Source organism: Paludibacterium purpuratum (genome assembly GCF_004363805.1).
Taxonomy (GTDB): Bacteria; Pseudomonadota; Gammaproteobacteria; order Burkholderiales; family Chromobacteriaceae; genus Paludibacterium; species Paludibacterium purpuratum.
On the sequence record NZ_SNZP01000010.1, the window covers coordinates 54335 to 111409 of the forward strand.

The following is a 57075-nucleotide window of genomic DNA, read 5'->3' on the forward strand; positions in this document are numbered from 1 at the left end:
GCGATGCTTCCACTTGTAACCGAGCCAGAAGGCCATAAAGAGCGGAATGCCGATGTAGGTGGCCAACACGCCGTTCCAGTCGATCTTGGCGCCGGTAAAGGCGCCGATATTCTGTCCCAGCATGATCAACAGGCACAGCGCAAAGGCAAACAGCGGTCCGAGCGGGAACCACTTGGCGCGGTACGGCAGTACCGCCAGGTCGCGTCCCTGGGCGATCAAGGCACGGCGGAAACGGTAGTGGCAGACGGCAATGCCCAACCAGGCGATGAACCCGGTCATGCCGGCACAGTTGAGTAGCCACATATAGACCTTGCTATCGCCAAAGAGCGAGGTGAGGAAGCACAGCGCGGCCACGGCCGTGGTCAGGTAGAGCGCATTGCGCGGCACGCCGTTTTTCGACAGGCGGCCAAGCGATGCCGGCGCCATGCCGTTTTGCGCCATGCTGTACAGCATGCGCGTACAGGCGTAAATCCCCGAATTACCCGCCGACAGCACCGCCGACAGAATCGTGGCGTTGACGACGCTCGCCGCGGCGGCCATGCCGGCGCGCTGGAAGACCAGCGTGAACGGGCTGGCGCCGACGTCGCTCATGTCGTTTTTCAGCAGTAGCGGATCGTTGTAGGGCAACAGCAGCCCGACCACCAGGATCGACAGCATGTAAAACATCAGGATGCGCCAGAAAATCTGCCGGGCCGCGCGCGGCAGGCTCTTGGCCGGATCTTCCGCCTCGCCGGCCGCCACGCCGATCACTTCGGTGCCCTGATAGGCGAAGCCCACCACCATCGACACGCTGATGAAGGCGCTCATGCCGCCGACAAAGCCGTTCCCGCTGGCAAAGAATACCGGCAGCCCCGCCGCCAGACCGTGATAGACCGGTCTCGTCATAATGCCGACAATCATCAGCATGCCGATAGCGACAAAAGCGATGATGGTGATCACTTTGAGTAGCGAGAACCAGTATTCCGCCTCGCCGAAACCGCGGACGGAGACGATATTGAGCGCCACGATCAACGCCAGCGACAAGGCGCTCCATACCCAGCCCGGCGTATTCGGGAACCAGTAGTGCATGATCAGGCCGGCCGCGACCAGTTCGACCGCGATCACGATCGCCCAGTTGAACCAATAGTTCCAACCCAGCGCAAAGCCGAATCCTTGGTCGACGAAGGTCGAACCATAGGTCTGAAACGAGCCGGTCTGCGGCATATAGGCCGCCATTTCGCCCAGACTGGTCATGAGGAAATACACCATCAGCCCGCATACGGCGTAGGCTAGCAAGGCGCCGGCCGGGCCCGCCGTGGCGATGGTGGCGCCCGAGGCGAGGAACAGCCCGGTGCCGATTGAGCCGCCGATGGCGATCATGGACAAGTGGCGCGCGCGTAAGGCGCGCCGCAGTCCGGTAGTGTCTTGATGCTCTTGCATGTTTGAACCCCTGGTCTCCGTTAGGCCGGCGAGATGATCGTCCGGCCGCGATGAGCCCGCGTACCGTGAACGGCCGCGCGCGTCAGCCGATTGCGCTGTGACGGGCTTCGCTGTTTTTCTTGCGGGGAAAACGACGGCAACCTGCGAGCAACTCAATCAGATTAGGTTTGTTGTTTTGATTATTTATGCCAAAAAGATGAGAAAATCGGCGAAAGTGCGGTAAAAGTGCTGTTTCTCTGGCGGAAAGAAATTTATCACAAGATGTGGAACTCTGCAGAAATCAATTTGCATAGACAACTTATCTCAATTATCCAATCGACGGATTGGTTGATGAGCCTGTTGCGGCATGCGCGCGAGATGCAGTTGCCTGACTGGTATATTGCCGCCGGCGCCATCCGCAATACGGTCTGGGATCGATTGCACGATTACCCCGGTGGATCTTCCTATAGCGATGTCGACCTGATTTACTTTGCCGCGGCGCGCAGCGGGTCTGGCGGGGATCGCGCCATCGAAGCGTGTCTGAATCGCGCGACGCCGGGCTTTGTCTGGGAAGTCGTCAACCAGGCGCGCGTGCACGAATGGTACGAGCAAGATTTCGGCGTGCCCCTGCGCCCATTGCTTTCCAGCGAGGACGGCATGAGCTTCTGGCCCGAAACGGCCACGGCCGTCGGGGTACGGCTTGAAGACGACGATAGCCTGACGATCGCCGCGCCACTGGGACTACAGGATTTGTTCGATTTGCGGCTGCGTTGGAACGATCGTCAGGCCAGCTACGAGATCTTCCAACGGCGTGTTGAAAAGAAATGCTTCCTCGCACGCTGGCCTAGGCTAACGCTCGTGGATCAACCTCGACGGCACGGGTAGCGCAGCCACTGGTCGCCATCGATTTCCACCGGCACGGCGCCCTCGGCCAGCATGACCCGCGCCAGCCGTTCATGCTTTTGGTCGAGGGCCGGATCTTCGGGGGCGGCGAGTATCAGCGCGTCGATGCTGTCGAGCACCGGCACGGCGGCGACGATCTGTCGAAGCCATGTCATCAGCGACTGCAGCGCCCGGCCGTCGCTCTGGCTGGCGCGGAAGTCGCAGAGGATCAGCCGCCCCCCTTCCTGGCGATAGGTCAGGCTAAAGTGCGCGGTCTCGACGCGGTAGCCGAGTAGGAAATCGCTACCGAGAAAATATTCGGTCTGCGGTACTAGGCCCCGCGTCTGCAAATAGCGGCCGACATCGTCCATGGCGAGCGACCGTTACGATAGTTTGACCGCGCTTCCGACTTGGCTGAGCAAATCGACCAGGGTGTGCTGGGTACGATGCAATGCCTGCAGGATCTGTTTTGCATCCTCCTCCGACATCCGCATTTCGCCGTGACTCTGATCGGCCATTTTTCCCTGATACTCCGCTTGGGCCAGGAGCTGCTGGCTCTGTCTATCCTGCTCCGCCGTCGCGGCGGCGGAGGATTGTTTCATGAACTCCCCCGTCGACTGTAGCGTGGGGCTCACCTGCTGAGCGGCGTTGCGCAGGCTTTTCGGCCCCGCGCTCATACCTGCGCCGAGAATGCCGCCGCCCATGCCGAGCACACCGGCGCCCATACCGGCAAACGCACGGCTGCGGGTGGCCTCGCAGGTTTTATCGGCCGCCTCCAGTTTTTGCTGGAAGCTTGCGCCGTTTAATTCGATCTGACTGACGCGTAATAGCGACTCCATTTCTTTGTTGGTTTTGAATAGCTCCAGAAAATGGGCCATCAGTTTTTCCAACAGGATATAGACAGAGCCTAAGTTGGGGTTGTCTTGCCACGGCGTGTCGTGCGCTGAGGAAGGTGCGCTCGCAGGCGGGGTGTTCAATGGTTCGATCATGACGATAGCTCCAGAAGAAGTTCAACGTGCATCAATGACCATGCGTTGTGCTGCGCCTAGGTCGTTGAGCGCTTTTAAGCCCTTTTGTTGTATTTGGCCGGCTTGTTTTATCTTGTCCTGGATATCGTCGTTCAGGACGGCGGTGTCGTCTTTGTACAGACGTATCCAGGTATCGAAGAGGCCCATGTGGGCGGATAGGGTGGCGATCTCCTTTTGCAGTTCGGCCCGCTGGAGACCGATGGCGCTTTGGCCGACGCCGTTGGCGCCGGAGACGGCGGAGACGGCCCCTCGCTTGACGGCATTGAGCACGCCGCGACCCAAGCCGAAGCCGATGACGTCGAATGCCAGCTCCACTTTGCCGGCCGCGTCATAGACTTTTTGCGCCGTTTTATCGTCGGGATTGACGAGCAGCGCGGTGGCGGCCGCGGCTTTGACGATGCTAGCCGTGCCGCCCGCCAAGTCGGCGATGCCGCTGACGACGTTGCCGGTGAGGACTTTGGCAATGCCGATCACGATTTTGGACGCGGCGATGACCCAGTCGAAAACCACGTTGAGAATGCCGGCCTTTTGAGCTTTCTTTTGATCCTCCTGCGCTTTGGCGATTTTTTCGTTCAACTCGTCGCTTTGTTTCGAGCGCAGGGTTTTGACGGCATCGACGATTTGCTGCTGGCCATCGGCGGACACCTCGGCCAATTTCAGTTGGCTGCTGCTGGCGTTCAAGGTGATGGTCGCCATGAGTTCCGCCACCGATTTCAAGCCGGATTGTTTGACGCTCGGCGGCAGGCCCGCACGCTCGACCAGTCGCTGGAGAGACTGATCCGCCTCTTGCGCCGTGACTTGGCGGCGCGGTGCGGGTGGGCGGCCGAGCGAATCGTCGGCAGCAGGCCGCAAGCCAGGCGACGGCGCTTTGTGCACGGGGGGCGTGCTTGGGGCCGGGGCGGGCGACCAGCACGGACTTGGCAGGGCGGGCGATAAAGCAATGGTCATGGGCACTCCTCTCGGCAAAGGTCGAGCATCTGCCGGGCTTTTTGTTTCAACGCTTGGTGTTGGGGCTTGCTCGCGCACAACGCGAGTACCGTGTCGAACGCCAGACGGGCCGATGCGTGTTGCTTGAGCACGTGCAAACTGAGTCCGGCGAAATAGGCGGAGCGGGGATCCTCCATGCACAGCTTTGCCGACTGGCTGAAGCTGTGTATGGCTTCTTCGTGCTCGCCCAATCGCTGGCAAGTGAGGCCCAGCGCCAGCCAATAATCGAATTGCCAGTGACTGAGCCGGGTCAACAGCACGAGCGGTTTTTTTGCCCCGGCAAAGTCTTGGCGTTCGAAAAGCTGACAGGCACTGGCATATACCGTATCCAGATCGGCCGGATCGATGTCCAGCAACGCTTGCAGCGTGACGCCTTGATGTAAGTACTCGGCGAGTGTGGCTGTGGTCCGCATGAGAGGCGCTCCCCGACAAAGTCAGCTGCAGTTTCGAATGATCCCGCTGACGTTCTCCCCACAGGATTTGATGGCATTGGAAGCGGCTTGGAAGGCGTTGTTGTAGTTGCTCAAATACGTCTGGGCTTTGGCGGTCAACCGGTTCGACATGGAACTCGCCTGTTCTTTGGCCATCTCGAGCGCGCTTCTAATACGATCCAGCTCGGCATAGCTGAGATCTTTGCCTTTTTCTTTGCCGATCGATTTCAAGTACTCATTCAGGGACATGTCGACCACCTTGCCGTCTTTATCTTTTGCGCTGACCTTGAGTCCGTTGGCATCAAAGAACGCGTCGATGCCCGGGGGGAGGTCGCCTGTGTCCTTGGCGGGGTTGGCCATGCCTTTTTGCAGTGCGAGCAACTCCGCGGCCTTTTCGCCTGCGCCGCGGGCTAGCGTGTTTTGCGCGTCGATTAGATCGTTGAGCTGCTCCATCGAAACCTGATTGAGTTCTGCCGCCTGCTGCATGATTTTGGCGTAAAGCAGAAAGGGGTTGAGCATGCCCCTGGCGCCTGGATAGCCATTGGCCCAGGGGGAGCTTGCTTCTGTTTGCAAGCGGCTAGGGGCGAGATTCGGCTGGTTGGAAACGGCGGTTGCCATGGTTTCTCCTCCTTGAGAGGCTCGGTTAAAGGTAAGTGCGCCGGATGGCGGCTTGACTTGCGACGGGCGTCGCACAAGACGTTGGCGGCTGTTCTTCGGTCGGTGGGCGTGCCTGTTGCCGCAAACGTGACATCGTTTTCTCCATGCGCTGGCGCATGGGCTCCCAATCGCTTGTCGCCAGCTTTTCCAGTTGTTGCAGTGCCGTCCTGGCTTTAGGGTCGGTCTGGGCGCGTTGCGTCAAGGATTCGATCTCGCGTTGCAACGCATGCACCTCTTTGATGCGCTCGGCCAGTTCGGTTTGATTGGCTTGCGTGATGCGAAGCCAGTCCTGCGAAGGGGGGGCTGCGGGAGAAGACATACGCAAACTCCACGATGAATGCATGCTGAACGTCGGGCGCGCCGTGGCGCGCCCGGGTGCGATGGATCAAGCCTTCAAGGCAGGCAAGCCATTTGGCGCGAGGAGCAGGATCTTGCTCAAATCTCGGAGCGTGCTGGCGACATCGAGGAAGTACTGGGCGCCAGCCAGGATTTTCCCGCCTTGGTCGCCTTCGGCCGCCTTCGCCAGCGCGGCCTGAATGTTCTTGAGTTGCGCCTCGTCGAGGTTCTTGCCATCCGGGTGGCCAATCGATTTCAGATAGCTGTCGATCGTCATGTCGCCATTGATCTTGATGCCGCTCTTGGTGAGATAGGCGCGCGTATCGGTTGGCAGATCGCTTTGCGCATCGGCCTTATCCATCTTGCCGAGCTGGGCGGCGATGCGCTCGGCATGCGGTTTGGCCTCCGCCATCGGTAGCTTGACGGCGAGCAGGGTGGTGAGCCCTTTCAACACCTGCTTGCCAAATTCGATCAGCGGCGAAATGAAGTTGTCCATCACCGTCTTGACGATGTTGCCGAGTCGCTCCATCAACGAGGGCGATGCGGTCTTCTCTACTTCCGACGCCGCTGCGAGCGGTGCCGGGGCGGCGGAGCGAATGGTTAGCGGGTCTGTCATGCGGTTCTCCTACTGTGGGTGGTCAAAGGAAGGTGGGGCGAATGGCCCGCCGAAGCGTCTTGGCGGCGGGCGGTTTCGGTAACTGCTCAGCGAGTTGTTGCAGCGCTGCCAATAAATGTTTCTGCTCTTTCCCCCAGGGGCCTTGCGTCTGTGCTTCGAGCGCCAGGAGGGCTGCACGGGCCTGGGGATCATTTTTTGCGCGAGCGAGTAGCGCTTCGATTTCCTGTTTCATTTGCTGAGCGTGGCGCACCTTTGGAATAAGTGCGGCCTGGGCCTGTTGGGCGAGGCGTAGCGTTTCTTGCTGCGCACAAACCGATGACATGGCGATTTCCTGTGGCTGGTTGGGATGGGGTGATGCTAAGCCAGGTCATCGCGAGGCGATTTGGGATATTGACGCCGGAATTTTGTTTTTTGCATGCGCCCGCTTTGATAGCTCAATCACGGAAAGGGCTGTCGGATCGCCGCTTTTTTCAGTGGATCGGCATGAATTGGTGGATATTTTTAGACTATGGGATAATTGCCGCCGAATCGGCTGACCCGACATGATTCCTTCCCGCTTTGGATTCCATGGATATAGAACTCAAGACTTTGACCGCGCGCCTCTTGGCGCATCGCGTGGTGAACCGCGGCGATCCGCTGGCGCGCCGTGCGCTGCTGGACGACATCTTCCGCCATGAACTGGATCGCCGGCTGGCGGAAGTCGGATTGCGCCTGGTGGAAAACCCCTATGCCGAGCATATCGCCGTCACCTTGCTGCCGCCGATGATGGAACCGGTGTTCGGCGCGGACGACAGCTGGCTCAACAATAATCTCGGTTTACCGCGCGATGGCGTGGCGCTGTTGGTGATCCTGTGGGCGCAGATCATCCTGCCCAAGCGCGAGCGCCAGATCGCGCGCGTCGAGGCGGGGCACGAGAATCAGAGCGATATGTTCGGTGCGCAAAAGCCGCTGGAGACGGGGGAGACGGTATCGACCGGCGTTTCGGAAGATGCGCTGTACGCCGATTTCGGCAAGGCGCTGGGCGGCCGTACCCGTTTCAACGCCAACCTGGGCCGTTTGGCCAACCTGGGGTTTGTCGTGCGTCGCAACCGCATGCTGCTGGAAGGACCGATGCTGGATTTGATGATTGATTACAGCCAGATGGCACCACGCATTATCGAGGGTGCGCTGGCCGACGTGCTGGGGCGGCGCCAGGCGCTGGCACCCGATGGCGCGGCCGACGGGATGGAGGCGCGCTGATGTTTCAGATGAAATCGGTGGAAATGGTGCATTGGGATTTCTGGCAGCGGCTTGCCGTGCCGCTCGACGCCCAGATCGTCACCATCATCGGGCCGAACGGCTCGGGCAAAACGACGCTGTTGGACGCCATGCGCACCTTGTTGGCGATCAAGTGCTCCGGCAAACGCGACTATAAGCGCTATGTACGCAATAACCGCGAGGCTTTCGCCTTCTTGCGCGGGGTGGTGGATAACCCGCGCCGTCTGTCCGGCGGGCTGTATCCGACGCCATTTTTCCCCATCGTCAGCGAGACCGTGACCCTGTTGTGCCGCATTCGTAAACAGGGCGGCGACTGGGTGCGTCATTACGCCATTCTCGAAGGCGATGTCGCGCTGGAGGAGGCGGAGGGCCGCGCGCAGTGGCTGGGGGTGCAGGAGTACCGGCGCCAATTGGAGATGGCCGGCCTGACGCCGGCGGTGGCCGAGGTGCTGGCGCTGGAGCAGGGCGATACCGACAAGCTGACCGAATATTCGCCGCGCCAGTTGCTGGACTTGGTGTTCCAGGTCTTTGGCGACAAAGACGTGCTGGACAACTACCAACGCGCGCGCGACGAGCAGCGTGCCACCGAGCTTGAACTGGCCGCGCTGACGCGCCAGGAAGAGGTGCTGGACACCCGCGTCGAGACCATGCGCGCGCGCGCCAATCGCTATGTGGAGTGGCGCCAGCTCAATGAGCGGATCGAGCAGATCCGCGATCAGGCGTTGCCGGTGTTGAGTCATTTGGATGCCAAGGCCGGCTTCGCCGCTTTGTGGCGCGACTATCGCAGCCAATTGCAGGCAGGGCGCCAGGCCGAGCAGGCGCATGGCGATAGCCTGGATCTGGTGCGCAAGTTGTTGCAGGCCGAGCAGAGCGCCGCGACGGCGCGCGAGGCGGCCGAGACGCGGCGCCACCATTTGCAGGATCAGTTCGTGGCGCTCAAGACCGAGGTGGCGGCGGTACAAGGGCAACTGAAAGAGCGCGACCGCTTGCAGGCCTTGGCCGGCAAGGAGTACGGCGCCGACGGCGAGACGTTGGCGAAAAAGCTTGCCACGCTGCGCACCGAGGTCGAAACGGTGCGCGATGCCTTGCGCGCCATGCGCCAAGCGCGCAACGAAATGTCGCAACATGTCGAGGCGCTGGAAATCGGCCGTGGCCGGCAGCCGGACGAGGTGCGGCAATTCCGTGCGGCGCTCGACGAAGCGAATATTCGCCACACCATGTTGTCGGATATCGTCGAGGTGCTGGATGCCGGTTGGCAGGGGGCGGTCGAAGCGTTGTTGCGCCCCTATCGCCATGTCGTGCTGTTGGAGGATGCCGGTGACCGTCGCGCGGCCTGGGCATTGGCCGAGCGCATGCGTTACCGCCATTTCCTGGTGCACGAGCGCGAGGCGGCGCCGAAGGCGCGCAAGGGCAGCTTACTGGATGTGCTGCGTTTTTCCGCCGAGGCGCCGGATTGGTTGTATCGCCAATTGGGCAGCGTGACCCGGGTGGAAAACGCGGCGGCGGCCGAAGAAGTGGACGGGGACTGGATCACCCGCGACGGTTATTTCCGCGAGCGGCGCGGGGCGCGCCATATCGGCGTGGCCGCGCATGAATACGCCTTCGGCGAAGCGGCGCGTCAATCGCGCCTCGCCGCCTTGCGCGAGGAGCTGCGCCAGCTCAACCAGCGCATGCTCGCACAGGAGGAGCGCCAGGTGACCTTGAGCGCCGAGGCGGCCGCGTTGGCGGAGTATCTGGGGGGAATGGACGCCATTGCCGCGCTCGATGCGCGTGCGGAAGAGTTCGCCGCGCTGGAAGCGCGACTCGCCGGCCTCAAGGATGAGGTGGCGCACCTCGGCGGCCAATTGGCCGATGCGCAGCAGGAAAAGGGCGAGGCCGATCAGCGCTATGACGATGCCCGTCTGGCGCATGATCGCGTGTGCCAGCGCGAGCAAGAGGGATTGGCGCAGTTGGCGGCGTTACGCGCGCAAGTGGATGGCGGTCGCCGTCAGGTGCGCCGATTGCTGACCGAGTTGCGCGAGAGTGCGGCCCGTCTGCCGGCCGCGCAGCTCTCGCCCGAGGCGCTGGCGGCGTTGATGGATGAATACGACAGCGCGGCCGATGCGCGCCATCAACTCAATTATCTGCAGGAACGGCTGCAAAGCGGCGATTGGGAAACCGATGAGACCGTGCTGTCGCTCAAGGACAAGTTGATCGACGACTTGGCGCAGTTGGCGCGCGAGCATCAGCGGCGCCAACTGGAAGTGGAGCGCGCAAGCCGCCTGACCGACGATGCGCGCGCGGCGTATATCAATAAGTTGCGCGCCACCGTTCGCACATATGGTCAGAACGTCAAACGGCTGGGCGAGTTGGCCGGCATCGGCGTCGAGGTCGAGCTGCCGCAATTGGACAACGACGACGCCGTGCTGTCGCAGGCCGGGCTGGTGTTGCGCTTCAACTTCGACCAGAAGGGCATGATGGGTATGAACGACGGCGAGGCCTCCGGCGGGCAGCAAGTGATGAAGTCGTTGATTCTGCTGATCGCCCTGATGATGGACGAGGCCAATCCGTCGGGGTTCGTGTTCATCGACGAACCGTTCGCGCATTTGGACATTTTCAACATCGACCGGGTGGCCGGGTTCCTCAAGGCCACCGAGGCGCAGTATTTGATCACCACGCCGAATACGCACAACATCAACATTTTCGCACCGTCCGAATTGACGCTGGCGACGCGCAAGAAGCGGCCCGGCGAAGTCTGGGCGCCCCCTATCTTGCAAACGCGGCGGCGTGTCGAGGGCCGGGCGGAATCGGTATAAGGAGACTGCGATGTTCTATTCGGCGCTGGCCGTTGTATTGGGAGGTTCGCTAGGCTGTCTGCTGCGCTGGTTTCTCGGCATGCAGCTCAATAGCCTGTTTCCGACCCTGCCGCCCGGTACGCTGGCGGCCAACTTGATCGGCGGTTATCTGATCGGGGTGGCGGTGGCCTTTTTCGCCGGCCACCCCGAATTGCCGCCGCAATGGCGCCTGCTGGTGATCACCGGTTTCCTCGGCGGGTTGACCACTTTTTCCACCTTCTCGGCCGAAACCGCGACCTTGTTGCAGCAGGGACGTCTCCTTTGGGCGTTCGGCGAGATCGCGGTGCACGTCACCGGTTCGCTGCTGATGACACTGCTGGGCATGGCCACGGTGCTGGGATTAAAGCAGTTGTGAGCCGTGACGGCATAGCCATCCTACGTAAGGGGTTGTTTTTTGCTGTCGTCGGCGCAAACTTTAGGACATAGGAATTCCCACAACAGTCAAAAAGGATTGCGCAATGGCAACAGTCACTCTCAAAGGTAACCCGGTCGACGTGGCGGGCAGTTTGCCGGCCAAGGGCCAGGCGGCGCCCGATCTGCAACTGACCGCCGCGGACTTGTCCGATGTGTCGCTGGCTGCCTTCGCCGGCAAGAAGAAGATTCTCAACATTTTCCCCAGCGTCGATACCCCGACTTGCGCGACCTCGGTGCGCAAGTTCAACCAACAGGCCTCCGGCCGCGACGATACCGTGGTGCTGTGCATCTCGGCCGACCTCCCGTTCGCCCAACAGCGCTTCTGCGGTGCCGAGGGTCTGGAAAACGTCAAGAATCTGTCCACCTTCCGTCATCCCGAGTTTCTGCAAAACTACGGCGTGAAGTTGGCCCAGGGGCCGCTGGCCGGTTTGTGCGCCCGCGCGGTGGTGGTGTTGGACGCCGATAATCGCGTGTTGCATGCCGAACTGGTATCGGAAATCGCCAACGAGCCGGACTACGCCGCCGCGCTCGCCGTGCTGTAAGTCCGTCGCTATCCGCTGAAAGCGTAGGGCGCGGCGCGCCCTACGCCATGACCTCCCCTTCGTCCACGTTGTTTGCCAGCGAACGTCCTGGCTGTCAGTAAAGCGTTGCTTGCGCTGTCATTAAAATCTTTTCCAATCGTTATTCGCGTTTTTTCTCGAACTTGCTTCTTTGCCGATGGACGAATTGGGCCGATTGGGGAAAGAGGCGGGGGAAATATGTTACGTGGTGCGGATAATGGCATTCATCATGCGGCCGGGGCGCGGCATATTCGCTTTGGCAATCTCGAAAAATTGGCGCGGGTGACCACCGGCAATCAAATCTTCAGAGAGCTGCTTGTCTGCCGCAAAGGGCGGCGAGATTATCAACTTCAAAACGGCGATCTGATTACCCAAGCCGATCGGTATTTTCAGGTCGACAGCCGAAACCATTATCTGCTGAACCGCCTGCGCATTCGTGGCCGCGAGAAATACCGCTTGGGCGAGGATCATCACGCGCTTTGCAATAGTATCGTCGCCAAGACGATGCCAGCCCAAGTCCAATGCTCGGAAACCTTGCAGACAGGATTGAACCGCTGCCGGGCGCAGCTCCAGGCAATGGTGCGCCAAGGCGCGGCTTATGGCCCCGAAAAGAAAAGCGATATGCGCGTCCTGCTGTTGGCCGAGACCTTGGCCCGGCAGTTGAATGAAATCGGGCATGTGCAAGATCGGGCATCGGCCGGGCAGGAGATCGTCCATACCCTGGCTTGGATCGACGCGTTGTTGGCCTCGCACGAATTGGCGCCGATCGGCATTGGCGGGCAGTTGAAAAAAGAACGCAGTGCGTGCGCGGAGGATCGACAGCGAAACGTCGAAAGCTTGGCCCATCGCCAACCCATTGTGACGGCGATGTGTTCCGACGGCGCTGCGGGGGCCGCTCGGACGAGTGCGTTGGCTGACTTTAACGACATGCTGCAGAAGGTTCGAAACGAGCTGATCGGCACGGAGGTCGACATGGCGCTTGAGTCGTGCGTCAGCGAGGCCGATATGCAATGGGCGGATATTTATGCCGCGATACAGGGCATGGATCGGCAAATCGCCGAGATTCACGGCCAGCGTTTCTCCGGAAAGTTGGTGACCGGTTCGAACCTGGATAAGTCGAGCGATGCCGTTTCCAATATTTGCATTCAAACTCAGCACCATTTCGCCGATGGCATCGAGCCGGTATTGACGCAACTGGATGCGCGCGTCGCTTGGGCGGATGGCATTGCCGCCGCCGGCGCGGAATTGGAGGCGCTGTGCGCCGATATTCCGCACGGCACGTCGGCTGAGCGACGCCTTGCCTGGGAGGCGCAATTGCGACAGTGGGCCGACAAGTTCGACTCGCTGCCGCTGCCCAACGGCAGCGGCAAGCTGGGCGAGATGCTGGGGCCCCGGCTGGGACAGGCGCTCACGGCCTTGTCCAGCGTGACGACCGACAGCGAGGCGCGTCGCTTGCAGGGGTTCGCGACGCGCGACCTGCCTTGGTGCGACCGGGCATTAGCCGCGCTCGATCAGTGCTCGGCTTCTTTGTTCAATCCCGGCGGCGTGTTGGACGAGTATGTACGCCTGGTGCCGGAGAAGGGCGTCGCCCGGAAATCCCACGAAAAACTCGGCAAGCACGGCATGAAAATGGCTGAGTACAATGCGCATGTCGCGATTGAAAACAGCGCGATGGAAGGTGTGATATCCCGGCGCCTCAATGAATTCAATCGGAAAAACCAAGACAGAAGCAAAACCGCGACTGCCAGCATTGCTTCCATTGGATTGAAGGGACACAACGACTATATCGCCCATCTGAAAGAGCATATTCGCGAAGATGGCACGAAAAATTTGCTCGACCGGAGTTATGACGTTCTGATCGATTCGGTGGAACGCGCCCGGGGATGCGCCAAACGCCTATGCCGGCATCTCATCTTGCCGACGGATAACCGCGGCAGTGTTCTTTACGACAAAGTCGAAAGCCTGGATAAGGCGGTGCAGGAAACGCTAGAAAAACAGCGGCAATTTACCGGTATGCGCTTGCTGTCGCGGCATCGCGAAATTTTACGCGAACTCTATGTGCCGCATTTGCAGCGCTATGCCTATTTCGATCACCCCGACTACACGCTCCTGAAAAACAATATGCAGGAGACCGCCTCGTCGGCCCGCTTCCAGGAGACGGTCGCCCGGCAGATCGAACTGCACGGCAGTCCGCTGTATTTCTCCCCGACGACCCCTCGGTTTGTTGGCCTCGTTGGACCATTGGCTTCGCTTGGCACGCGAACCGATGCCCAGGCGACCTAAGGCGTGCCTGGCATGGCGTATGAAATCGTTGCCAATTGGCTCTACGAAGTGTTCGGCGTGTCGTGCGAAGACCGGGTGCCGAGTGTGATCATGTTCGACGCGGGGGCCATGATCGTGACGTTGGATCGGGCAGTGGGCATCCTGCGACTCGATATCCCTCTCTACCCGACTGAAGCGATGAATGCCGACGAGCCACTCTTTAAATCGATTGCACGGTTGAACGGCTCCGGCACCGCACAGCATCAGCGAGTTTTCTACGCGCTGACGCCCGCCAATGTGCTGCATTTATCGTCTGTGTTGAATTACCGTACTTTGGCCGGGTTTGATGCCATTGCCGATAGGATGGCGAGCATGCTCGGCAATTTCCCGCTGCTGAAGCAGTTTATCGTCGATTATGTCGAACAATCCCGGGGCAATACGGCGAGCCATGGCAGGCAACGCGATCCGCTGTGGCCATTTATATTTGCCTGAGCGATGGCATTGCGGAGCGGAGACGATGCAGGAAAGTGACGTTGTGCAGTGTGTTGCCAGAATGACCGGGCTCGCGGCGACGCAGCTCCCCTTGAGTATTCGGTATGCTCAAGAGGGGGAGGACGGCCAGCAAGACGGTGTCGTCGATCTCTTCGCCGAGCGCGATAGGTTGATCTTGGAGTGCGAGTTTATGCCGCGGGACGCCAGCCGAGCCGGCGAAGTCGCGCTGAGAGCGAATGGCAATTGGTTCGATGCCTCGATGAGCTGGCTATATTACTCGGCGGATAGGCAAGTGCTGATCCTGACGACCTCGCTGGTTCGTGCCGATATGACCGCCGAGATATTCTGCCAACTGTTGCAAGCTTTTATCCAAAGCTGCGCCGCCATGCATGCCAGGCTGGTCAGTCTCGGTTGCCGCTTGCACTGATGTCCGAGGGCTTGGCGTCCGCTATTTTGGGCGCCGGATGACCACGGTATGGGCGATTTTGTCGTGCAGCGACTGCTTGCGCCGATCGACGATCACCCAGGCATGCCCAAGACCCAACGTCAGATAGGATAACCCGCAGGCCAGCGTGCGCAGCCAAGCTTGGCGCTGGCCAAGTGTGGCACCGGTTTCGGCGTCGACGACGATGGCGCGCAACAGATATTTGCCGGGCGTGGCGCGGATGCGCGTCAGAAAGAACACGGTGAGGGCGGCCGGCAGCAGCCAGCGCGCCAACGCCATGGCGATCAGCGGTAGTTCCGCCTGCCAACGTGCAAGGTCGCTGCCGCAGGCAACGAGACCTTGCCAAGTCAGGCCGGGCACCGGCCATGCCCAGGCCATTAGGCTAGTCAGCATCAGTACCAGTAGCTTGTCGACGCACCAGGCGCCGGCACGCGGCACAAAGCCGACGTATTCGACATCGTTCATCGAGGGAAGAGGGCCAGAGTTGTCCAGCGGCCAGCGTAGCCGACGCAGATGACGGAATTATTCGGCCGCATCGGCTGCGAGGCTCGCCTGATGTTTTTGCGCCAATCGCTGGTAGTGCTCGGCCGAATAGCGAAAGTAGGCGATTTCTTCGGCACTGAGCGGGCGCACGGGTTTAACCGGGTTGCCGAGGTACAGGTAGCCGGACTTGAGATGCTTGCCGGGCGGCACCAGGGAACCGGCACCGATGAGTACGTGTTTTTCGATGACCGCACGATCGAGCACGATGGTGCCGATGCCGATCAGTACTTCGTCGGCGATGGTGCAGCCGTGCAAGGTGACATGATGGCCGATGGTGACGTTTGCGCCGATCGTCAGCGGGGCGCCCTCCGGATCCTCGCTGCGCTTGTGCGTGACGTGCAACATGGCGAAGTCCTGGACATTGCTGCCGGCGCCGATGCTGATGCGGTTGACGTCGCCGCGCACGACCGCGCAGGGCCAAACCGAGGCGCGTTCGCCCAAGCTGACGTCGCCGATGACAACCGCCGCCGGGTCGATGAAGCTCGTGGGGTCAAGCTGCGGGCGCACCCCATCGTAAGATCGGATATTGCGATTCATGGGCTCGATCCTCATATAGCAAATATTGCCAAGCCGCATATCATACCCAAACCAGGGTGAAAGGGATGCCAAAAGAATGATTGCCAATCCGCTTCTCGATTTTTCCGGTCTGCCCCGCTTCGGCGCGATCAAGCCCGAACACGTGACGCCGGCGGTGGATGCCTTGCTTGAAGAGGCGCGCGACACCGTTGCCCGCTTGACCGCCGATGGCACGCCGCCGGACTGGGACAATTTCGTCGAGCCGCTGAATGACGCGACCGAGCGGCTATCGCGCTGCTGGGGTGTGGTCGGCCACCTGAACGCCGTGGTCAATACGCCGGAAATCCGCGAAGTCTACAACGCCAATATTCCCAAGCTATCCGCCTTCTGGAGCGAGCTGGGGCAGAACCTGGCGCTGTATGCCCGTTTCAAGGCGTTGTGCCAGCAACCGGCGTTCGCCGGCTACGGCGCGGCGCGCAAACGCATCGTCGAAAACAATCTGCGCGACTTCAAATTGTCCGGTGCGGAGCTGCCCGAGGCGCAGAAAGCCCGTTTTGCCGAAGTGCAAAGCCGGCTGGCCGAATTGTCGGCACGTTTCGAACAGAACGTGCTGGATGCCACCGATGCCTTTAGCCTCTATCTGGACGATGCCGGCACGCTGGCCGGTGTGCCGGAAGATGTTTGCGCCATGCTGGCCGCCGCCGCGGCGCAGGAGGGCAGAACCGGTTATAAGCTGACCCTACAGTTCCCCTGCTATCTGCCGATCATGCAGTACGCCGACGACGGCGAGCTGCGCCGCACCTTGTACGATGCCTACGTCAAGCGCGCGGCCGAATTCGGCCCGGGGGAGCAGGATAACGGACCGATCATGCGCGAAAAGCTGCAGTTGAACCGTGAAGAGGCGCAACTGCTGGGCTTTGCCAACTACGCCGAATTGTCGCTTTACACCAAGATGGCCGAAAACCCGGCGCAAGTGATCGGTTTCCTGCGCGACCTGGCGACGCGCGCGCGACCGTTCGCCTTGCGCGACCGAGCCGAATTGGAGACCTTCGCGCGCGACGAGCTGGGCATGTCGACGCTCGAGGCTTGGGATCTGGCCTATGTGTCCGAAAAGCTGCGCGTGGCGCGCTACGCCTTCTCCGACCAAGAGGTGAAGCAGTATTTTCCCGAGCACAAGGTGTTGTCCGGCTTGTTCCAGGTCGTGCATACCTTGTTCGGCGTGGAAGTGCGGCCGGCGACCGGCGAGGTGTGGCATTCGGATGTGCGCTATTTCGAAATTCTGCGCGCGGGGAAGACGATCGGCAGTTTCTATTTCGACCTGTATGCCCGCGAGGGTAAACGCTCCGGTGCCTGGATGGACGATGCGCGCGGCCGGCGCGTCAAGCAAGGCGAAGTGCAAACGCCGGTGGCCTACCTGACTTGCAACTTCAGCGGTCCGCTCGACAACAAACCGGCGCTCTTCACGCATGACGAAGTCACCACCTTGTTCCACGAATTCGGCCATGGCCTGCATCACCTGCTGACTGGCGTCGACGAGTTGTCGGTGTCCGGTATCAATGGGGTCGAGTGGGATGCCGTCGAGCTGCCGTCGCAATTCATGGAGAACTTCTGCTGGGAGTGGGCGGTGCTGACCGGCATGAGCGCGCATGTCGACAGCGGCGAACCGTTACCGCGCGCGCTTTACGACAAGATGGTCGCGGCGCGTAACTTCCAGTCCGGCATGCAGACTGTCCGCCAACTGGAGTTTTCGCTGTTCGATATGTTGCTCTATAGCGATTTCGATGCGGATCACGGCGACTGGCTGCAATTGCTCGATAACGTGCGCCAGCAAGTGGCCGTCAATTTCCCGCCTTTGTACAACCGCTTCCCCAACAGCTTCGGCCACATCTTTGCCGGCGGGTATGCGGCTGGCTATTACAGCTACAAATGGGCAGAGGTGCTCTCCGCCGATGCCTACAGCGCCTTCGAAGAAGCCGGTGGCGCCAATGCGCAAACAGGCGAGCGCTTCTGGCGCGAAATTCTGTCGGTGGGCGGTTCGCGCCCGGCGCTGGAGTCCTTCCGGGCATTCCGCGGTCGGGATCCGCAGATCGATGCGCTGCTGCGCCATTCGGGCATGGTGGAAGAATTGGCGGGCGTTGGGAACTAATTTGGCTCTCGCTATCTCCAAATAGCCTGTTGTGTAACCAACAGCAGCGAGCTTGGACGTAAAGTCTTCCCCAAGGACTTCAGATCGTCGGCCCCCGTGAAAGCGGGGGCTTTTTTTTTGTGGCTGTAGGGTGGATTCGCCGTAGGCAATCCGCCAACAACAATCCTCCATAACGCAGATGGTGCGATGCTTCGCGATCGCACCCTACGGTCGTTTCTACAAAACGGAGAAATGCTATCGCTGCGCTTCCCTAGCCAGGGATCGTCGAACTCAAGCAGTAAACGATCATGCCAACCGGCCAGGACGCGCAGGGCGAGAGAATCAGCTTTTACGGGTTTGAGGAAGCGGTGCACCGAGATCGGGGCGGGTATTGAACGATGGGGTGCGAACCGAGAACTCCGGCATGATAGGCGCCAGGGTGGAACGCGAGGGACGAGAAGTGGAACTTTGCGGCTTACGGGAACTAGGTACTCTAGGCGGAACTGACATGGTGTATCTCTGGTTACGAAGACGATTTCATTGTATGAACTGGCGGATTGTCTGACAACAGGATTTTACGTTTTCTATGCAATGAGATTTTTGTATACAAAATACAAAGTACAAATAAGAAAAGAGAATCACGTAACATCATGAAAAATAAAGATAATATCGATTATTATCATATTGGACTAATATACGTGTTTTGCGAATTGTGTGTGGTTAAAATGACGGGCGTTAATGCGATGACGTTGGGAAATTTGGCCCGGCTCGCTTGCGTCCAGTCAAAACTCGACATTATTTTTCCCGTATAATCAAAAGATTATATTCATCCCGTAACGCTTCATGCCTTCCCTCGCCATCCCTGCCGCGCCGCCGCGCGCGCTGTTGCAATTGGTTGTAGGCATCTTCTGCCTGGCCTTCTCTCCCATCCTGGTGCGCCTGGCCGATGTCGGCCCGGTGGCCGCCGCGTTTTACCGTCTGTTGCTGGCGCAACCGATTCTGGTGCTGCTGCTGATTCCACGCATCAAGAATGGCGAATCGTTGGCTTGTCCTTGGTGCGCTCGCTGGTGGGCCTGGCTATCCGGCGTGTTCCTGGCTTTAAACCTCGTGCTGTGGAACCAATCGTTGGCGATGATCAGCATCGCCAATGCTTCCCTGGTAGACAGTTTGGCGCCGCTGTTCATTACCTTGTTCGCCTGGTGGGCGATGGGCGAGCGTCCGTCGCGCCAACTGGCGCTCGGCATGCTGTTGGCTATCGTCGGGACGGGCTTGTTGATTCTTGGCGAGGGGGGCGGGCTGGCCAGCATTCACGATGGTCAACTGTTGGCCGGCCACTTTGTGGCACTGTGCGGAGCACTGCTCTATGCCGCCTACTTCCTGGCGCTGAAACAAGCATTACGCCGCGGCGCATTCCCGCGAGTCATGTTGGCCAGCTGCATGGCGGCGACGGTCACGCTGATTCCGCTGATGCTGTTCCGCGGCGGCTCGCTGCTGCCGCACGGCTGGATGGCCTGGAGCGTATTGGGCGCCATGGCGTTACTGGTGCACTGCGCCGGACAAGGCCTGGTCGGCAAAGGTTTCGATCGACTGCCGGCGGCAACCGCGTCGTTGATGCTGCTGGCCCAGCCGGTGGTCTCGGCGCTGCTGGCTTGGGGTTTGTTCAGCGAGGCGCTTGGGGCTTTGCAGATCGCGGGCGCCGGTACGGTGTTGGCCGGCGTGTATTGGGGCGGCAAGAAATAAAGGCACCGGCGGGCGAGGCAGCGAATGCCACTTGAGTCCGGCGGTTCTAATCATGCATCATTCCTGGATCAACCGAATGATCATGGAGTTGCCTTGAAGCTTGCCACCTGGAATGTCAATTCGCTGAAAGTTCGTTTACCTCATGTGCTGAGCTGGCTGTCCACCAGCCAATGCGACGTGCTGTGTCTGCAGGAACTCAAACTAGAGCAGGCGGCCTTCCCGCAGGCCGAGATCGAGGCCGCCGGCTACCGAGCGGCCTGGTTCGGCCAGAAAACCTACAACGGCGTGGCGATCCTGACCCGCCTGCCGCTTGAGCCGCGCGACGTCGTGTGCGGCATTCCGGATTACCCCGACGTGCAAAGCCGGGTCATTGCCGCCACGGTGGGCGATATGCGGGTGATTTGCGCCTACTTCGTCAACGGCGAGTCGGTGGAGTCCGATAAATACCAGTACAAGTTGGCCTGGCTCGCTGGGCTCCACCGCTATATCGAACGCGAGCTGCAGCTGCACGACGGCCGTGTGGTACTCCTCGGCGACTTCAATATCGCGCCGGCCGATCTGGATGTGTACGACCCGGCTGCCTGGCAGGACAAGGTGCTGTGCTCGAAGCCTGAGCGGGATGCCTTCGATCAACTGATCGCTTTGGGGCTGACCGACGGGTTCCGTCATTGCCATCCCGATACGGTGGCCTACAGTTGGTGGGATTACCGGGCGGCCATGTTCCGCCGCAACCTCGGGCTGCGCATCGACCACATCCTGTATGGCCATGGGCTGCGTGCACTTGACGCCGCCATCGACACCGAGCCGCGCCGTTGGGAGCGCCCCTCCGATCATGCGCCGGTGTGGCTGACGCTTGACGATCAACCCTAGACTTAAAGAGGTTCCATGACCAGAAACCCTCCCGAACTGGACGATGCCTTTTACTACCGGGATGTCCCGGATTACATGACCGAGGTCTACGACTGGGCCTATGTCAATCCGCGGCACGCGGCGCTTCTCGATCGCAACCTGGTGGTGCGGGTGCTGCTGTTCGGCAATGACCGGCGTTTGATGCGGGCCTATCTAGAGCGCGTTCGGCCCGGCATGCGCGTATGGCAAGTGGCGCACGTTTATGGCGACTTGGTGCAGCGTGTGGCGCACAAGGTCGGTGTGCAAGGCTTGTTCGACTTGACGGATGTGACGCCGGTACAGGTCGCCCACGCTTCGCGCAAGTTGAGCGCTCTGCCGCAATCCCGCGTGGTACAGGCCGACGCGGCCGAGTTTCAAGGCGAGCGCGGCTATGATCTGATCACCAGTTTTTTCCTGCTGCACGAGGTGCCGGACGGCAAAAAGCGCGAAGTGGTGGACAATATGCTGCGTCAATTGCCGCCCACCGGGCGGGCGTTGTTCGTCGATTATCACAAACCGGCGCCATGGCAGCCGATCGGCTGGCTGTTACGCTGGGTCAATCATTATCTTGAACCCTTTGCCGCGGCGTTGTGGCGGCATGAGATCCGCGATTTCGCCACGCAGGCCGACCGATTTGTCTGGAAAAAACGCACGCTATTCGGCGGCGTCTACCAGATTGTCGAGGTCGAGCGCTTACAAGCGCCGATGGCCTAAACGGTGGTTTGTTTGCCGCCGATAGAATGAAAATGGCGGCCAAGCGGCCGCCACGAGTGCAGGGCTCTGCCGGCGTTACTTTTCCACGAAGGCGCGTTCGATGGCGTAGTGACCGGGCTCGCCCATGCGCGGCGATTCGGTGAAGCCCATGTCGTCCAGGATGACGCAGGTATCCTTGAGCATATTGGGACTGCCGCAGAGCAGCACGCGGTCATTGGCCGGATCGAGCTGCGGCAGGCCGATATCGGCGGCCAGTTTGCCGCTCTTGATCAAGTCGGTCAGGCGGCCCTGGTTGCGGAATGGCTCGCGGGTGACGGTCGGGTAATAGATCAGCTTGTCGCGCACCACGTCGCCGAAGAATTCGTTGTTCGGCAATTCTTTGGTGATGTAATCCTCGTAGGCCAGCTCGCTGACCCAACGCACACCGTGCACCAGCACGATCTTGTCGTAGCGGTCGTAGACCTCCGGATCCTTGATGATGCTCATGAACGGCGCCAGGCCGGTGCCGGTCGACAACAGATACAGATGTTTGCCGGGCAGCAGGTTGTCTTGTACCAGCGTGCCGGTCGGTTTGCCGCTGACGATGATTTCGTCGCCGACCTTCAGATGCTGCAGTCGCGAGGTCAGCGGACCGTCCTGCACCTTGATGCTGAAGAACTCCAGGTTCTCTTCCCAGTTGGCGCTGACGATGCTGTAGGCGCGGATCAGCGGACGGCCGTTGACTTCCAGGCCGATCATGACAAATTGGCCGTTGATGAAGCGCAAACCCGGGTCGCGCGTCGTGGTGAAACTGAACAGGGTGTCGTTCCAGTGATGAACGCTGAGGACGCGTTCGGAGGTCAAAGTTGCCATGTGCCGAATCTGATATTGAACAATGAATTACGCCATTCTACCGATGTATGGCTTGCCGCGATAGAACAGATACGACGTAAAACTGTGGAATTAGGGCATATGAAGCCGAATAGCCATGCGGGCAATGTGGTTGTAAGCCGTTGATGACGCGGATTTTTTATTTGACGGATGCCCGCTCGACGCGGCGGGGCGGTGCGCTAGCCTGAGGGTGAAGGCTCGCTCGTCGGGCGTTTATGACGATTGGAAACGCAAGAGGGCGAACCAAAACGGTGTCGCCCTCGGGTCGGTACTGCTCATGAACTGCCTCATTTATCCTGCATGCCAATCACGTATGCAATGAGGCGCCAACGATGCGCGAAAAGACCGATGCTGCATTGCGCAGCTAAACCTCGTTTAAGACAACTGCCACTACCACTGCTACTGCCGACATCGTGCGCCATATGGCTTTATACCTTGGCGCTGGGAGCCCAACACGGGCTTTCTGCGGGTTTCCCCGTTTTAATGGACGACAATCGATACGGTACGGCTTTTTATGTTGTCTGGCATATCGGCTGACACGCGACCTGCATCGTGAGCGATGCTCCAAGCGTTATAAAACGTCAAGCGTTCTCAACACAGAAGGAAACGGTCAGCAGCCGAAAAATTGCCCCAGATGCATGCATTACCTCCTTGCTATTACCTGATTGCAGTATAGAATTTTTCCGACCCACGGCAAGAAAATTTATTGCGGATGATCAAACGCTCGTATGTTTGCCTCCGGCGCCGGATGGCTGGCGTTTGGCCGCAGATGATGTTCGAACTGCCGCGCCGCCGCTTGCCAAGAGAAGCGTTCCGCCACCGCGCGTACATGCTGCCGATCCAGTTGCATGGCTTCGAGACAGGCCTGGCGCAAATCGTCGCGGAGTACGCCGGCACCGCTGTCCCCCACCACGTCGAGCGGGCCCGCCACCGGAAAGGCCGCCACCGGGGTACCGCAGGCCATGGCTTCCAATAGCACCAGGCCGAAGGTGTCGGTCAGGCTGGGAAAGACGAATACATCGGCCGCGCGATAGAAGCGCACCAGTTCGGCTTGCGGGAAAATGCCGGCGAAGTGCACTTCGGGATAATGTTTCTTCAGCTTGGCCAGCAGCGGGCCGTCGCCGACGACCCATTTACTGCCTGGTAGATCCAGCTTCAAAAATGCCTCGATATTTTTTTCCACCGCCACCCGGCCGATATAGACGAAGCGCGGCGGTTCGCTCTCGTCCAATCGGTCGCGCGGGCCGGGCGAGAACAGCTCGGTATCGACCCCTCTGCTCCACAACACCACCTTGTTGAATCCGCGCGCGGCCAAGGCGTCGACGATCGATTGCGTCGGCGCCATGATCGCGCTGGAGGCATTATGAAATCGGCGCATCCAGGCATAGCTGATCGACAGCGGCAGCCGGGTGCGCGCGTGGATATATTCCGGGAAGCGGGTGTGATAGGCCGTGGTGAACGCCTGGCCGTTTCGCAAGCAATAGCGGCGAGCGGCCAGGCCCAAGGGCCCCTCGGTCGCGATATGAATGGCTTCGGGCTGGTACGCGGCGATCAGTCGCGCGACTTTGCGGTAGGGGAACAGCGACAGGCGAATATCCGGGTAGGTCGGGCAGGGAAGGGTCGCGAACGATTGCGGTGTGATCATCTCCACTTCGTGGCCGAAGCTCTGCAGCTCGCGAATGGTTTCCGTCAGGGTGCGAACCACGCCATTCACCTGGGGGCGCCAGGCGTCCGTCACGATCAGGATGCGCATACATTCTCCTGTACAGGTTCTTGTTCGGGTAGAGACGCGGGGGCATCGCTCAGGAGGTGGGTCCAATACACGACCGACAGCGTGCCGTCGGCCGATTCGACCAGCGCAGACAGGCTCTCCACCCAATCGCCGCTGTTGCCGTACAGCGTGCCGTCCAGATCGCGGATTTCCGGCTTATGGATATGGCCGCAGATCACCCCGTCGTAGCCGAGATGACGCGCCTTGTCCGCCAGGATCTTCTCGAACTGGCTGATGAAATTCACCGCGTTCTTGACCTTGTGCTTCAGATATTGCGACAGCGACCAGTACGGTAGGCCGAGCTTCATGCGGCACCAGTTGTAGCCGCGGTTGAGTTGCAGGATCAGGGTATAGAGGGAGTCGCCGAGATAGGCCAGCCATTTGGCGTATTGGATCACGCCGTCGAATTCGTCGCCATGCGTCACCAGCAGGCGCTTGCCGTCGGCGGTGATGTGCTCGGCCTGCATACGGATGGCGATGCCGCCGAAATCCAGACCGGCGAACTGGCGCGCCATCTCATCGTGATTGCCGGGAATGTAGATCACTCGGGTGCCCTTGCGCGCCTTGCGCAGCACCTTTTGCACCACATCGTTGTGGCTTTGCTTCCAATACCAGGATTTTTTCAGTTGCCAGCCGTCGACAATATCGCCGACCAAGTAGAGATAGTCGGATTCGTGATGGCGCAGGAAGTCCAGCAGATGGTCGGCGCGGCAGCCGGGGGTGCCCAAATGGACGTCCGAGATCCAGATGCTGCGGAAACGCCGGTGTTTTAGGGCCGGATCACGATCTCTCAGGTCGATCTCGTCGCGTTGCATGGCGGTCTCCCGGGCGATGGTTTCCCGCTTATCCTGCCGTCGGCGGGTGACAGATAGATGTGCATTTGATGACGACGAAATGAAATTAAGGCCGAATTAACGCTGGTCTGATTCAATCTGTGCTCGAAAAACGCAGCCGGAAAGGGGTAGCATCGCGACACGACCCCGGCGAGGAGACGATATCGATGCGTATCTTGGTAGTGGAAGACGATCCGTTGATCGGCGACGGCCTCAAGGCCGGTCTTGCCCAGCTCGGCTTTGCCGTCGATTGGTTGAACTCCGGCAAGGACGCGCTCTACGCCATGGGCGCCGCGCCCTACGATGCGGCGGTGTTGGATTTGGGCTTGCCAGGCTGCGACGGCATGACGGTGTTGGAGAGCTGGCGGCGTCAGGGGCATAACCTGCCGGTGCTGGTGTTGACCGCGCGCGATGCCATCGGCGACCGGGTGGCCGGATTGGATGCCGGCGCCGACGATTATCTGATCAAACCCTTCGCGCTGATCGAAGTCGCCGCGCGGTTACGTGCCATGCTGCGTCGTAGCCAAGGTTTGAGCAGCCATCTACTGAGCCATGGCGATGTCAGTTTCGATCCGGCGGCGCGTTGCGCCTACCTGCGCGAGCATCCGGTCGAGCTGACGGCGCGCGAACTGGCGATCCTCGAAGTGCTGCTGCTGAACAAGGGGCGCGTGTTGCCGCGCGAACTGATCGAAGAGAAGCTCTATAACTGGGAGCGCGATCTGGAAAGCAATGCCATCGAAGTGCACATCCACCATCTACGCAAGAAGCTCGGCCGGCATGTCATCCGCACGGTGCGCGGCATCGGCTACACCTTGGGGCGTGTCGAGTGAAGCGCGTCAGCTTGCAACGCCGCCTCGTTGTGGCGCTATTGTTGATCGCGCCGTTGATGTGGCTGTTGTCGGCCGGGGTGGCGTTGAGTCAGACCCACGAGGAAATCAACGAACTCTACGACTCGCAACTGCAACTGTTGGCGCATCAGTTGCTGACCAGCGGACGAGGGCAGAGTAGCTCCCCGACGAGCGACGGCGGCGATGGCGACCGGGACGACAATGCCTTGGCACAAGCCATCTGGCACCGCGACGGCCGGATGATCTGGGCCGACGGCGCCGGCGCCGACTGGCAGCCGCCGCCGGGCGAGGGCGGTTTCTTCACCCGGCGCAGCCATCATGGCGAGTGGCGCGTCTATGCCCTCCGTTCGGCCGATGGCGAACGCGTCGTGGCCGTTGGCCAACGCATCAGCGCTCGCAACAGCGCCGCCCTCAAAGTGGTCGGCAGCCAGTTTCTGGCTTGGTTGGTGCCGTTGCCGCTATTGTTGCTGGCTCTGGTGTTGGCGGTGCGTCGCGGCCTGGCGCCGCTCAGTCGGCTCGCCGGCGATCTGGCCCGCCGTCGTTCCGACGACTTGAGCCCGGTCAGTCAGTCGGTGCCGGCCGAAGCGCAGCCGCTGATCGATGCGCTTAACCACTTGTTCGCCAGGGTTGAGCAGAACCTGGAGCATGAGCGTCGCTTCACCGCGGATGCCGCGCACGAATTGCGCTCGCCGCTGGCGGCGCTACGGGTGCAAGCCGAAGTGGCGCAACTGGCGCACGACCCGGCGGTCATGAAGCACGCACTCGATAACCTGACTATCGGCATCGAACGCGCCACGAGACTGGTCGATCAGTTGCTGGCCCTATCCCGGCTCGACCCGCTACGAGGCTTGTCGCAGGCGCAGCCGGTCAATTGGACGGTGCTGTGCAACAGCGCGCTGAACGAGTTGGCGACGCTGGCGGCGCGGCGAGGCAGTACCTTGCAAATCGAATGGCGAGCGCCGGCCGAGCAGGTGCTCCCGCTCACCGGCGACGCCACGCTGCTGTCGCTGCTCTTGCGCAACCTATTGGAAAATGCCTTACGTTACAGCCCCGCCGGTGCCACGGTGAACTTGGTGTGCGATCGAACCTGCATCGCCGTCGAGGACAACGGGCCGGGTGTCGCCCCGGAATGGCTCGATAAGGTTCGCCAGCGCTTTGTGCGCCTGCCCGGGCAGCACGAGCCGGGTAGCGGGCTTGGACTGTCCATCGTCGAGCGCATCGCCGCTTTGCACGGTCTACGGTTGACGCTGGCCAACCGGCCGCAAGGCGGGCTTAGCGCCAGCCTCTCCATGGGGACGGGGACTGACTGACACGTCCATGGATGGTAAAGTAGTTCCATGCCAAGTGTATTTTCGTCGTTTTCCTCCGAAAGCATCGATCTCGAGCGCGCCCAGCAGCGGTTAACCCTGCTGCGTTGGGGCATGCTCGGTTTGTGTACGGTGCTGTTACTGCTGGCGTTGGCCTATCCGATCCGCTTCGCCGAGATACCGATTCTGCAGGCGCTACTGACGCTGGCGCTGATCAACGCCATCCTGCCGCGCTTGGCGCGGCGAAGCGTTGCGCCGCTATGGTTGATCCGGTTCGGTTTGTTTGCCGACGTGGTGGCGCTTAGCGAGATCCTGGCGTTCAGCGGCGGCGCCGCCAATCCGTTGGCCTCGCTCTACCTGCCGCCCGTCCTGTTCGCGGCCTTGCTGAGCCCGGGGCTGTTCTCCTGGGCCTTGTCGGCGCTGGCGCTCGTCGTCTACGGCGCACTGTTTGTCTGGCATCTGCCCTGGCCGTTGGCGGATGCCGACGCTGCCTATGCCTTCCATGCCCACCAACTCGGCATGTGGTTTACCTTCGCGTTGTCCGCACTGTTGATGACCGGCTTCATTTCTTGGCTCGCGCGCCAACTGGCCGACCGCGAGCGCGAGCTGGCCGTCGCGCGCGAGAGCCAATTGCGCGACGAACAATTGGTCGGGCTCGGCATGCAGGCCGCCATGGCGGCGCATGCGTTGTCGACCCCGCTCAATACCTTGACGCTGCTGGCGGACGAGTGGGATGAGCTCAAGCCGGCCGGTTTGCCGCCGGATGAGCTGGCCCTGGTGAAAAGTCAGTTGCGCGTCTGCCGCGACGCATTGACCCGGCTCAAGTCGCATGCCCAGACTGGGACTGTCGCTGTGCGTCTGTTCAGTGCCATGACCGAACGCCTGGCGGGCTGGCGCGCACTGCGTCCCGACGTCACCCTGTCCTGGCAGCCGAGTAACTGCCAGGATCCGTGGGTGGAACTGGATAGCGCGTTTTGGCCCGCCCTGTTCAATCTGATCAATAACGCCGCCGAAGCCGGCGGCGGGCAGGTCGGCGTCGGCGCGCACTTTCGGGCCGGCGTCTTGTGCGTGGACATCGTCAATCGCGAAGGCTGCCTGACGGAGGCTCAACTGCGCGCGGCGGGCCTGGGGCAATTGCAGTCCGCCAAACCGGCCGGCCTCGGACTCGGCGTCATGCTGTCGCATGCGACCTTGGCGCGTTTGGGCGGGAGCCTGACCCTCGATAATCGACTGAGCGGCGGCGTGCACGCTCGGATCACCTTGCCACTGAAAGCCTTGCGAACATGAAGTTCCTGCTGATTGACGATGATGATGTTTTCGCCGATGTCCTGGCCCGCGCGCTGATCCGGCGCGGCCATGAGGTCGAGCGGGCCGCCAGCGAGGCCGAGGCGCTATTGATGCTGGGCAAAGGTTACGAGCGTATCGTTTTGGATCTCAATTTGGGCGGCGACAGCGGCCTCAAATTGCTGCCCGTCCTACGCCGGCAGAGTCCGGACAGCACCGTGCTGGTACTGACGGGCTATGCCAGCATTGCCACCGCCGTCGAAGCCATCAAGCTCGGCGCAGTGCAATACCTGGCCAAGCCGGCTTCGGTCGACGAAATCTTGCAGGCTTTCCAGCAAATCGAGCCCGACGCGGCATTGCCGGTCTGTGCTCGGCCGATGTCGGTACGACGTCTGACCTGGGAGCACGTTCAGCGTGTGCTGGCCGAGCACGACGGCAATATTTCCGCCACCGCGCGCGCGCTGAACATGCACCGGCGCACGCTGCAACGCATGCTGGCCAAAAAACCGGTCAGCGACTGACGTCGCCGTGCCCGCCTCTTCGCTGCCCCTGTTCCGTTAATGCTCTCGGCATAAAACTATCGTTGAGCAATTGCTCTACTCGTTCTAGGGTTATCTAATGACGTGGCCATTACCACGTCGCGATGACTTGGGGGAAAAGGAGAGAGATGCAATACGGACAGATGATGGATCAGCCCCTGCTGATTTCCAGCTTGATCAAGCATGCCGAGCAATATCACGGCGATGGCGAAATCGTTTCGCGCCAGAACGATGGCGCCATTTTCCGCTATACCTGGGCCGATGCCGCGCGACGTACCCGGCAATTGGCCAATGCCTTGCTCGATATCGGTGTGTCGCCCGGCGACTGCGTCGGCACGATGGCCTGGAATGCTTACCGCCATCTCGAAACCTACTATGCGATCTCCGGCATCGGCGCCATTTGCCACACGGTCAACCATCGCCTGTTCATCGATCAGATCGACTACATCGTTAACCATGCCGAGGATCGGGTGCTGCTGTTCGACATCAGCTTTCTGACGTTGGCCGAGCAGTTGGCGCCGGCGCTCCCGAATATCCACACCTGGATCCTGATGGGCTCGCGCGAACAGATGCCGGTGGATACGCGGTTGAACAATCTGCTGTGCTACGAAGATCTGGTCGGCAGCCACAGCGATCGCTTCGAGTGGCCGCAGTTCGACGAACGCACGGCCTCCAGCCTGTGTTACACCTCGGGCACCACCGGCCACCCCAAGGGCGTGTTGTACTCGCATCGCTCGACAGTGCTGCATGCCTTGGCCAGCTCCTTGCCGGATGCCTTCGACCTCTCCGCGCAAAGTTGCGTGTTGCCGGTCGTACCGATGTTCCACGTCAACGGCTGGGGCATCCCGTACAGCGCTGCGCTGAATGGCGCCAAGCTGGTACTGCCGGGCAATCGACTCGACGGTGCCAGTATTTACCAGTTGATCGAGGAGGAAGAGGTCAACTTGGCTGCCGGCGTGCCGACGGTGTGGCTCAACCTATTGCAACACTGCGAAAACAATCGGCTGCGCTTGCATCCTTTGCGGCGCGTGGTGGTGGGCGGTTCGGCGGTGCCGGACTCGATGACCGAGCACATGTCCGAGCATGGGGTGGAGCTGCGCCAATTGTGGGGGATGACCGAAGTGTCGCCCTGCGGCACGATGAGCACGCCGAAATTCAAGCATCGCAGCGGTGGCGTACCGGCGCTACGTAAAATTCAGGCGACGCAGGGACGGCCGCTGTTCGGCGTCGAGATGCGTATCGTCGATGGCGCGGGCCAGCCGCTGCCGCACGATGGCGTGGCCTTCGGCAACCTGCAGGTCCGCGGGCCGTGGGTGTTGTCGCAGTATTTCAAACGCGAGCGGGATGCCAGCCATACCGATGACGGTTGGTTCAATACCGGCGATGTCGCCAAGCTGGATGCCGATGGCTATATGCGCATCACCGATCGCACCAAGGACGTCATCAAATCCGGCGGCGAGTGGATCAGCTCGATCGAGCTGGAAAACATCCTCATGGGACACCCCGCGATTGCCGAAGCGGCCGCCGTCGGGGTATCGCACCCGAAGTGGGACGAACGGCCGGTCATGGTCGTGGTGTTGAAACCGGGGATGCGGGCCTCGCGCGAGGAGTTGCTGCAATTCTACGAAGGTAAGATCGCCAAGTGGTGGACCCCGGACGACGTGCTGTTCGTCGAGGAATTGCCACACACCGCCACCGGGAAATTGCAGAAAGTGAAGCTGCGCGAGCGCTTGCGCGATCATCAGTGGCCGGGCTGATCTCAGCTAGAGGCCGGGCGTCGAATTGTTGGACACATTCGAGTTTTTGCACTAAATTACATGCTGTTTGCAAATTCATGCGCGGCGAGTGGATGCGAATCCACTTGGCGTGTTGAATTCACAATGGCTGAGAGGCTGTTGTGATGTTAGCCCCTCGAAGCATCGAAAGATGCTTCTTCCTCGTGTTGACCCCCGTCGCGCAAGTGGCGGGGGGCTTTTACTTTCTAGCTTGCGATATTAATTCGGCTGCTCAATCAAGACCATAAATCGTATTTATATGATTTATGTCGCATCGGTATCGCATGATTAAATGTTAATCTTATGGTTTAGGCGGATTCATGATGCCGCAGGCGGACTCCCGTCGTTAGGCATCGGCGCACCTTTCCCGGAGGAATCACGTTCCATGCTGAAATCACTGAGAAGCCGGCTCATCGTCTTCAACGCCTTCATGTTGGCCTTTTTTGGCCTGGTGTTGGTTTCCATCACCTATGTGCAGATGCGCAGCGAGATCTTGTCCGGCCTGGACAAGGAATTCAACGCGTTGCTGTACGGTCAGCAGACGGTCGCCAAGAACTGGATCGATAGCAAAGTCAGCCTGATCTCTACCCAAGCGACCAATATCAATCGCCCCGATGCCATCCCTTTCCTGGCGCAGACGGCCGCTGGCGGCCACTTCGGCGGTGGGGTGTATGCCGGTTTCGAGGACGGGCGCAAGCCGATTTTCAACGACAACTGGCAGCCGCCGGCCGACTACAAGTACGCCGATCGCCCATGGTACGCGCAGACCAAGGCCAATAATCGCGTGACCTTGACCGATCCGTACGTCGACGCCCAGACCAAGAAAATGACCATGACGGTCGCCGTGCCGTTCACCACCGGCGGCAAGTTCGCCGGCGTGGTGGCGGGCGACGTATTTGTCGAAGATTTGGTGCACTCGGTGCTGAGCGCCAAGATCCGCGCCGGCGGCTATATGTTCATCGTCAACCGTGCCGGCAATCTGATCGGCCACCCCAAGCCGGAATTGACCATGAAGCCGCTGGTAAGCATCGCGCCGGCGCTGACCGCGACTGAAATCGACCGTGTGAGCCAAATCGACCCGGTGCAGGATGCCGTCATCAGCGACGAGAGCGTGCTGTGGCAGGCCGTCAACGTGCCGGGCACCGACTGGTTCATTTGCGCCGCCGTCGACAAGGCAGAGGTCTTGGCACCGTTGCATACCCTGCTCTATACGCTGATCGGCCTGACCTTGTTGGTACTGGTGCTGATGGTGCCGGTGGCCAGCTTCGTCATCACCCGCATGTTCGGCGGGCTGATGGCACTCAAGGGGGCCATGGTGGAAGTGTCCAAGGGCGAGGGCGATCTGACGCTGCGGTTGGACGAATCCGGCGCGGAGGAAATCGCCGAAACCGCCCGTGCCTTCAACCAATTCGTCGGTCGCTTGCAAAACATGTTCAGCAACCTGCGTAGCGATGCCTCCACCCTAATCGGCGGCGTGCAGCAAGTCAGCCAGCTGGTCGGCGGCGTCGCCACCAGTTCGCGCGAGATGTCGGACGTCTCCTCGTCCAATGCCGCGACGCTGGAAGAGATTACCGTCAGCATTTCGCATATCGCCGAAAGTGCGCACCAGGCGGACGATCTGGTCAACCATACCGAACGCCGGCTGGGCGAGAACGCCGAGAGCATCGGCCGCCTGTCGTCCGGTATGGAGGGAACGGTCAGCTCGGTGCGCGGGCTGGAAAATATGCTGGCATCGCTCGATAAGCGCTCGGAGGAAATCAGCGGTATCACCAATGTGATCCGCGATATCGCCGACCAGACCAACCTGTTGGCGCTCAACGCGGCGATTGAAGCGGCGCGCGCCGGCGAGCAGGGCCGGGGCTTTGCGGTGGTTGCCGACGAAGTGCGCAAACTCGCCGAGCGAACCGCCCAGGCGACGTTGGGTATCAGCAGCATGGTCGAGGCGATCCGCCAAGAAACCAGCCGCGCGGTCGACGACATGAACCAGACGGTCAGCTCGGTGGACGAGGGCGTGCAACTGACGCGCGAAGCGGTCGAAGGCATTGGCGCCATCCGTCAATCGATGGACGAGGTGGTGGACAAGATGAGCGAGATCGCCCACTCGACCAACGAGCAGCACAACGCCTCGACACTGATTGCGCAAAGCACGGAAAGCATCAACAGCCGGATTCTGGAAAACGACGACCGACTGCAAAACGTCAGCGAAGAGTTGTCGCGCCTGGCAAAGGCCGCGCAGCAGATGCAGGACGCTTTCGGGCGCTTCAAGCTCTGATCTGGGAATCGCGGCTCAAGCCGCTACAAAAAAGCCCGCGAAAATGTTCGCGGGCTTTTTTTATTCGCCGGACAACCATTTTCCGGGATTCATCAGGCCGTTCGGATCGAGCACGGTTTTCAACGATCGCATCAGCGACAATGCCAACGGGTCTTTGTAGGCCTCGAGCCAGTGGGTCTTGAGCTGCCCGATGCCGTGCTCCGCCGCCAGGGTGCCGTTTAGCCGATAGACAACGTCGTAGACGATGCGATTGACGCGCTCTTCGTCATCGAACAGGTCGGCATTGCGGGGCCGGGTGAACGACACGTTGTAGTGCAGATTACCGTCGCCGGCATGGCCGAAAGCCATGATGCTGCAGCCGGGGAACGCTTGCTCAAGCGCCAGGCCCGCCTGAGCCAGGAAGGCCGGGATGGCGCTACTGGGTACGCCGATATCGTGTTTGATGCTCGGGCCGCGCCGTTTCTGCGTCTCTGACATGTCTTCGCGCAATTGCCATAGCGCCAACCGCTCGCCTTCGCTCTGAGCGATGACCCCATCCACCATCTCGCGTTCGGCGAGCCACTCGACCAGCGCGCTTTCCAATGCCTGCTGCCCGTCGCTATCCGACAGCTCGATCAACAGCGTCCACGGGGCGATGAACGGTACCTTGTCGCCCTGATAGTCGCGTAATAGCGTCAGGCAGTCGGCCGACATCATTTCGAAGGTGGTCAGCCGGTCGGCGAAGCGGTCGCGCAATGCCCCCAGCCAGTCGATGGCGGTTTGGGCGTCGGCCACGCCGACCAAGGCCGTGGCGCGTGCCCGCGGCCGCGGAAACAGCTTGAGGGTGGCGGCGGTGATCAAGCCGAGCTGACCTTCCGAGCCGATGAACAAGTGCTTGAGATCCAGGCCGCTGGTGTCTTTGCGCAGACCGGACAATTGGTTGAGCACGCGGCCGTCGGGCAGCACCACCTCCAGGCCGAGCGCCAGGTCGCGCATGGTGCCATAGCGCAGTACGGCCAGCCCGCCGGCATTGGTCGCCAGGTTGCCGCCGATTTGGCAACTGCCTTCGCTGGCCAGCGATAGCGGAAACAGCCGGTCGGCTTCTTCGGCGATTTGTTGCGCGCGTGCCAATGTTACGCCAGCTTCCAGCGTCATGCTGTTATTGGCGGCATCCACCTCGATCGTCCGATCCAGCCGCCGCAGGCCGACCACCAACGCTCGACCGCTGGCGTCCGGTGTGGCGGCGCCGCAGGTCGAGGTATTGCCACCTTGCGGCACCAGCGGGACGCAAAACCGTTGTGCGAGCCGTGCCAGTTCGGCGACTTCCGCGCGTGTGCCGGGTAAGGCCACGGCCAGCGGTTGGCCCAGATAGCGGCTACGCATATCCAGGCAAAATGGCTCGATGTCCTGCCGCGCCTGTAGCACGTAGCGCGTCCCGATCAAATTGCTCAGCGCGGACAGAAACTCGGCGGATGACATACGGTTCTCCAATTTAATCGGCGAAGCGGGAAACAGCCCAGGCCGTGACGAAAGCCAGCGGCACCGAGCATAGGGCGGGGCTTGCGAGCGGAAACAGCGGGTGGGAGAAACCCAGTACCGCGACCCAGACCGCTGGGCCTGCCACGATCAGTGCCGTGGCGCCGAAGAGCCCGGCCAAACCGCCGGCGACGGCGCCGCGTGCCGTCAGCCCCGGCCAGAATAACGTCAGCAACAGCACCGGGAAGGGGCCGCTGGCGGCCATGCCGAATGCCAAGCCCATCAAAACGGCGATGTTCTGGTTCTGGAACCAAGTAGACAATAGCACCGCCAGCAGTACCAATGCGATAACCGACCAGCGCGAGGCGCGGAGCTCGCCGGCCTCGCTGGCCTGGCCGCGTCGCAGCAGACCGGCATACAGGTCGTGGCTTAGGCTGGAAGCGCCGGCCACCGTCAAGCCGGCGACCACCGCCATGATGGTGGCAAACACCACGGCGGCGACAACGTCGCGCATGGCCGTGCCGCCGATGGCCTGTGCCAGATGCAATGCCGCCATATTGCCGCCGCCGATCAGTTTGCCGTGCGCATCCAGGAAGTGCGGGTTGTGGCTGACGAAGACGATGGCGCCGATGCCGATCAAGACATTCAGGGTAAAGAACAAGGCGATGATCCCGGTTGCCCAGCAGACTGACGCGCGTGCGGCGCGCGCATTCGGCACGGTGAAGAAGCGCATCAGTATGTGCGGCAGTCCCAACAGCCCCAACACCAGTCCCAATCCGAGCGACAGCACTTCCCAGGGGTTGGCCATGGCTTTGCTCGGTAGCCAGACCCCCGAACCTGCTGGGTGCAGCGTTTCGGCGCGCGCCATCAGACCGGCGAGATCGCCGCCGCCCTTCATCCACACCCCCGCCGCCAGCGCCAGGCCGCAGGCCAGCATCAGGCAGGCCTTGACGATTTGCACCCAGGTGGTGGCCAGCATGCCGCCCAACGCGACGTACAGCACCGCCAACAGGCCGACGATCAGTACCGCGGGCAGATAGGACAGTCCAAACAGCAGGCCGATCAGTTTGCCGGCGCCCACCAGTTGGACAATCAGATAAAACAGCACGATGAGCAGCGAACTCACGCTCGACAGCACACGCACCGACGGTTCGGCAAAGCGTTCGGCCAGGATGTCGCCTAGCGTGAAGTGGCCGCGTTCACGCAGTTTCTCGGCAAACAGCAGCAGCAGAAGCGGCCAGCCGGCCAAGGTGCCGACGGCATAGATCAACGAGTCGTAGCCTTGGCTCATGAATAGCCCGGCCGCCCCGAGAAAGGCCGCCGCCGACAGATAATCGCCAGCCAGCGCCAGCCCGTTTTGCCAGGCGCCGATCCGGCCGGCTGCGGTATAGAACTCCGCGCGCGTGCGCGTCCGTCGCGCCGCCCACAAGGTCAGCGACAGGCTGAGCACCAGTAAGGCCAATACCGCGAGTTGCGCCAAGTTCATGACTGCCCCTCGCGACGGTTGGCCCGGCGCACGTACAGCAGCGTCACCAGAAAGCCCAGCCAGATCAGGCCGAGCGCCAGCGGTATCGACAGCGGCAGCCGACCGCACGGCCAGGCCAGTACCGATGGGAAAAAGGCAATCGCCCCGTAAAAGGCGGCGATCGGCAGCAACAACAGGAGCAGCAAAGACTTCATCGACTTACTTTTGCCAATAGGTTTTTACGTTGACGAATTCGTACAGCCCGAACTCGGATAGTTCGCGGCCATAACCCGAATCCTTGACGCCGCCGAACGGCAAGCGCAGATCGGAGCTGGTGTGACGGTTGATATACACGCTGCCGGCCTGGATCTGGCGGGCCAGCTCCCAGGCGCGTTGCGTATCGCCGCTATAGATCGAGGCGCCGAGACCGAACGGGGTGTCGTTGGCCAGCCGGATCGCATCTTGTTCGTCGCTCGCGCGCAGGATGCTGGCAACCGGGCCGAACACTTCTTCGCGATAGACGCGGCAACGCGGATTGACGTGGTCGAGCACCGTGGCCGGATAGAAGAAGCCAGGGCCGGACGGCATCTCGCCGCCGAGCCGCACGGTGGCGCCGGCGGAAACCGCATCCAGTACCTGGGCGTGCAGTGCGGCGCGCAGATCGCTACGGGTCAGCGGCGACAAAGTGGTGGTCGGATCGGTCGGCGCGCCCGGGCGCAGCTTGGCCGCTTCGGCCACGAAGACTTCGATGAAGTGTTCGGCCACTTCGGGGACCACGATCATGCGCTTGGCCGCATTGCACGATTGACCGGCATCGCGGAAACGCGAATGCACCGCTTCGCGGGCGGCGGCATCGACGTCGGCGTCCGCCAGTACGATGAACGGGTTGCTCCCGCCCAGCTCCAGCACGCTCTTCTTCAAATGGCGGCCGGCCAGGGCGGCTAGATGGCGCCCCGTGCTGGTCGAGCCGGTGAAGGCCATGGCATCGGTCTGGCGGATGGCATCCTCGACTTGGTCGTGATCGATCCAGGCGATATCCAGCACCGCCAAGCCGGCGGCGCGCACGCATTCGAGCAACAGTTGCGTGCATTGCGGCACCACCGGGGCCGGTTTGACCAGACAAGCGTTACCGGCCATCAGTGCGGGCACGGCGAAGCGCAGCACCTGCCAGATCGGGTAATTCCACGGCATGATCGCCAGGACCGTGCCCAGCGGTTCGAAGGCCACGCCGCTACGACTGCCGTGTGTCGGGATCATCAGCGGCTGCAATAGGCTGGGCGCAAGGCTGGCGTAATAGCGGATCAGCTTTTCCGATTTGTCGATTTCCGCCAGGCATTCCGCAGTGCGCTTACCCACCTCCAGCGTGACCAGGTCGGCCAGCGCTTCGCGATGTTTCATCAACTGATCGGCCAAGCGCATCATGCGCGCGGCGCGCTCCTCGGTATCGAGTCGGGCCCAGTCCGTGCGTGCGTGTTGCAATCCGGCCAGGCAAGTGGAGAGTTGATCCTGGGCCCAGGCGGCCCGGGTGAATACCACCTCGCCCGTGGCGGGGTTGCAGGATGTGAATGCTGTCATAGCCAGTGAGGCTTTATTAGGTGAGAGTAATAGAGCACTTTAACAAAAAGCCTCGCTGCCGGACAGCAGCGAGGCTTGTTTCAGGTTGGTAGGGTGCGTTCGCGTAGCAACGCGCCAACCTTACCGACAATGCGTTATACGGCCGGCTTGGGCAGATCCTGCGGCACGACGCCGGTCAGCAGGTAGTCGATGGTTTCCCGCACGCTGCGCATCGCCGAGCCGAACGGCAACGGTTCGGAGCCACGGAAGAACAAGCCCTTGCTCACTTCGCCGCGGAAGGCTGCCGCCAGCTTCAGGTCGATGCAGAACTGGCCGACTTTGGACAGGCCGTCGCGCAGTCCGCAAACCGTCAGGCAGTTGAGCCCTTGGGTGCAGCGGCGCGGATCGGCTTTGGCGTTGGCCTGTAGCTTGGCTTCGCGGTGCAGGTAGCTTTTCAGGAACGGCGTCAGTACGCCGCGTGCCGGCAGGCCCGCCACGCTCATGAACTCGGCGATGTCTTCCGGCCGCGCTTCGGCCAGGGTGCGCTTGAAGTTGTCGTGCGCATCGCCCTCGCGGGTGACGGCAAACGCGGTGCCGACTTGCACGGCCGTTGCCCCCAGCTCGGAGATGAAAGTGCGCACTTTCTCGAAGCTATTGATGCCGCCAGCCACGATCAGCGGAATACGTTCCCGTTCCAGACCCAGCGTGCGGAATGTTTCGAAGGTTTCTTCCAGTACGCGGCGGAAGTCGAAGCGTTCCTGACCCAGATCCTGGATCTGGGCGGCGCCAAGGTGTCCACCGGCATGCTTGGGGTGCTCGATCACAATGGCGTCCGGCAGGCGATTCTTCTTCATCCAGCGCTTGAGCACGATATTGATGCCGCGAGATTCGGACAGGATCGGAATCAAGGCCACATCAGGGTGTTCCGAGGTCATTTCCGGCAAATCGAGCGGCAATCCAGCGCCCATGACCACGGCGTGTGCACCGGATTCGCAGGCTTGACGGACATAGGCCGCATGCGAATCGACCGCCTTCATGACGTTCACCGCCACCATGCCGTGGCCGTCGGCGCGTTCCAGTGCGCCTTTGACTTCGCGATCCAGTGCGATCAGGTTCAGCGCGTCCAGCTCGGTTTGGCCATTGGCTTCGGCCGAACGGGCCATGAGATCTTCGTGCAAATGACGCAAGTCGACGCTGGCGACCGTGCCGACGCCGCCCTCATGCGCCACGCTGCCGGCGAGGCTCTTGGCGGAGATGCCAACGCCCATGCCGCCCTGCACGATGGGCAGCAGGGAACGACCGCGAATGACGAGGGGGGGGAACGCGTGTTTCATGGGATGAACCCTGTGTCGAGCAAAAACACTAAGTCTACAGCAAAAAGTGCTTTGTCCGAAATTTCGGGCGGTACTAGGTTGATGAATCTCAAGGAAAAGCCACAGGACGACCCCTGCCGGGAACTTGGCTCAAGTTTGGATGCGGCTGGGGTGGTGTCGACATAAACGCTTGATTATATCGCGTTTTTTTCTGACGTAGCGATATGCGCAACGCTGTCCTAAAGGACAGATTATCAGAAATTTTCCACCCTTTTAGAGTGCGGATTCCGTTAATCTGATCGGGAGTGTAGGAATCATGAGTAATCTGTCTGTGCTAGCAACTAAGGATGGTTATCGTTTGGAGCGCGTGCTCGGCGGCCGGAAGGAAACGGCCCTTTTGCGCTTCCGTCATCGGGTTTTTCGTGAAGAGTTGCAGTGGGTGCCGCTCTCGGTCGATGGCCTCGACCGGGACGAATACGATGGCTTTTCCGAAAATCTGGGCGTGTTCGTCAATCAACGGGCGGTCGGCTCGGTACGGATGACGCCTGGGTGCCAGCGTTTCATGATCGAAAAAGAGTTCTCGGCGCTATTGCCCGAAGGATGGACGTTGCAGAAGGGCGCCGATAGCGCGGAAGTCACCCGCTTCGCAGTCGATATAGATCAGCGCGGTCGGCGTATCGAGCCCGCCGCCCTGTTGCTCTATCACTGTCTCTACCGTTGGGCCGAGTTAAACCGGGTACGTTGGATGTATTTCGTGGTGGAGCCGCCGTTCTTCCGCCGGCTCGCTCGCATGGGTTTCCCAATTTTTCCGATCGGCGAGGCCAAGCCGCTCGACGGCGGCGTGGTTTCTCAGGCGGCCTTTTTCGACTGGCACAGCGCCGATCCGAGTTTCATCCGTTGGCTGCGACAGGCGGTCGAATGCCCTGCTGCAGTCCAAGCACAATCGCATGAGTTCGATTATTGGCATTGAGCTTGCGAATGATATTGGCGACGTGGAATTTCACAGTCCGCTCGCTGATATCCAGAATTGTCGCGATTTCCCAGTTGGTCTTGCCGCGGCTCATCCAGTGGAATATGTCGTACTCGCGGTTGGACAACAGCATGGCGCTGGCGGACATGGGCGCCAGATTGGTGACGCGGGTCATGGCCTGGTGCAGGTGCGGTACCAGGCAGTTGAGCATCTCGACCAACTGGGTATCGTGTGTGATTTCCTCTCCGGTGACGGAAATCACGCAGGCCATGTTCTGCCGTGTCGAAGCGGCACTGAAAGTCACGCCGCTACCGAGTCCCACCGAAGCGGCTTCCGCAATGAACCGTTTGGCCAGCGGACTGCGTGCGCCGGAAAACGAGTCCTTCCAGAAAATCGGTGCGCTGCCCATCGGGTGGTGCAGAATCGGATCACAACTAGCGAGATTTTCCTGCATGTAATGATCCAGCCAGCCTAGCGGATAGCTGACATCGATCAATTTCTCGACTTTCTGCATATGTTGCTGGGCATTCAGTCTGCCAAGCGCCAGCACCATGTGTTCGGACGGTATCTGGTTCTGTAGGCGACCGAGAAAGTCTTTCAGGCTTTGCTCGTCTTCGACGTGCCCGAGCGCATGGATCCACTCCAGGAGCATCCATTGCCGGTCAGCCGGCAGATCCCCGGGTAACGGTCTTGTATTGAGTGTGTGAATAGATGTCATGAGTGGTTGTGAGCACAGGTAGTGGGTTGAGTACAAAAATCATAGCAGAGCCCTTCGGCGGATGCTGTGACAATCTGTCGTCCGTTGCATATTTTCTCCCGGCTTTTAGATCAGTTAAACCGGTTGCTAGCATGAGCTACGCTGCCTGGCTGCTGGTACGAGGCGCAGTTGAATGCGCACATGCCGTTCCGAGTGTCTGGCAATCCGTCAGAGAAGGGCGGTTGCCCCTACTGATCAGTCATGATAAATGCAGATGGCATTTTTCCATTTTGCGCCATGTCCGTATTGTTTCATAGACGGCGGCAGCGTAAATCCATGGATTCAGTCAGAAAATACGTATTTTTACTGTTAATTTTTACTTTAATAACAACAAATAATGGTGTAACCTTTTTTAAGAAAATACATTTAATAATGCCTTTGGCAATGCGGTTGTCATGACGAAAATCGGCGTGGCGATGGTGTTGCTGAGAACGGACCCATCGCTGAGTTATGGACACCCTGAAAGCTTTAATGGTCTTCATGACCACTGCCGAAAATGGCAGCTTTTCCGACGCTGCGCGCAAGCTTGGCGTGTCTCCGGCTGCGATCAGCCAGAGTATCGCCCGTTTGGAGCAGGAACTGGAAGTACGCTTATTTAATCGCACCACGCGCCAACTGACCCTGACGGAAGACGGCCGGCGTTTTTATGCGCAATGCCGCGGGCCGGTCAACAATCTCGATTCCGCTATCAACCAGCTTAAAGCGAGCCGCGACGAGCCGGCCGGGCATTTGCGCGTCAGCATGCCCAATTCCTTCGGTCGCCGTTTCATCCTGCCTTTGATGGAAGAGTTTTGCGATCTCTATCCGAAGATCAAAGTGTTCTTCGGCCTGGACGACAACTTCAGCGATCTGGTCGAGGACGGTTACGATGTCGGCGTGCGCACCGGCATGATGCCGGATTCGCGCATGGTGGCGCGCAATCTGGCGCAGATGCCGTTGTATGTTGTGGCTTCGCCGTCTTATTGGAAGCGTTTCGGCCGCCCGGACAAACCCGAGGATCTGGCCAATCACGATTGCATCAACTTCCAGTTCCCGACCTCGGGGCGGTTGTTCAAGTGGGAGTTCGACCGTGCTGGCGAACGCATTCCGCTTGAGGTGACCGGCACCTACACGCTCAACGAGATGGAGGCCGTCTGCGAGTTGGCCCGGCTCGGTATGGGGGTGGCTCAACTGCCTGGGCACGAGGTGGTGCACTACATCCGCACGGGCGAACTGGAAGCGGTGCTGACCGATATGGTGTCGCTGGAGCGTTCGATCTACATTTGTTTCCCGCATCGCGACCACATCGCTCCGCGCACGCGGGTGTTCGTGGACTTCGTCGTCAGCAAACTGTCGGAGCATCCCGACATCATTGCCGATTTGCCGGGGTTGGATCTCACGGCAAAGCGCTCCGCGCTGCGTCAACAATCCGATATATAAGACACCGTACGCGGCGAGTGCCGCCACCGGCGTAAAAAGAACCGACGGCCTCGTCGGTTTTTTTACGTCGGTGCAGCGCGATCTGTCTTATTTTGTTCCCACTTGAGTCCGCTCGCGTAGACCGCGCTAGCCAATTCACCCGCCGTCCGTTAAAAATATTAAACAATATAACAATATTTTAATCGGCGAGGCTCGCCGGCGAATGGAGACACATCATGCGTGAACAGCTAGATTATCCGGCGTCTTACTACGCCGCATCCGCCAATGTCGCACCGCTGCGCCCGGCGTTGGCGGGGACAGAGCAATGCGATGTCTGCATCGTCGGCGCGGGCTATACCGGTTTGTCGGCTGCCATCGCACTGGCGGAAGCCGGCTTCAAGGTGATCGTGCTGGAAGCCGCACGAGTCGGCTTTGGCGCCTCGGGGCGAAACGGCGGCCAGATCATCAATAGCTATAGCCGCGACCTGGATGTGATCGAGCGCCGCCACGGCCGTGACCAGGCTGCGGCGATGGGGGCGCTTGCCTTCGAAGGGGGGCGGATCATTCGCGAGCGGGTCGCCAAATACGGCATTGCTTGCGACCTGAAGTCCGGTAACTTGTTTGCCGCATTGACAGCGAAACAACTCGACGAGCTGGCGGAGAAGAAGGCGCTATGGGAGCGCTATGGACATACCGGTTTGCGCCTGATCGGTACCGCGGAACTGCCGAGCTATATCGGCAGCAAGCGCTATGTCGGCGCGTTGTTGGACGAGTGGGGCGGCCATATCCACCCGCTGAATTTGACGTTGGGCGAGGCCGCCGCATTCGAATCGCTGGGCGGCCAAATTTTCGAGCAATCCGCTGTGACGCGCATCGATCCGGGCACGCCGGCAGCGGTGCACACGGCAAAGGGACTGGTGCGCGCCGAGTTCGTCATCGTGGCGGGCAACGCCTACCTCGGCGACCTGGTGCCGGCGCTGGCGGAAAAAAGTTTGCCGTGCGGCACGCAGATCATCGCCACCGAACCGTTGACCGAAACGGCGGCGGCCGAGCTGTTGCCGCAGGATCATTGCGTCGAGGATTGCAACTACATGCTGGACTACTACCGCTTGAGCGCCGACCGGCGTTTGCTGTATGGCGGCGGCACGGTATACGGCGCTCGCGACAGCGCCGCCATCGAGGCGCAGATTCGCGCCAATTTGAAAAAGACCTTCCCGCAATTGGCCGATGTGCGCGTCGATTACGCCTGGACCGGCAATTTCCTGTTGACGCTGTCGCGCCTGCCGCAGGCCGGCCGCATTGGGTCGAACATCTATTATTCGCAAGGCTGCAGCGGTCACGGTGTCACGTACAGCCATCTGGCGGGGGTGATGCTGGCCGAGGCGATTCGCGGGCAAGGTCAGCGTTTCGACGTGTTCGCCGGCCTGCCGCATTACGCCTTTCCGGGCGGACGCCTACTGCGCGTACCGATGCTGACGCTGGGGGCGTGGTACTACGGGCTGAGGGATCGGCTGGGGGTGTGAAAACGGGGAAGTGGCGCATTGCCTTCGGCGAATGCGACCTACCGAGAATGGGGTAGGGCGCGTTCGCGAAGCAACGCGCCAACCCGTCCCTTTCCTCAAGCGGCCATGAAGCGCGCGACCGGCGTGCCGCTCCAGTCGACGCTATCGAGCAGGTTCTTGACGATCAACCCCAGCTCGGTGTCGCCCTCGATGATCAGCTTGCGGTTGAAAAACAGCGTGTCCGGGTCTTCCTCGCGCAGCATCATGCGTGCGAAATCGGCTGCGTTGGCGGTAAAGCGCAAGTCGGGTTCGTCGGTCGAACGATCGACCTGGAAGCCTTGGCCAACGGCGCTAAAGCGCAGACTGATGCCGGCATCCTGTACGCGTACCTCGAAGCGGCGGCCATCGAGCAGGCTCATATCGGCCGGTAGGATGCCTCGTTTGACGAGTTGATTCAGGCCCGCTGCCAACACAAAGGCCGGCGGGGTGGCCGGCAGGTGGGTCAGCAGTTTGCTTAAGGAACTTGGCAGGGTGAAATCAGGAACGCGCATGGCGGACTCCTTCTTGTAAATCGATGCCGGCCACGCCGCGCCAGTAGCCGTCGACACGCGGACCACCGGCCAAGTGCGCGGCCTGATCAAGTTGCGTCGGATCGCATGCCTCTCCGCCCAGGATCTTGGCGGCATGGCGGATCAGCTCGGCGCAGCCCTCGGCTTGCGGGCTGATGCGCACGGCATCGACCCCGATGGCGGTCATGTCGGCCACGTGCGGCAAGAGCGAATGGCAACCGGCGGACATGGTCTGGATGCCGTTGATGGTTAGAAAGTCCTGAGCTTCGCGCGTCGCCAGCGTCTGGCCGTTCGGGTGCTCCATGCAGCGGAACTCGCAGCTGTCCTTCTTCAGGTTGTAGTGCCGGGCGGTGAAACAGCGTGACGAGAAGGCCAACGGCAGCTTGCCCCAGGCGAATACCTCGGTTTCCACTTCGACGTTCTGTGCCAGGATGGCGGCCAGCGTATCGCGGGCCATCTCCACCGACGGAATCCAGCGGTAGGCGCCAAGGCGCTGGTATAGGGCCAGGGTTTCGCTGTTGTAGATGTTCATATGCGGGCCGGCCACGAAGGGCAGCCGTGCGGTGTGCGCCAGGCGCGCCGCGCCCATGTCGTTGGCCTCGATCGCCAGATCGCCTTGATCGACCAGCTTGCGCACGCGTTTCAAATCGGACTCGCTCTCGATCAGCGCTTGGCACGACAACACGACACGCTTGCCGGCAGTACGTAGATCCTGTGCCAGGCCGATCCAGTCGGCGCTGCGCAATTGCTGGCGTCGGCCGCAGACGACTTCGCCCAGGTAAATGGTGTCGACCGGCCAATCGGATGCTTCGGCATAAAATGCCATCACTGTGTCGCGCGGCCAGAAAAATAAAATGGGGCCGAGTGTCAGTTCCAGTTGTTTGTTCATAGGATTGTCGTTCTCATTTCCATGGGCGGCTGTAGGCGCCCAGGGTTTGCTGGTGCCCTTCGGACACCTTGCCCAACGCCTGCTGCCAGTTGCTCTTCACGCTGAAGCGTTGGCTATCGCGCGCGGCGTCCAATGCCTCGCGCAATGCGCGCGTCACTTGGGCGACGTAGGCCGGACTGCGCTGACGGCCCTCGACCTTGATGGCCGCCACGCCGATTTCGATCAGTTCGGGCAGCATCGGCAGCACGTTCAGGCTGGTCGGCTCCTCCAGCGCGTAGTAGGTTTCGCCGCCGACGGCGAAACGGCCCTTGCACAGCGTCGGGTAACCGGCCGGATCGTCCTTGCCGTACTGATCGATCAGGATGTCGTTGAGACGTGCGTTCAAATGCTGCTCGCCATGCTCCCAGCGCACAAAGCGTGCCGGCGAGCAGACGCCATGGGTATTGGGCGATTCGCCGGTGGCATAGGAGGACAGCAGGCAGCGTCCTTCGACCATGACGCATAGGCTGCCGAAACCGAAGACCTCGATTTCGACGTCGGTGTTGTCGATCACTTGGCGCACCTGATCGAGCGTCAACACGCGCGGCAGAACCGCGCGACGGATGCCGAACAGGTCGCGTGCCAGATGGATGGCTTCGCAATTGGTGGCCGAGCCTTGCACCGATAGGTGCAGACGCAGCTCGGGATGGGTGCGCACGGCGTAGTCCATCAGGCCGAGGTCGGCCAGGATCACCGCGTCCACGCCCAAACTGGCGGCCTCGTCGACAGCGCGTTTCCACGGGGCGATATCGGCGCCCTGGGCGTAGGTGTTAATGGCCATCAGCACTTTACGGCCGCGATCGTGCGCGTAGCGGATGCCTTCGCGGGCCGTCTTGTCGTCGAAATTCAGGCCGGCGAAGTTGCGTGCGTTGGTGCCGTTCTTCAGGCCGAAATACACCGTGTCGGCACCATGGTCGACGGCGGCTTTCAGCGCCGGCAGGCTGCCGGCCGGACATACCAGTTCCGGCAGGGGGCGAGAGCTCGTCATGACATTGCAATAGGTTTTGTGGGAAACCGCCCAAGCCTAGCAGAGGGGGCGCATAGGCGACTTGTTTTGTATCAAGACTCCGGACGCCGAGCGCCGGGCGGCCGTGCCCGATGCTAAACTGATGCGAACGATATCGATAAGTCCTCATCCGCATGCTGCATCTCTATCAATCGAACCGCTTGGAGCACTTGGGCGCGTTGTTTACCGGCATGGTACGCGCCGTGCCGCTGTCCGACCCGTTCCTCCCCGAAGTGGTGATGGTGCAAAGCCGCGGCATGGGGCGCTGGCTGACCTTGGCGAGCGCGCGCGCCAGCGGTATCGCCGCCAATTTGCAGTTTGTTCTGCCCGCAGGCTATGCCTGGCGGTTGATGCGCCAAGTGCTGCCCGACCTGCCGGAGCAATCGGCGTTTGCACCCGAAGTGCTTACCTGGCGTCTGATGCAATTGCTGCCTCAGCTTGACGACGAGGTGTTCGCGCCGGTGCGCCATTATCTGCAAGGCGGCGAGCGCGCGGTGTTCGAGCTGGCCGGTTGTGTGTCCGACATCTTCGACCAGTACCTGGTGTTCCGTCCCGATTGGATTCGCGCTTGGGAGCGCGGCGAGTTGCAGGGGCTGGGGCCGGACGAAGCTTGGCAGGCGGCGCTGTGGCGCCGGTTGGCCGATAGTGTGCCGGGCATGCACCGGGTTCGCATGAACGATGCCTTCCTGGCTGCGCTCTCGTCCGACATGCTGCCCGAGCGCATCACGCTGTTCGGTATCGCAAGCCTAGCGCCGATGTATTTGGCGCTGGTGCGGCGGCTGGCCGAACTGACCGACGTTTGTCTGTTTCTGCTCAATCCCTGCGAAGAGTACTGGGGCAATATCGTCGATGCCCGCGGCCAGTTGCGACTGACCGGCATGGGGTTGGACGTGGCGCCGGATCACCCGCTGCTGGCTTCGCTCGGCAAACAGGGGCGCGACTTTTTCGATTTGGTGTCGGAGAACCTGCACGAATCGCAAGCGGCGTTTGCGCGGCCCGAAGGCGACACGTTGTTGGCCCGGCTGCAGCGCGACATGCTGACGCTGCAGCCGCCGCAAAAGCGGCGCTCGGCGCATGACACTTCGGTGGAAATCCATGCCGCGCACGGTGCGATGCGCGAATTGGAGGTGTTGAAGGATCGGCTGCTGGCGCACTTCGCCGCCGATCCGACGCTGACGCCGGCCGACGTGGCCGTGCTGACGCCGGACATCAATCAGTATGCGCCCTACATCGATGCGGTCTTTGGCCCGCGGCCGGACGCACCGGGTATCCCCTACAGCATCGCCGACCGCCGCATCGAACGCGATGTGCCGCTGTTGTCGGTGTTGGCCGCGGTACTGGAATTGCTCGATGGACGCTTCCCCGCCGATCGCGTGCTGGCGCTGCTCGACTGCGCGGCGGTGCTGCGCCGTTTTGGTCTACAGGCCGCCGACGTGCCGTTGATACAGTCTTGGGTCGAGCAGGCCGCGATCCGCTGGGGGCGGGATGCCGCCCATAAGGGCGCGCTCGGTTTGCCGGCCGATCCGCTGTTTACTTGGCGCTGGGGACTGGATCGACTGCTGTTGGGCGCGGCGTTGCCGCCGGGCCTGGCCGGCGATGGTAGCCCCATGTGGCAGGCATTGTTGCCCTTGCCGCTGGCCACCGGCGGGGACAGCGAGGTGCTGGCGCGCTTCGCCGCGCTGTACCGGATATTGGACGACTGGTCGCGGCAGTGCGCCGAGCCGGCCTGCGCCGCCGATTGGCGGACGCGTCTGCAAGCGCTGGCCGAAGCATTGTTGGCCGTCGACGAGGATGAGGAAGAGGCGCTGGATATTTGGCGCGAGGCGCTTGCGGCGCTGACGCAGGAGACGCAGTCGGCCGAGTTCGACCAGCCGTTTACCCTGCCGGTGCTGCGCGACTGGTTGACGCGCCGGCTCGGTCAGACGACCTCGGGCGGTTTTCTGACCGGCGGCGTGACGTTCTGCGCCATGGTGCCGATGCGTTCGATCCCGTTCCGCTTGCTGTGCCTGGTTGGGATGAACGACGGCGCTTACCCGCGCGACGAGCGGCCGGTGAGTTTCGATTTGATTGCCCAGCACCCGCGCCGCGGCGACCGTTCGCGCCGCTTCGACGACCGTTATCTGTTCCTGGAGGCCATCCTGTCGGCGCGCGAGACCTTATACCTGTCCTATATCGGCCTGTCGGCGCGCAGTAACGAGCCGCTGCCCCCGTCCGCCCTGGTGTCCGAACTGCTCGATACCCTGGCGGCCATGGGCGCCGATCCGGACGAATTGTGCGTGATCCATCCGCTGCAAGCGTTCTCGCCGGCTTGCTACGACGGCCAGGATGCAAGGTTGGCCAGTTTCGAACCCGGTTTCGCCCATGCGCTGGCCGCGCCGCCGGCCCGTCCGCGGCCGTTCGCCGCCGCGCTTGTCGGCGAGGCGCCGACGGTGGTGGAGGCCGCGCAGTGGCGCTGGTTCTGGCGCATGCCCTGCCGCGCCTGGCTGTCGGAGCGTCTGGGCATCCGCGTGGCCGCGGCCGCCGAGGCCATGCCGGTGCGCGAGCCGTTCGACCTGGCGCGCGACGCGAGTCTTGCCGTGATGGAACGCGTCGTGTCCGCCAGCCTGACTCGAAAGCCGTTGCAGGTGGTCGGCGATGTGGCGCACGGCAGCGGCTGGCTGCCGCCGGGTGCGTTGGGCGAGGCGTTGCTGTCGCGCCAGATCGGGCAGGGGCGGCGCTTTGCCGCCGGGTTACCGCCGGCGCTGGCCGAAACGCCGTTGCCGCCGGCTACGCTGCATTTGTCCATCGATGGCTTGTCGATCGTGGGGACCCTGGCCGATCTGCGGCCGCAGGGGCGTTTGCTGATGACCGCTCGGCCGGTCTTCGCCACCGAGTTGATCGATTTCTGGCTCGGGCACCTGTTGTTGTGTGCGGCGCAACCACCGGGAGTGGCGCCGATTTCCATGTTGTGCGCCTTCGACGGCACACGCGTACTGGGCCCGGTCGACGATGCGATCGAGCGCTTGCGTCCGTGGTTGGCGTTCTGGCGCCAGGGCCAGAGCCTGCCGCTGCCGTTCTTCGCGCGCACAAGCCTGGCCTATGCGCGCCATCTACAGGACAAGCCGGATGACCGCGCCGGCGCCATGGGCCGGGCGCTGGCCGAATGGGCGCCCGCTTTCGAAGACAAGTTCGCCCAGCAAGACGACCCGGCCGTGGCGCTGGCGTTCCGGCATCTCGATCCACTGGCGGATCCGCTATTCGGACAGCTGGCCGAGGTGTTGCTGTTGCCGATGCTGGCGGCGCTGGCCGCGGGGGAGGCGACGGCATGAACCCGCTCAATGCACTCGATTGCCCGCTGGGCGGTGTCAATCTGATCGAGGCGTCTGCCGGCACCGGCAAGACCTGGACGATCGCGGCGCTCTACACTCGCCTGCTGTTGGAAGCGGATGCCGACGGGCAGGTGCCGGCCATCGACCAGCTGCTGGTGGTGACGTATACCAAGGCGGCTACCGCCGAACTACGCGGCCGCTTGCGCGACCGCTTGCGTGCGTTGGTCGCTGTACTGGAGGGGAGCGCGAGCGACGATCCGTTCCTCTTGGCCATGGCCGAGCGCCACCCCCCCGGCGCGGCGCGCATCTTGGCCTTGTCGCGGTTGAATGCGGCCATCGTCGGTTTCGATACCGCGGCGATCTATACCATCCACGGTTTTTGCCAGCGCGCGCTATCCGATGCCGCTTTCGCCTCTGGCCAGAGTTTTCACGCCGAACTGATCCAGGATGATAGTCAGCGCTTGCTCGATGCCGTGGACGACTATTGGCGTCGCCATGTGCTGAGCGATGCGCTATTGGCCGGCTTGCTGGCCGAATCGGGCGAGACGCCGGAACGTTGGCTGGCCGATATTCGACCCTATCTGGCCAAGCCGTATCTGGCGGTGGATCGACCGCCGGGCGCCGGTCTGGCCGCGGCGCGAAGGGCGCTGGACATCTGCTGGCAGTCGTTGCGCGACGGTCGCGACGATTGTCAGGCGGCATTTGAGTTGCTGCAGCGGGCCGAAGGACTGAACGCGCGGAGTTTCGGCGTCGAAACACGCACCTTGCTTGCTCAGACGGTGATGCGCCTACTGGCGGTCGAGGGAGCGGCGCCGGCATTGAGCGGCAGCGAGCGCAAGTTGCTCGATAAATTGACGCCCGCCGTACTCGCGCGCGCCGCCAACAAGGGCTTCACCCCGCCGTCCCACCCGGCTTTCGCGCGCATCGGCGACTGGCTGGCGGCCTGGGATGCCTACCAGCAGGCCGCGGTGTTGGAAATCACCCGGCTCAAGCTGGATCTGATCGACTGGCTGGGCGACGAACTGGCGCGTCGGCGCCAGGCCGAGCGCACGCGCAGTTTCGACGATCTGCTGACCGATTTGTACGACGCCTTGCGCGACCCCGTGCGCGGCCCGGTGCTGGCCGCGCAGTTGGCCGGCAGCTTCCATGCGGCGTTGATCGACGAGTTTCAGGACACCGACCCGGTGCAGTACCACATTTTCCGCAATAGCTTCATCGAACGCGGCCGGCCGGTGTTCCTGGTCGGCGATCCGAAGCAAGCGATCTATAGCTTCCGCGGCGCCGATGTTTTCGCTTATCTCGAGGCGCGCGCCGATACCTTGCCGCAAAACCGCTACACGCTGGACGTCAACCGCCGCTCGCAGTCTGCGCTGGTCGATGCGGTGAATGCGCTGTTTGCCCGCCCCAAGCCGTTCGTTCTGCCCGAGATCGGCTATCAGCCGGTGGCCGCCGCCGGTCCTGCCACAAGGCTGGTGGTCGAGGACGATCGCGCGCCCTGCAATTGGCAGTGGCTGGACTTCGGCGACAGCGCCAAAGGCGCCAGCAAGCGTTTGGCCGCCGAACAGTCGGCGCAAAACGCGGCGGCCGAGATCGCTCGCCTGCTGGCCTTATCGGCCGAGGGCCGGGCGTCGTTGTGCTCGGAGCGCGGACAGCGGCCGCTCGGCGGCGGCGATTGCGCGGTGTTGGTCAGCACGCATCGGCAGGGCGAAATCATGCGCGCCGCGTTGGCGGCGCTGAATATCCCCAGCGTGGCGCTGACGCAGGAGAGCGTGTTTGCCAGCCGTGAGGCGCGCGAGCTGCTGATTTTGCTGTCGGCTTGGGCGCATCCGGGGGACGAGACGCGTCTGCGCCATGCCCTGGCGACCGAATTGTATGGTTTCGCCGCGGACGAAATCGCTGCCTGCCTGCAGGATGAGACCGCCTGGGAGGCGCAGTTGGCGTGGCATGCCGAAGACCATCAGCGCTGGCGGCAACAGGGCATGATGGCGGCCTGGCGACATTTCCTGGCACGTCGCACGGTGGCCGAACGCCTGTTGCCGCTGCCCGACGGTGAACGTCGGCTGACCAATCTGTCGCACTTGGCGGAGCTCCTGCAAAACGCTAGCGAAGAGCAGCAAGGTATGTTGCCGTTGCTCGACTGGTTCGAGTTGCAAGTTAACGGCGAACAGGGCGGCGAAGCCGCACTATTGCGGCTGGAGAGCGATGCTTCCTTGGTGAAGATCGCCACGGTGCACAGTGCCAAGGGGCTGCAATACCCGGTGGTGTTTTGCCCTTTCCTGTGGGATGGCGCACTCGAACGTCGCGATATGCCGTTTTGGCGTAGCCACGGCGCGACCGGCAGCCGGCTGACGCCCGAGGTGCTGCTCGACGATGCCACGCGCGAGGCGGCGCGCAACGAACTGTTGGCGGAAAAACTGCGCTTGGCCTACGTGGCGTTGACGCGCGCCGAGCACCGGCAATACATCGCCTGGGGCTGGGTGCAGCAGATGGAGACCGCCGCGCTGGCCTGGCTGTTGCACGCCCCGCCCGAAACACCGCTGGCGCAACTGACCGCGCTGGATGGCGCGACGGTACGGTCGCAATTGCAGGACTGGATCCGGCGCCAGGGGCCGACGGTGGCCTGGCAGGAGGCCGAGTGGGCGCCGGCACTGACGCGCACGGCACAAGGCGCCGCCGGGGTGTACGCCCCGGCGCGCATCGCGCGGCCGATTTACACGCCCTGGCGCGTTGCCAGTTTCAGCGGGCTGGTGCACCACAGCGGCACACCGGAGCGAGAGCGGCCGGATCATGATCGTGGCGGTTTAACCCTGCCCGAAACCGACGATGCCACTGTGCCGTTCCCGCGAGGCGCGCGCGCCGGCACGTGCTTGCACGCCATCCTGGAACAGGTCGATTTTGCCGCGCCGAGCCTGGAGACCGTGCGTGAAATCGTCGCCTTGCATGGCTTTGCGCCATCGCATGCCGAGGCGGCCTATGCGCTGGTGTGCCGCACGCTGGCGGCGCCGTTGGACGATGGTGTGTCGTTGGCATTGGCCGAGCCGGCGCGTCGACTGATCGAGTTGGAGTTCACCTTGCCGGTCGAGCACTTGCGTCTGGATGCGCTGCGCTCCGTGTTGCGCGATGCTCGCCATGGTTTGCATCCGTTGTTGAGCGCGGCGGCGGCCGGGTTGGATTTTTCGGCGGTGCGCGGTTTTCTCAAGGGCTTCATCGATCTGGTGTGCGAAATCGATGGCCGTTTCTATCTGGTCGACTACAAATCCAACGACCTCGGTGCCGAGCCCGCCGACTACGACGACGAGCGACTGGCACAATCGGTTGCCCGCGAGCATTATTACCTGCAGTACTTGTTTTATTGCGTTGCCATAAGAAGATATTTGCACAGCCGTGGCGTCGACTTTACGGCGCGCTTTGCCGGCGTGCGCTATCTCTATATGAGGGGAGTCGATGCGGCTGGGCACGGCGTGTGGCGCGATATGCCGTCCTCGACGCTGCTCGATGCGCTCGACGCCCTATTTGCCGCCTGAGAGCCAATCCGTGGGGGAAACGCGATGTTTGAGTCAGCCGAAATCGAACACCGTGTCGACAAAGAGACCTTTCGCCAGCAGGAACCGCTGCTGCGCAAGGCACTGCTCGACGCGCAGTACGACCTGAAGGAGAAGCCGGATTTCCCGGTGTTGATTTTGATTCATGGTTTCGACGGCGCGGGCCGCGGCGACACCATGAATCTGATCAACGAGTGGATGGACCCGCGGCTGATCCGCACGGTGGCCTTTGCCGCCCCCAACGACGAGGCCCTGGCACGGCCGTGGATGTGGCGCTACTGGCGCGAGCTGCCCGGCAAGGGGCGGCTGGGTATATTCTTCGGCTCCTACTATTCCGATGCACTGTTCGATCGGGTGAAGGGCCATTCCGACTGGGATGCCTTCGATCTGCAGGTCCAGCAGATTCAGCAATTCGAGCATATGCTGGCGCAAGATGGCGCGCTGGTGATCAAGTTCTGGTTCCACTTGTCGCGCGAAAAGCAGAAAAAGCGCTTGAAGACGCTGGAGAAAGATCCGGCCACGCGCTGGCGCGTCACCAAGACCGACTGGGAACACTACGAACAGTACGATCAGATCCGCAAATACGCGGAGCACATGATCCGCCTGACCAATACCGCCGATGCGCCGTGGATTATCGTCGACGGCGAGGATGCCAACTATCGCAGCCTGACGGTCGGCAACACCATTATCAATATGCTCGGGGCGCGTTTGGCCGAGGAGGCCGCGCGCGACAAGCGCAAGCCGAACGCCCCGCCGCTATTGGCGCCGATCGACGACAAGCTGATCCTGGATGCGCTGACGCTCGATCAGCCGACCTCGCGCGAACAGTATCGCGCGCAGATCGACAAGCTGCAGGGCCGGCTCTACCACCTGACCCGCCATCCGCGTTTTGCCGAGCATGCGCTGGTGCTGGCTTTCGAGGGCAACGACGCCGCCGGTAAAGGCGGTGCCATCCGCCGTATCACGCAGGCGCTGGACGCGCGTACCTATCATGTGGTGCCGATCGCCGCCCCCACCGAGGAAGAGCGGGCGCAGCCCTGGCTGTGGCGTTTTTGGCGCTATATGCCGGCCAAAGGGCGTACCACGGTGTTCGATCGTACTTGGTACGGCCGCGTATTGGTCGAGCGGGTGGAAGGATTCGCCAGCGAGGCCGATTGGATGCGCGCCTATTTCGAGATCAACGATTTCGAGCACCAATTGAGCGAGAACGGCATTATCGTGATCAAGTTCTGGCTGGCCATCAGCAAGGACGAACAGTACAGCCGCTTCAAAGCGCGCGAGGAAACCGGCTTCAAGCGTTTCAAGATCACCGACGAGGATTGGCGCAATCGCGACAAGTGGGACGATTACCGGCTGGCGGTCAGCGACATGGTCGATCGCACCAGTACCACTCGCATTCCCTGGGTGCTGGTCGAGGCCAACAACAAGTACTACGCAAGGCTGAAGATTCTGCAGACGATCTGCGAGACGCTGGAAGCGCGACTGCACACCGCAAAAGGGGAAAGCGCATTACCGTAGGCGGAATGGTGCAATGCCGAAGGCGTTGCCCCTACGATTATCCGTAGGGCGCAACGCCTTCGGCAATCCGCCGTCAAGCGGCCTGCTTGGCCAAGGTTTCGGCTTTGGCCGCGCCGCGCAGACGGTAGCTCAGCCACATTAGGCCAATCCACACCGGCATGGCATAGACCGAGATCGCGTCTTCCCCCGAGAACAGCAGGATCAGCAAGATCGTGGCCATGAACGCCAGGCAGAGCCAGTTTGCCAGCGGGAACCAAAACGACGGGAAGACCAAGGTCTGGCCGGCCTTGGCCCGACGGAACTTCATATGGGTGAGGCTGATCATCGCCCAGTTGATCACCAGCGTCGCCACGACCAGCGACATCAGAATACCCAGTGCCTTACCCGGCAGTACGTAGTTGAGGATCACGCAAGCGAAGGTGGCGAGCGCGGAGAACAGCGTGGCCTTGACCGGTACGCCGCGGCGGTCGGTCTGCTTGAAGGCGCGCGGGGCATTGCCCTGTTCGGCCAGCCCGAACAGCATGCGACTGGTGGCATAGACACAGCTGTTGTAAACCGACAGCGCCGCGGTCAGCACCACGAAATTCAGCACTTGCGCAGTCGCGTTGGCGCCGATTTGCTGGAAGATCATGACGAATGGGCTGCCACCGGCCGCGACCTTGTTCCACGGGTACAGCGACAAGAGTACGGTCAGCGAACCGATATAGAACACCAGGATACGCACGATGACCTGGTTGACCGCCTTAGGGATCGCCTTCTGCGGATTGGCCGCCTCGGCCGCGGTCATGCCGATCAGTTCCAGGCCGCCGAAGGAGAACATGATGCCGGCCAGTACCATGAACAGGCCGCCGAACCCGTGCGGGAAGAAGCCGCCGTCGTTCCACAGATTGTGGACGGTGGCTTGCGGGCCGCCGTGGCCGCTGGCCAACAGCCAGGCGCCGAACACGATCATCGCCAGGACGGCGACGACTTTAATGAGCGCGAACCAGAATTCGGTCTCGCCATAGGATTTTACGCTGGCCAGATTGATGCCGTTGATGGCCACGAAACAGGCGAGCGCGGTGGCCCAAGTCGGCACCTGCGGCCACCAGTACTGCACATAGGCACCGACGGCGGTCAGTTCGGCCATGCTGACCAGAATGTAGAGCAGCCAGTAGGACCAACCGGATAGGAAGCCGGCAAAGCCGCCCCAGTAGCGGTACGCGAAATGGCTGAACGAACCGGCGACCGGTTCCTCGGCAATCATTTCGCCCAATTGGCGCATGATCAGGAAGGCGATGAAACCGGCGATGGCGTAGCCGAGGATCATCGACGGGCCGGCGGCCTTGAGCACGCTGGCCGAACCTAGGAATAGGCCGGTACCCACGGCGCCGCCGAGGGCAATCAACTGGATATGACGATTTTTGAGCTCACGTTTGAGCTCGCCGCCATGCGAATTGTCACTCATGACTTGGGACTCCTTGTCGGAATATTTTTCAGACTTTTCATCCTCATCAGATCATCAGATGGCTGGCGCCGTCAATCGGATGGATACAATATATGTTCCACAAAAATGCGGCTGGCATCGGTTTGCTTGAATAAATGTTACATTTCTTGGCATTCGAAGCTAAAAATTGCCGAATTGTGATCAGCAAACCGCAAAGTCGCCACGTGCGGCGATCGCAGGCAAGCAGCCTTGCTTCACAGGGAGAATGGTGCGACAGTCTGCCAGCCAAATTCGATGCGAACCACGATGGATAGCCCGCTTTACGCCGCCCTGTGCGACTTGTTCCGCCGTCTCGACCCGCAATGGGACGATGACTGCGCCCAATGGCTGTTGGCTTTGATCCAGGCCAATCAGCAGGGGCATGTCTGCTTGCCGGTGCCGCAGCCGGAGGCCCGGCAGCGGTTGAGCGCCAGTGTGCTGGTGGCCGCGCCCGGTAGCTACGCGCCGTTGGTGCTCGATCCCGCCGCGGGCTTGTATTTCGCCCATCACTGGTTCGACGAGGTTCGCCTGGCCGAAGCGCTACGTCGCAAAGCCGGCCGTCTCGACTCGGTGGATCCGGTTCTGGCGGCCGACTGGCTCGAGCGACTATTTCCGCCGACGGACACCGGGCTCGACCGACAGAAATTGGCGGCGGCCCTGGCGTTGCGCCAGCGCTTATTGGTTATTTCCGGTGGGCCGGGTACCGGCAAAACCACGACCGTCATCCGGCTGTTGGCGCTGTTGGCGGCCTTGGCCGAGCGGCCGCTGGTGATGGCGTTGGCGGCGCCGACCGGCAAAGCGGCGGCGCGGTTGTCGGATTCGATCCGTGCCGCCGTCGACCGCTTGCCGGTCGACGCCGCGCTCAAGCACCGCCTGCCGGATGGCGCGCAGACCCTGCACCGTCTGCTGGGCCTGCGGCCCGGCACCGACCGGGCGCGTTACCACGCCGGGCGAACGCTGCCGCTGGATGTCCTGGTGGTGGATGAAGCGTCGATGATCGACCTCGACCTGATGGCCCGTACCTTCGACGCCTTGCCGCCGCATGCGCGAGTGATTCTGCTGGGGGATCGCGACCAATTGGCGTCGGTGGAGGCGGGCGCGGTATTGGGCGAGCTGTGCCAGGAGATCGGTTACCGGCGCGAGACACTGGCGTGGCTCTCGCAACTGGGTCTCGACGTCGGCACGTTGCCGCCCGCAGTCGATGAGGCTGCGCCTTTGACCGACAGCGTCGTGCTGCTGACGCGCAGTCACCGCTTCGCACCCGATAGCGGTATCGGGCGCTTCAGCCGTTGCATCAACGACAATCGGCCCGACGAGGCGCTGGCGCTGTTGGGCGAGGCCGAGCGCTCGGATCTGGGGTGGCGGGCAGAACTGGATGCCGAGGCGTTGGCCACTCGTCGCAGGCCTTATTGGCAAGCGGTGCAGTCAGGTGCGTCGCTCGACCAAGTCTGGCAGGCTTTTGTTGCGTTTATGCCACTGGCCGCCGAGCGCCGGCAGGTGGAGGCCATCAACCGGCTGTTCGAACAGCAGCTGGAGGCCGACGGCCTCAAGCCCGCCGGGCAGGTTTGGTATCCAGGGCGGCCGGTGATGATCAGCAGTAACGATTACGGGGTCGCGCTGTTTAACGGCGATATCGGTTTCACGATCATGCGGCCGGAGGGGCTGCGTGTCGCTTTCCCCGCCGCGGATGGCGGCTGGCGC

General features: G+C 61.6%; 51 protein-coding genes (2 of these 51 only partly in view). 25 read left to right on the forward strand and 26 right to left on the reverse strand.

Features of this window, described 5'->3' with window-relative positions:
• Positions 1-1419, reverse strand: partial view of an amino acid permease gene (locus DFP86_RS12855; RefSeq protein WP_133681842.1) — the 5' portion only. Its footprint begins 63 nt before the window's first position; only the first 1419 of its 1482 coding nucleotides appear in the window; the start codon lies at positions 1417-1419; its stop codon lies off the left edge, out of view.
• A gap of 330 nt (positions 1420-1749) precedes the next feature.
• Between DFP86_RS12855 and DFP86_RS12860 the strand changes: the two genes are divergently transcribed.
• Positions 1750-2283 carry a nucleotidyltransferase family protein gene (locus DFP86_RS12860; protein ID WP_166642263.1) on the forward strand — a complete coding sequence of 178 codons (534 nt, stop codon included), beginning with the start codon at positions 1750-1752 and terminating at the stop codon, positions 2281-2283.
• Here the strand turns inward: DFP86_RS12860 and sseE are convergent.
• The 8 genes from sseE to DFP86_RS12900 form a co-directional block, all read right to left on the reverse strand.
• A complete protein-coding gene (gene sseE, locus DFP86_RS12865; RefSeq protein WP_133681846.1) occupies positions 2262-2651 on the reverse strand; it encodes a type III secretion system effector protein SseE in 390 nt (129 codons plus the stop codon). The genes DFP86_RS12860 and sseE overlap by 22 nt on opposite strands.
• A 12-nt stretch (positions 2652-2663) precedes the next feature.
• Positions 2664-3269, reverse strand: coding sequence for a hypothetical protein (locus DFP86_RS12870; RefSeq protein WP_133681848.1), 606 nt, complete (start codon positions 3267-3269; stop codon positions 2664-2666).
• A gap of 21 nt (positions 3270-3290) precedes the next feature.
• On the reverse strand, positions 3291-4256 hold the full coding sequence (sctE, locus tag DFP86_RS12875; protein ID WP_133681850.1) for a type III secretion system translocon subunit SseC family protein: 966 nt from the start codon (positions 4254-4256) through the stop codon (positions 3291-3293).
• Positions 4253-4708, reverse strand: a complete 456-nt coding sequence (locus DFP86_RS12880) for a SycD/LcrH family type III secretion system chaperone (protein WP_133681852.1) — start codon at positions 4706-4708, stop codon at positions 4253-4255. Before DFP86_RS12880 ends, sctE begins: the two co-directional genes overlap by 4 nt.
• Positions 4709-4729: 21 nt before the next feature.
• Positions 4730-5344, reverse strand: a complete 615-nt coding sequence (locus DFP86_RS12885; RefSeq protein ID WP_133681854.1) for a hypothetical protein — start codon at positions 5342-5344, stop codon at positions 4730-4732.
• A gap of 25 nt (positions 5345-5369) precedes the next feature.
• The gene (locus DFP86_RS12890; protein ID WP_133681856.1) at positions 5370-5702 is read right to left on the reverse strand and encodes a hypothetical protein; all 333 of its coding nucleotides are present in this window, start codon (positions 5700-5702) and stop codon (positions 5370-5372) included.
• A 66-nt stretch (positions 5703-5768) separates the two neighbouring features.
• Entirely contained in the window at positions 5769-6335 is a 567-nt protein-coding gene (locus DFP86_RS12895; protein WP_133681858.1) for a hypothetical protein, read from the reverse strand.
• A gap of 22 nt (positions 6336-6357) precedes the next feature.
• Positions 6358-6657: a hypothetical protein gene (locus tag DFP86_RS12900; RefSeq protein ID WP_133681860.1), complete on the reverse strand. Its 300-nt coding sequence runs from the start codon at positions 6655-6657 to the stop codon at positions 6358-6360.
• A 245-nt stretch (positions 6658-6902) separates the two neighbouring features.
• On the opposite strand from DFP86_RS12900, the gene DFP86_RS12905 reads away from it, so the two are divergent.
• The 4 genes from DFP86_RS12905 to tpx all read left to right on the forward strand — a co-directional run bounded on the left by DFP86_RS12905 (position 6903) and on the right by tpx (position 11382).
• Complete coding sequence (locus DFP86_RS12905; protein WP_133681862.1) at positions 6903-7574, forward strand: hypothetical protein; 672 nt, start codon at positions 6903-6905, stop codon at positions 7572-7574.
• On the forward strand, positions 7574-10387 hold the full coding sequence (locus DFP86_RS12910; protein WP_133681864.1) for an ATP-binding protein: 2814 nt from the start codon (positions 7574-7576) through the stop codon (positions 10385-10387). The genes DFP86_RS12905 and DFP86_RS12910 overlap by 1 nt, the downstream gene beginning before the upstream one ends.
• A gap of 10 nt (positions 10388-10397) precedes the next feature.
• Entirely contained in the window at positions 10398-10781 is a 384-nt protein-coding gene (crcB, locus tag DFP86_RS12915) for a fluoride efflux transporter CrcB (protein WP_133681866.1), read from the forward strand.
• A 103-nt stretch (positions 10782-10884) separates the two neighbouring features.
• Positions 10885-11382 carry a thiol peroxidase gene (gene tpx, locus DFP86_RS12920; protein ID WP_133681868.1) on the forward strand — a complete coding sequence of 166 codons (498 nt, stop codon included), beginning with the start codon at positions 10885-10887 and terminating at the stop codon, positions 11380-11382.
• A 219-nt stretch (positions 11383-11601) separates the two neighbouring features.
• Here the strand turns inward: tpx and DFP86_RS12925 are convergent, their stop codons facing one another.
• Complete coding sequence (locus tag DFP86_RS12925; RefSeq protein WP_133681870.1) at positions 11602-12078, reverse strand: hypothetical protein; 477 nt, start codon at positions 12076-12078, stop codon at positions 11602-11604.
• Between DFP86_RS12925 and DFP86_RS12930 the strand changes: the two genes are divergently transcribed.
• The 3 genes from DFP86_RS12930 (at position 12022) to DFP86_RS12940 (ending at position 14581) form a co-directional block, all read left to right on the forward strand.
• The gene (locus DFP86_RS12930; protein ID WP_133681872.1) at positions 12022-13683 is read left to right on the forward strand and encodes a hypothetical protein; all 1662 of its coding nucleotides are present in this window, start codon (positions 12022-12024) and stop codon (positions 13681-13683) included. The genes DFP86_RS12925 and DFP86_RS12930 overlap by 57 nt on opposite strands.
• A 12-nt stretch (positions 13684-13695) precedes the next feature.
• Complete coding sequence (locus DFP86_RS12935) at positions 13696-14154, forward strand: hypothetical protein (protein WP_133681874.1); 459 nt, start codon at positions 13696-13698, stop codon at positions 14152-14154.
• Positions 14155-14245: 91 nt separating this feature from the next.
• Complete coding sequence (locus DFP86_RS12940) at positions 14246-14581, forward strand: type III secretion system chaperone (protein ID WP_208108328.1); 336 nt, start codon at positions 14246-14248, stop codon at positions 14579-14581.
• A gap of 21 nt (positions 14582-14602) precedes the next feature.
• Here the strand turns inward: DFP86_RS12940 and DFP86_RS12945 are convergent, their stop codons facing one another.
• A complete protein-coding gene (locus DFP86_RS12945; RefSeq protein WP_133681878.1) occupies positions 14603-15064 on the reverse strand; it encodes an RDD family protein in 462 nt (153 codons plus the stop codon).
• 57 nt (positions 15065-15121) lie between these two features.
• Positions 15122-15679: a gamma carbonic anhydrase family protein gene (locus DFP86_RS12950; RefSeq protein WP_133681880.1), complete on the reverse strand. Its 558-nt coding sequence runs from the start codon at positions 15677-15679 to the stop codon at positions 15122-15124.
• Between the two features lie 76 nt (positions 15680-15755).
• Here DFP86_RS12950 and DFP86_RS12955 point away from each other — a divergent pair, with 76 nt between their 5' ends.
• From DFP86_RS12955 to rquA, 4 genes are all read left to right on the forward strand, one after another.
• Positions 15756-17804 (forward strand): M3 family metallopeptidase, encoded by a 2049-nt coding sequence (locus DFP86_RS12955; protein WP_133681883.1) that lies wholly within the window; start codon positions 15756-15758, stop codon positions 17802-17804.
• 822 nt (positions 17805-18626) lie between these two features.
• A complete protein-coding gene (locus tag DFP86_RS12960) occupies positions 18627-19523 on the forward strand; it encodes a DMT family transporter (RefSeq protein WP_133681884.1) in 897 nt (298 codons plus the stop codon).
• Between the two features lie 93 nt (positions 19524-19616).
• On the forward strand, positions 19617-20393 hold the full coding sequence (gene xth, locus DFP86_RS12965; protein ID WP_133681886.1) for an exodeoxyribonuclease III: 777 nt from the start codon (positions 19617-19619) through the stop codon (positions 20391-20393).
• A 15-nt stretch (positions 20394-20408) separates the two neighbouring features.
• Entirely contained in the window at positions 20409-21125 is a 717-nt protein-coding gene (gene rquA, locus DFP86_RS12970) for a rhodoquinone biosynthesis methyltransferase RquA (RefSeq protein WP_133681888.1), read from the forward strand.
• A 75-nt stretch (positions 21126-21200) separates the two neighbouring features.
• Here rquA and DFP86_RS12975 read toward each other — a convergent pair whose 3' ends face one another.
• The 3 genes from DFP86_RS12975 to DFP86_RS12985 all read right to left on the reverse strand — a co-directional run bounded on the left by DFP86_RS12975 (position 21201) and on the right by DFP86_RS12985 (position 24581).
• Positions 21201-21977 carry a ferredoxin--NADP reductase gene (locus DFP86_RS12975; RefSeq protein ID WP_133681890.1) on the reverse strand — a complete coding sequence of 259 codons (777 nt, stop codon included), beginning with the start codon at positions 21975-21977 and terminating at the stop codon, positions 21201-21203.
• A 721-nt stretch (positions 21978-22698) separates the two neighbouring features.
• Positions 22699-23748 (reverse strand): glycosyltransferase family 4 protein, encoded by a 1050-nt coding sequence (locus tag DFP86_RS12980; protein WP_133681892.1) that lies wholly within the window; start codon positions 23746-23748, stop codon positions 22699-22701.
• Positions 23736-24581, reverse strand: coding sequence for a UDP-2,3-diacylglucosamine diphosphatase (locus DFP86_RS12985; RefSeq protein WP_133681894.1), 846 nt, complete (start codon positions 24579-24581; stop codon positions 23736-23738). Before DFP86_RS12985 ends, DFP86_RS12980 begins: the two co-directional genes overlap by 13 nt.
• Positions 24582-24766: 185 nt before the next feature.
• Between DFP86_RS12985 and DFP86_RS12990 the strand changes: the two genes are divergently transcribed.
• The 6 genes from DFP86_RS12990 (at position 24767) to DFP86_RS13015 (ending at position 32624) form a co-directional block, all read left to right on the forward strand.
• A complete protein-coding gene (locus DFP86_RS12990) occupies positions 24767-25429 on the forward strand; it encodes a response regulator (protein ID WP_133681896.1) in 663 nt (220 codons plus the stop codon).
• On the forward strand, positions 25426-26757 hold the full coding sequence (locus DFP86_RS12995; protein WP_243729389.1) for an ATP-binding protein: 1332 nt from the start codon (positions 25426-25428) through the stop codon (positions 26755-26757). Before DFP86_RS12990 ends, DFP86_RS12995 begins: the two co-directional genes overlap by 4 nt.
• Before the next feature lie 27 nt (positions 26758-26784).
• The gene (locus DFP86_RS13000) at positions 26785-28041 is read left to right on the forward strand and encodes an ATP-binding protein (protein WP_133681898.1); all 1257 of its coding nucleotides are present in this window, start codon (positions 26785-26787) and stop codon (positions 28039-28041) included.
• Positions 28038-28559, forward strand: a complete 522-nt coding sequence (locus DFP86_RS13005) for a response regulator transcription factor (RefSeq protein WP_133681900.1) — start codon at positions 28038-28040, stop codon at positions 28557-28559. The genes DFP86_RS13000 and DFP86_RS13005 overlap by 4 nt, the downstream gene beginning before the upstream one ends.
• Before the next feature lie 146 nt (positions 28560-28705).
• On the forward strand, positions 28706-30334 hold the full coding sequence (locus DFP86_RS13010) for a 3-(methylthio)propionyl-CoA ligase (protein ID WP_208108329.1): 1629 nt from the start codon (positions 28706-28708) through the stop codon (positions 30332-30334).
• 403 nt (positions 30335-30737) lie between these two features.
• Positions 30738-32624 (forward strand): methyl-accepting chemotaxis protein, encoded by a 1887-nt coding sequence (locus DFP86_RS13015; protein WP_243729390.1) that lies wholly within the window; start codon positions 30738-30740, stop codon positions 32622-32624.
• 60 nt (positions 32625-32684) lie between these two features.
• Here the strand turns inward: DFP86_RS13015 and DFP86_RS13020 are convergent, their stop codons facing one another.
• From DFP86_RS13020 to DFP86_RS13040, 5 genes are all read right to left on the reverse strand, one after another.
• Entirely contained in the window at positions 32685-34082 is a 1398-nt protein-coding gene (locus tag DFP86_RS13020) for an FAD-binding oxidoreductase (protein WP_133681905.1), read from the reverse strand.
• 13 nt (positions 34083-34095) lie between these two features.
• Entirely contained in the window at positions 34096-35565 is a 1470-nt protein-coding gene (locus DFP86_RS13025; protein ID WP_133681907.1) for a sodium:solute symporter family transporter, read from the reverse strand.
• Positions 35562-35759 carry a DUF485 domain-containing protein gene (locus DFP86_RS13030; protein WP_133681909.1) on the reverse strand — a complete coding sequence of 66 codons (198 nt, stop codon included), beginning with the start codon at positions 35757-35759 and terminating at the stop codon, positions 35562-35564. Before DFP86_RS13030 ends, DFP86_RS13025 begins: the two co-directional genes overlap by 4 nt.
• A 4-nt stretch (positions 35760-35763) precedes the next feature.
• Positions 35764-37119, reverse strand: coding sequence for an aldehyde dehydrogenase family protein (locus DFP86_RS13035; protein WP_133681911.1), 1356 nt, complete (start codon positions 37117-37119; stop codon positions 35764-35766).
• Between the two features lie 134 nt (positions 37120-37253).
• A complete protein-coding gene (locus DFP86_RS13040) occupies positions 37254-38432 on the reverse strand; it encodes an NAD(P)H-dependent flavin oxidoreductase (protein ID WP_133681913.1) in 1179 nt (392 codons plus the stop codon).
• A 295-nt stretch (positions 38433-38727) separates the two neighbouring features.
• Between DFP86_RS13040 and DFP86_RS13045 the strand changes: the two genes are divergently transcribed.
• Positions 38728-39381 carry an acyl-homoserine-lactone synthase gene (locus tag DFP86_RS13045; protein WP_133681915.1) on the forward strand — a complete coding sequence of 218 codons (654 nt, stop codon included), beginning with the start codon at positions 38728-38730 and terminating at the stop codon, positions 39379-39381.
• Here the strand turns inward: DFP86_RS13045 and DFP86_RS13050 are convergent.
• Positions 39302-40099, reverse strand: a complete 798-nt coding sequence (locus DFP86_RS13050; protein ID WP_133681917.1) for a helix-turn-helix transcriptional regulator — start codon at positions 40097-40099, stop codon at positions 39302-39304. The two genes, DFP86_RS13045 and DFP86_RS13050, sit on opposite strands and share 80 nt — an antisense overlap.
• Before the next feature lie 290 nt (positions 40100-40389).
• A complete protein-coding gene (locus DFP86_RS19330; RefSeq protein WP_166642260.1) occupies positions 40390-40620 on the reverse strand; it encodes a hypothetical protein in 231 nt (76 codons plus the stop codon).
• On the opposite strand from DFP86_RS19330, the gene DFP86_RS13055 reads away from it, so the two are divergent.
• Together DFP86_RS13055 and DFP86_RS13060 are read left to right on the forward strand one after the other, a co-directional pair.
• A complete protein-coding gene (locus DFP86_RS13055) occupies positions 40619-41557 on the forward strand; it encodes a LysR family transcriptional regulator (RefSeq protein WP_243729391.1) in 939 nt (312 codons plus the stop codon). The genes DFP86_RS19330 and DFP86_RS13055 overlap by 2 nt on opposite strands.
• 215 nt (positions 41558-41772) lie before the next feature.
• Positions 41773-43059, forward strand: coding sequence for an NAD(P)/FAD-dependent oxidoreductase (locus DFP86_RS13060; protein WP_133681921.1), 1287 nt, complete (start codon positions 41773-41775; stop codon positions 43057-43059).
• Positions 43060-43154: 95 nt separating this feature from the next.
• On the opposite strand, the gene ubiT is transcribed toward DFP86_RS13060, so the two are convergent.
• The 3 genes from ubiT to ubiU are packed head-to-tail and all read right to left on the reverse strand — an operon-like array spanning position 43155 to position 45523.
• A complete protein-coding gene (ubiT, locus tag DFP86_RS13065) occupies positions 43155-43589 on the reverse strand; it encodes a ubiquinone anaerobic biosynthesis accessory factor UbiT (protein ID WP_133681923.1) in 435 nt (144 codons plus the stop codon).
• Positions 43576-44496: a U32 family peptidase gene (locus DFP86_RS13070; RefSeq protein ID WP_133681925.1), complete on the reverse strand. Its 921-nt coding sequence runs from the start codon at positions 44494-44496 to the stop codon at positions 43576-43578. The genes ubiT and DFP86_RS13070 overlap by 14 nt, the downstream gene beginning before the upstream one ends.
• A gap of 13 nt (positions 44497-44509) precedes the next feature.
• Positions 44510-45523, reverse strand: a complete 1014-nt coding sequence (gene ubiU / locus DFP86_RS13075) for a ubiquinone anaerobic biosynthesis protein UbiU (protein ID WP_133681927.1) — start codon at positions 45521-45523, stop codon at positions 44510-44512.
• Between the two features lie 152 nt (positions 45524-45675).
• Between ubiU and recC the strand changes: the two genes are divergently transcribed.
• From recC to pap, 3 genes are read left to right on the forward strand one after another with little or no spacing between them, the layout of a single operon-like run.
• Positions 45676-48849 carry an exodeoxyribonuclease V subunit gamma gene (recC, locus tag DFP86_RS13080; RefSeq protein ID WP_133681929.1) on the forward strand — a complete coding sequence of 1058 codons (3174 nt, stop codon included), beginning with the start codon at positions 45676-45678 and terminating at the stop codon, positions 48847-48849.
• Complete coding sequence (recB, locus tag DFP86_RS13085; protein ID WP_133681931.1) at positions 48846-52373, forward strand: exodeoxyribonuclease V subunit beta; 3528 nt, start codon at positions 48846-48848, stop codon at positions 52371-52373. The genes recC and recB overlap by 4 nt, the downstream gene beginning before the upstream one ends.
• Positions 52374-52397: 24 nt before the next feature.
• Entirely contained in the window at positions 52398-53909 is a 1512-nt protein-coding gene (gene pap, locus DFP86_RS13090) for a polyphosphate:AMP phosphotransferase (RefSeq protein ID WP_133681932.1), read from the forward strand.
• A gap of 73 nt (positions 53910-53982) precedes the next feature.
• On the opposite strand, the gene DFP86_RS13095 is transcribed toward pap, so the two are convergent.
• On the reverse strand, positions 53983-55356 hold the full coding sequence (locus DFP86_RS13095; RefSeq protein WP_133681934.1) for an amino acid permease: 1374 nt from the start codon (positions 55354-55356) through the stop codon (positions 53983-53985).
• 285 nt (positions 55357-55641) lie between these two features.
• On the opposite strand from DFP86_RS13095, the gene recD reads away from it, so the two are divergent.
• Positions 55642-57075, forward strand: partial view of an exodeoxyribonuclease V subunit alpha gene (gene recD / locus DFP86_RS13100; RefSeq protein WP_243729392.1) — the 5' portion only. Its footprint extends 288 nt past the window's final position; the window shows 1434 of its 1722 coding nt (coding positions 1-1434); it begins with the start codon at positions 55642-55644; its stop codon lies off the right edge, out of view.

Coding starts and splice junctions, on each gene's coding strand:
- DFP86_RS12860 (WP_166642263.1), top strand. CDS start 1,750: ATGAGCCTGTTGCGGCATGCGCGCGAGATGCAGTTGCCTGACTGGTAT.
- sseE (WP_133681846.1), bottom strand. CDS start 2,651: ATGGACGATGTCGGCCGCTATTTGCAGACGCGGGGCCTAGTACCGCAG.
- DFP86_RS12870 (WP_133681848.1), bottom strand. CDS start 3,269: ATGATCGAACCATTGAACACCCCGCCTGCGAGCGCACCTTCCTCAGCG.
- sctE (WP_133681850.1), bottom strand. CDS start 4,256: ATGACCATTGCTTTATCGCCCGCCCTGCCAAGTCCGTGCTGGTCGCCC.
- DFP86_RS12880 (WP_133681852.1), bottom strand. CDS start 4,708: ATGCGGACCACAGCCACACTCGCCGAGTACTTACATCAAGGCGTCACG.
- DFP86_RS12885 (WP_133681854.1), bottom strand. CDS start 5,344: ATGGCAACCGCCGTTTCCAACCAGCCGAATCTCGCCCCTAGCCGCTTG.
- DFP86_RS12890 (WP_133681856.1), bottom strand. CDS start 5,702: ATGTCTTCTCCCGCAGCCCCCCCTTCGCAGGACTGGCTTCGCATCACG.
- DFP86_RS12895 (WP_133681858.1), bottom strand. CDS start 6,335: ATGACAGACCCGCTAACCATTCGCTCCGCCGCCCCGGCACCGCTCGCA.
- DFP86_RS12900 (WP_133681860.1), bottom strand. CDS start 6,657: ATGTCATCGGTTTGTGCGCAGCAAGAAACGCTACGCCTCGCCCAACAG.
- DFP86_RS12905 (WP_133681862.1), top strand. CDS start 6,903: ATGGATATAGAACTCAAGACTTTGACCGCGCGCCTCTTGGCGCATCGC.
- DFP86_RS12910 (WP_133681864.1), top strand. CDS start 7,574: ATGTTTCAGATGAAATCGGTGGAAATGGTGCATTGGGATTTCTGGCAG.
- crcB (WP_133681866.1), top strand. CDS start 10,398: ATGTTCTATTCGGCGCTGGCCGTTGTATTGGGAGGTTCGCTAGGCTGT.
- tpx (WP_133681868.1), top strand. CDS start 10,885: ATGGCAACAGTCACTCTCAAAGGTAACCCGGTCGACGTGGCGGGCAGT.
- DFP86_RS12930 (WP_133681872.1), top strand. CDS start 12,022: ATGCGCGTCCTGCTGTTGGCCGAGACCTTGGCCCGGCAGTTGAATGAA.
- DFP86_RS12925 (WP_133681870.1), bottom strand. CDS start 12,078: ATGCCCGATTTCATTCAACTGCCGGGCCAAGGTCTCGGCCAACAGCAG.
- DFP86_RS12935 (WP_133681874.1), top strand. CDS start 13,696: ATGGCGTATGAAATCGTTGCCAATTGGCTCTACGAAGTGTTCGGCGTG.
- DFP86_RS12945 (WP_133681878.1), bottom strand. CDS start 15,064: ATGAACGATGTCGAATACGTCGGCTTTGTGCCGCGTGCCGGCGCCTGG.
- DFP86_RS12950 (WP_133681880.1), bottom strand. CDS start 15,679: ATGAATCGCAATATCCGATCTTACGATGGGGTGCGCCCGCAGCTTGAC.
- DFP86_RS12955 (WP_133681883.1), top strand. CDS start 15,756: ATGATTGCCAATCCGCTTCTCGATTTTTCCGGTCTGCCCCGCTTCGGC.
- DFP86_RS12960 (WP_133681884.1), top strand. CDS start 18,627: ATGCCTTCCCTCGCCATCCCTGCCGCGCCGCCGCGCGCGCTGTTGCAA.
- rquA (WP_133681888.1), top strand. CDS start 20,409: ATGACCAGAAACCCTCCCGAACTGGACGATGCCTTTTACTACCGGGAT.
- DFP86_RS12975 (WP_133681890.1), bottom strand. CDS start 21,977: ATGGCAACTTTGACCTCCGAACGCGTCCTCAGCGTTCATCACTGGAAC.
- DFP86_RS12980 (WP_133681892.1), bottom strand. CDS start 23,748: ATGCGCATCCTGATCGTGACGGACGCCTGGCGCCCCCAGGTGAATGGC.
- DFP86_RS12985 (WP_133681894.1), bottom strand. CDS start 24,581: ATGCAACGCGACGAGATCGACCTGAGAGATCGTGATCCGGCCCTAAAA.
- DFP86_RS12990 (WP_133681896.1), top strand. CDS start 24,767: ATGCGTATCTTGGTAGTGGAAGACGATCCGTTGATCGGCGACGGCCTC.
- DFP86_RS13000 (WP_133681898.1), top strand. CDS start 26,785: ATGCCAAGTGTATTTTCGTCGTTTTCCTCCGAAAGCATCGATCTCGAG.
- DFP86_RS13005 (WP_133681900.1), top strand. CDS start 28,038: ATGAAGTTCCTGCTGATTGACGATGATGATGTTTTCGCCGATGTCCTG.
- DFP86_RS13010 (WP_208108329.1), top strand. CDS start 28,706: ATGCAATACGGACAGATGATGGATCAGCCCCTGCTGATTTCCAGCTTG.
- DFP86_RS13015 (WP_243729390.1), top strand. CDS start 30,738: ATGCTGAAATCACTGAGAAGCCGGCTCATCGTCTTCAACGCCTTCATG.
- DFP86_RS13020 (WP_133681905.1), bottom strand. CDS start 34,082: ATGTCATCCGCCGAGTTTCTGTCCGCGCTGAGCAATTTGATCGGGACG.
- DFP86_RS13025 (WP_133681907.1), bottom strand. CDS start 35,565: ATGAACTTGGCGCAACTCGCGGTATTGGCCTTACTGGTGCTCAGCCTG.
- DFP86_RS13030 (WP_133681909.1), bottom strand. CDS start 35,759: ATGAAGTCTTTGCTGCTCCTGTTGTTGCTGCCGATCGCCGCCTTTTAC.
- DFP86_RS13035 (WP_133681911.1), bottom strand. CDS start 37,119: ATGACAGCATTCACATCCTGCAACCCCGCCACGGGCGAGGTGGTATTC.
- DFP86_RS13040 (WP_133681913.1), bottom strand. CDS start 38,432: ATGAAACACGCGTTCCCCCCCCTCGTCATTCGCGGTCGTTCCCTGCTG.
- DFP86_RS13045 (WP_133681915.1), top strand. CDS start 38,728: ATGAGTAATCTGTCTGTGCTAGCAACTAAGGATGGTTATCGTTTGGAG.
- DFP86_RS13050 (WP_133681917.1), bottom strand. CDS start 40,099: ATGACATCTATTCACACACTCAATACAAGACCGTTACCCGGGGATCTG.
- DFP86_RS13055 (WP_243729391.1), top strand. CDS start 40,619: ATGACCACTGCCGAAAATGGCAGCTTTTCCGACGCTGCGCGCAAGCTT.
- DFP86_RS19330 (WP_166642260.1), bottom strand. CDS start 40,620: ATGAAGACCATTAAAGCTTTCAGGGTGTCCATAACTCAGCGATGGGTC.
- DFP86_RS13060 (WP_133681921.1), top strand. CDS start 41,773: ATGCGTGAACAGCTAGATTATCCGGCGTCTTACTACGCCGCATCCGCC.
- ubiT (WP_133681923.1), bottom strand. CDS start 43,589: ATGCGCGTTCCTGATTTCACCCTGCCAAGTTCCTTAAGCAAACTGCTG.
- DFP86_RS13070 (WP_133681925.1), bottom strand. CDS start 44,496: ATGAACAAACAACTGGAACTGACACTCGGCCCCATTTTATTTTTCTGG.
- ubiU (WP_133681927.1), bottom strand. CDS start 45,523: ATGACGAGCTCTCGCCCCCTGCCGGAACTGGTATGTCCGGCCGGCAGC.
- recC (WP_133681929.1), top strand. CDS start 45,676: ATGCTGCATCTCTATCAATCGAACCGCTTGGAGCACTTGGGCGCGTTG.
- recB (WP_133681931.1), top strand. CDS start 48,846: ATGAACCCGCTCAATGCACTCGATTGCCCGCTGGGCGGTGTCAATCTG.
- pap (WP_133681932.1), top strand. CDS start 52,398: ATGTTTGAGTCAGCCGAAATCGAACACCGTGTCGACAAAGAGACCTTT.
- DFP86_RS13095 (WP_133681934.1), bottom strand. CDS start 55,356: ATGAGTGACAATTCGCATGGCGGCGAGCTCAAACGTGAGCTCAAAAAT.